The organism is Chloroflexus islandicus (assembly GCF_001650695.1).
Taxonomy (GTDB): domain Bacteria; phylum Chloroflexota; class Chloroflexia; order Chloroflexales; family Chloroflexaceae; genus Chloroflexus; species Chloroflexus islandicus.
The window spans coordinates 1-57,007 of sequence record NZ_LWQS01000053.1 but is presented as its reverse complement, the minus strand read 5'-3'; the positions used below and the strand labels follow the sequence as shown (position 1 = coordinate 57,007).

Here is a 57,007-nt window from a genome sequence, read left to right as displayed (position 1 = left end):
AGCGGGCTTCGTAACCCTAGCCCGGCCCTTCAGGGCCGGGCGCCAGATCAGATGCTCTGTCCGCCCTTGCACCCCAGTGGGGGAGGGGCTGGGGGTGAGGGCATCAGCCCGCGCAGCGGGCTTCGTAACCCTAGCCCGGCCCTTCAGGGCCGGGCGCCAGATCAGATGCTCTGTCCGCCCTTGCACCCCAGCGGGGGCGGGGCATCAACCCGCGCAGCGGGCTTCGTAATCCTCGCCCGGCTCTTTGCCGGGTTCCAGATGAGCGGTTCCGTCCGCCCCTCTCCCGCGCCAGTGGGAGCGGGGCTGGGGGTGCAGGCACACCAAAGCATCGCAACGCCTTCACCCCCATCCGGAGCGCGGGCCGCCGGCCCGCCGCCGCAGCGTTGCCAGTTACGGTCGCGCCGCTAACGTCACCGGCACCTCGATCTGCTCGTTGCCACGCTGAATCGTCAGCGCGATCCGTTCGCCAACCGTAAACTGGTCAAGCAAACCGATAAGCTGATCGCTGGAGACGATCGGCACGCCATTGCACGCCAAAATAATGTCACCACCGATCCGCACCGGCAGACCGCGATACGTCTCGGTTGTATTGCCACCCCGCAACCCAGCCTGTTCCGCCGGACTATTCGGCTGGACTGTCCCCACCAGTACCCCACGGTTGACCGGCAACCCAAACCGGTTAGCAAACAACGTGTCAATCGTGGTCATACTCACGCCAAGCCATGGATGGTCGTACCGTCCTTGCCTAATCAGCACTGGCGCCACGCGCGCAATCGTCTGCGCCGGCACCGCATAGCCAACCCCCTCGAAATCACGCCCGCCGAGGCTAACCGCAATCGCTGTATTGATCCCAATCACTTCGCCACGCAGATTGAGCAACGGGCCACCCGAATTGCCGGGATTGATCGCGGCATCAGTCTGGATGACGTTCGGAATGCTGAAACTGCCGAAGCTGCGGGTTGGCCCGCGCAAGGTGCGGCCCAAACCGCTCACCACCCCCACCGTGAGCGTGTTCTGCTCGCCAAACGGGCTACCGATCGCGATCGCGGTCTGCCCCACCTGCACTGCCCGGCTATCACCCAACGGCAACGGCGTCATCCCCTCGGGCAAGCTCGTCACTTTAATCACGGCCAAATCGCTATCAGGATCGCTGCCAATCAGATCGGCAATCACCGTCGCCCCATTGGCAAAGCGCACCTGTATTTGCACGGCGCCGTCTACCACGTGATGGTTGGTCACAATATGGCCCTGATCGTCGAACAAAAAGCCAGAACCCTGCCCGGTCGGCCCATCAGGCGTAATCGGCGGATGGCCCGGCGGCAAATTGGCGCTCGGATCAACGACCACATCGAGGCTCACCACGGCTTGGCTGGCGCGTTGGTAGAGCGCGATCAGCCGTTGTTCGTACTCAGTCAACGCAGCCTCAGCCGTAGGCGCCACCGGCGCGGAAGCGATTGGCGGCAACGGCGCATCGGTCGGGCGCACCGGCGGCGCCGTCGGCGTTGGCGCAACCGCTGCCGGTGAAGCCGGCACATCAACGCGCGCGCAGCCGGTGAAGAGGACAGCCAACAATATCAACCACCAGAAACGCATAGGGCGATCTCCTCACTTGATCAAGCGTGTGGATGGAGCAGATGAATCTCCTCCCCAATACTGGAACCGGCGCATTCGGCGCACCCACAGCCGGCGCATCCGCCAACCGGCTACCTACTCCTCGATAGGTGACGCATAGCCGCACCACATGATAAAGGCAACAAAACCGGCGAGAGGTTGTCAGGATACCCCTCTCGCCGGCCTCATCATTGTAGGTTGTGTCGCCGTGCCAGACACTATCCGGCTATGCGTGACGGCACCGGCCACAAGCCGGGCCAAACCGAAGCGAAGAAGATGCCCGCGGCAAAACCGGCTTGCACACCATTGAGCAGCAACAACCAGAGGGGGGCAAACCACCAGCCACTGTAATGACCAACAATCTCAAGCGGCCAGAGCAAGAAGGGCATAGCAGCGATGATGAACCGCAGCGGCCATGCCAGCGAGCGATAGGCGCGCAATATCGCCGGCGCACGCTCTCCGATGCTTAGGCGCGCCAGCCAGAGACCGATCGTGGCCCCCCAGCATCGGGCGCAAACCGCCATCGGCCAGCCCAACAACCAAAACGAACGCTCCGGCGTCGGGCAAATATAGGCGGCCAGCAGATCGCGGGCCAGCACCCCGGCATCGCTCACTAGCGGCAACCCGGTTGCGCGGAAGAGCGGTGATGCAATCGGGCCAAGAAAGAGAATCCACAGCAAGAGATCAAATACCCACCGTGGCCACGGGCGGATTGGCTGCGGGGTGGACAAAGCGTATGCAGTCATAGAACCATTCTAGGCTTGAACAGCATCTATCTAGTACAAACATCACTGACGGGTGAGTGACCAAGCACAGAACCATCTTTTGCATCTAGCCAGTACAAACCAGACCACCCCAAGCATCTAGCCAGTACAAACCAGACCACCCCCTCAACGGGCCTGCTTCTCCAACCGGCGCACATCCCACCAGATACGCGGCAAGCATGCCACCTTTTCGCGCAAGGTCAAATACGCGCGGCGGGTATAGGAATCATACCGGTTTGCGACGATTTTATCAAGGATGCCCCGGTAAACACACGCCGCAGCGGCAACCGCAAAGCGCACCTCAACCGGCAAGAGCGCAATACCGGGCCAGCTCTCTTCGTACAAGCGGTGAGCGCGTTCGATCTGAAACTTCATCAACGCGATAAACCGGTCATCATAGACACGGGCCAAAATATCATCAGCAGTCAGGTCAAAGCGCGCCAACTCGTCTTCGGGCAGATACACGCGCTGGCGACCGGCATCTTCACCAATATCGCGCAGAATGTTCGTCAACTGTAACGCCACTCCTAGCTTAATCGCATACGGTGTCGCGCCGGGAGCAGCGCCGGTAATCCCGATCACCAACAAGCCTACGACCGAGGCGACCCGGTAGCAATAGAGCCAGAGATCGGCAAAGGTGGCGTAGCGCGAAATCGTCAGATCCATCGCGACGCCGGCCAACAACTCATCGATCAGGTGAGGGGCGAGATTGTAGCGTTGGCAGGTATCAGCCCATGCCAAGAGCACCGGATGCGAAGTGTCAAGGCGCGGACGGCGGGCAACCCGCACCCATTCAGCGAGAGCGCGAGCTGGATCAGAAGTTGCCATATCCACCGTATCATCGGTTGTGCGGCAAAAAGCGTACAAGGCCCGCACTGCCCGGCGCTGCGGCGGCGGCAGAAACTGCGTGCTAAAGAAAAAACTCTTAGAATGGCGCCGGATGATCTGGTCGCAGATGGCGTAGGCCTCAGCCAGCGAACGAACCGGCGGCGGCGGGAGTTCATCAGCATTCGACGAGGCAGGCAGATCGCTGAGGTGGAAGAGCTGGGCAAGCTGCTCATCAGCCGGCAGAGCTTGGCTGACCGGTAATCCGTTCCCGCGCGTGATGATCGAGATCGAATTCAGCGACACACCGCACTCCTTTTGTCACATATTCACGCTTATTTGTACTATACGCAATCTTGCGCGTACAGGCAAGCCCGAATCAAGCGTTATTGGCCCGGATCGCCAATAACGCTTGCCCTCCTCGCACACCATTAGCGACTGCGACTCAGGAGTGCCGCGACGTTTTCGACCGCTTCCTGTGCATCGCGACCCAAGAATGTGCCCGGCATCTTATGCGTCAAGATCGGGTTGAGGTTGAACGCGCGACCGCCATAGCCAAAGAGCGGTGTTGGTGGCGGCAGTTGTTGCAATGCGCGCCCAATTTCGAGCAGTTGGGTGGCAGTTTCGGTGGTCGAAGCTGATAAACAGACCAAATCAGGCTGAATGTGGCGCACCGCATCGAGCAGATCTTTCACGGGCACTTCCGGGCCAAGATAGACGACTTGCCACCCGTGCCGCACAAGGAAGACGGCCAGCATCAGCGCGCCGAGGTCGTGCTGTTCACTCGGAGCGCAGCCTACTACCACCAATCCGCGGCCTTCGGTCACGTTGTAGGTATTAAACAGGCTCGACAACTTGCGCCGGATGAACTGGGTGGCAAAATGTTCGGCGGTCACTGAAATCCGCCCAGCGTGCCACTGCTCGCCAATCTCGATCATGGCCGGCTGGATCAGCTTCAGGAAGACATCTTCGAGCGGGTAAAGCGCGAATGCTTCACCCAGAATCTGTTCGGCACGGGTGGCGTCAAAATCGGTCAGCGCGTTGATGATCCGCGCCTGCATGCGATCCCACGTGTGCGGTTCCGTATCAACCGCGGTATTCAGCCACGAGAGACTCGTCTCGCTTCCGTCAACCATTAGCGCGATCGCTTGGCTAATGGTTAATCCTTCCGCCGTGCGATCCCGCAGCCAACGAATCGTGGCAATATCACGCTCGGAGTAGAGGCGGTGGCCGCCTTCGGTGCGCTGTGGACGAGGCACGCCGTAGCGGCGTTCCCATGCGCGGAAGGTGTCGGCCGGCACGCCTGTCTCCTGTGCGACAGCCTTGGTGTTGTATCGCGGCTTGTCTGAAAATTGGGAGAGAAAATGTTGCGGTGCCATCGTTCCGCGACCCTTCCCAGCGCTCAAGCTGTGCTGTAGCGATGGCGCATAATCTTTACACCCGATCCATTTCGTACCACGGTTCACAATTGCGTGTGCGTTGCCCAAATCTATTTAGCGTTGCACAAGCCTTACGCTAAGCGTGGTACAATGTTGTCAATATTGTAGCATGTTGCACAATCACTGTCAATAAAATGCACAATCATTCGCGATATAATCTCAGCGCTGCGCGCTGATTGCAACCATCACGATTATGCGTGTACTGATCACCGGAATTAACGGTTTTGTTGGCGGCCATCTTGCCGAGTATTTGCTGGCCAGCGGGCGCTGGGAGGTATGGGGGCTGTCGCGCTCGCCTGCGCTTGCGCTGCCCGAACTCGCCGGCAAGGTGCAATTGGTGCAAGCCGATCTGGCTGATGCCGAGGCGACGATGCGCGCGCTGGTGCAGGTGCGGCCACATGTCATCTTTCATCTGGCCGGCCAGCCGTTCGTGCCTGAGTCATTCCGCGATCCGGCCGGTACCTTGGCCGCCAATACGCTCGGCGCACTCCACATCTTTCTGACCTTGATCGAATACCGTATGGCCACCCGGGTGCTGGTGATCGGTACGAACGAAGAGTATGGCAAAATCGACCCCGCAGATTTGCCGGTCGATGAGGATACCCCACTACGCCCAACCAGTCCCTACGGCGTCAGTAAAGCGGCCCAGAGTCTGTTGGCGTTGCAATACCACTATAGCCATGGGCTTGATCTGGTGCGGGTACGCCCCTTTACCCATATCGGCCCGCGCCAAAACGAGCGGTTCGTAACCGCGGCCTTTGCCCGCCAAATCGCTCGCATCGAACTCGGGTTGCAACCGCCGGTCGTGCAGGTGGGCAATCTTGCTGCGCAACGCGATATTTCCGATGTGCGCGATGTGGTTGCGGCCTACGCGCTGCTGGCCGAACACGGCGAGAGCGGCGCCGTGTACAATGTCGGGTCGGGAAAGGCCGTAATGGTGCGCGAGTTGCTCGATATGCTCTTGGCTGAATGCACGGTGCCGGTCGAGGTGCGGCTCAATCCTGAATTGATGCGCCCGATCGATATTCCGCTCGTCGTCTGTGATGCGAGCCGCCTGCGCGCGCGCACCGGCTGGCAGCCGCGCTATACCCTGCCAGAGACCCTGCACGATATTTTGACCTACTGGCGCCAACGAGTCCGCGCCGAGGCGCTGGCGGCTGCTGGCTAAGAAAATCGTCACCAAACCGCGAACGATTGGTAAGCTGTTTGTGGTCTACCGGCGCTATACTGCGCCTAGCCGTATCGGATATCGTTTAGTTGGCAAACCTATCAACAGAAACAATGCTATGAAAGCAGTCATTCTGGTTGGCGGTCAGGGTACGCGCTTGCGTCCCCTCACTTGCCGCACGCCGAAACCGATGTTGCCGCTGGTCAATCAGCCGTTCATTGAGTGGATGCTCTTGCGCTTGCGCGATTATGGCATCCGCGAAGCGATTCTCGCCGTGCAATATCTGGCTGACCGCTTCCGTGCTGCGCTTGGGGATGGTTCCCGTTTAGGCATGAAGCTGCACATTATCGAAGAACCTGAACCGCGCGGCACTGCCGGCGCAGTCAAGCATGTCGAGCATTTGCTAGATGGCACCACCTTTATCTTCAATGGCGATGTAATGACCGATCTCGATTTACAGGCGATGCTCGATTTTCACCGCGAGCGCGGCAGCAAGGTGACGATCTCGCTCACGCCGGTGGATGATCCCACCCAGTTCGGCTTGGTCGAAACCGACCGTGATGGCCGGGTGCGCCGCTTCCTCGAAAAACCGCGGCTGGAAGATATTACTACCAACCTCGTCAACGCCGGCACCTACCTGATCGAGCCAGAGATTTTCCGCTACGTGCCGCCAAACCAGTTCTATATGTTCGAGCGCGGTCTCTTCCCCGTCGTGTTACAGACCGGCGACCCGATGTACGGCTTTCCTTCTCGCGCCTACTGGACAGACATCGGCAAACCGCAAACCTACCTCGATGTCCACCACGATATTCTGATCGGCAAAGTGCAGTACCATTTCCGTGGCCAGCAGATTGGCGAACGGATCTGGGTCGAAGGCGAGGCCGAGATCCATTCCAGCGCCCAAATTGTCGGCCCGGTAGTGATTGGTCACGGCACGCGGATTGGCCGCGGCACACGGATTATTGGCCCAACCGTGATCGGGTCGCACTGCGACATCGGCCCCGAATGCCAGATCGAAGGCGTGGTGATGTGGGATGGGAATGTGATCGAAGAAGGCGCCACGCTGCGCAATTGCGTGCTCGGATCGGGCAACCGCATCGGCGAGCGTTCGCACGTGACCGATGGCGCCATCATTAGCGATGAATGCCAGATTGGGCAAGACAACCGGCTCGAACGCGGGATCCGGATCTGGCCGGGTACGGCGCTGGGTGATCGGGCCATTTCGTTTTAGAGGCCGTGAGCAATAGGACACGGGTTCGCACGGATTGAGACGGATTTACACGGATTTACACGGATCGAAACCGTGAGAATCCGTATCCATCCGTGTGTATCCGTGTCCTCGCGCTACACGATTACGAACAAGCTACGAGCGTTTCGCCAACAGATCGCGGATCTCGGCCAGCAATCGTTCGCTCGGCGTCGGTTCGGGAGGCGCCGGCGGCGCGGCTGGCTCAGCAGGCTTGGCGAGCATCCGGTTGGCCGTGCGCACAATGAGAAACACCACGAAGGCAACCAGCAGGAAATTAATCACTGCGGTCAGAAAAGAACCATACGCCAGCACAGGCCCCGCCGCCTGCGCTTCGGCCAGCGTCGTTGCGGTTTGGCCAGCCAGCGGGATGAAGTAATTGCGAAAATCAGCCCGCCCGCCGATGATCAAACCAATGATCGGATTGATGATATCGTTGACCAGTGAATTAATGATCGCAGTGAATGCCGCGCCAATAATTACGCCAACCGCGAGATCAAGCACACTCCCCCGGCTAATAAACTCGCGAAATTCCTTGAGCATACGAACCCCTTCCTGCGCGCGCCATAGCACGAAGAGTCTTCCTACAACTGGCGCAGCATAAACCGGAAAATCCGCTCATTTTTCATTACAGACGACGACTTTAGCATAAATTAAGTTACTACTTTCCGTCAAGTAGTGATTCAATGGTTAATTACACATTTAAAGATTATGGAAGTATTAAATTTACTCTGACAAAAATATTGACAATACATGTTACAACATTGTCTTGCTGGGCCGTATGTTGTTATCTTGCTTCGTCTTGAGTGGTGTGATACAGTTCAGGGTGATCTCGAACTATTCGTATTTTGCCAACTATGCCTCCGCCGATTCAACCTCACCATTCCCGACGGATTGCGTGGCAAAGCGTTGGCACTGTAGCGACGTTACGAGACCATCCTTGGTGATCTGAGGAGCGGCGTTGCCTTGCAACGCCGCTCACGTTGTAGAGAGTGGGTGTAATAAGACAGCACAGTATACCCATACACCTCATAGAGAAAACTGAGGCAAAATACCGAATCATCAAAGATTGAACATTAGTCCAAAAATCTTCACACACGGTTGTGAGCTATTGTCCTCTCTTTGGTCGAATTTGTGATACCGTGTACATAGAATGACTGCTGGCACTAGGTTCAAGCCGGGAAGGGTCAGGCTATGGCACGACCGAAACGACCGCCACATCCGATGATCGCGCGCGCCCGCGCGCATCTGCGCACGATTGCGCCCGATCTGCAATACGCGCCGCTGATCTTGCGCACCCTTGACGGGCCGCCGGGAAGCCCGCGCTACGCGGTTTCGGTGGCGCGATGCCAGAATGTTGGCGAATGCCCTTATGATATGGCCGATCCGTCGGTCTGTACCGTGCCAAGCTGCGATCTGCGCCGTTCGCTCCGCCTCTTGCTCAACGCCGACGGCAGCTTAGCGCAGGTGATCGAAGGCCACCGGCGTTGGAATCCGCGCCCGCTCGATGATATCGGCCCCTAGATAGTCTAGCAACAAGGAGGTTGCAATGTACCGCCACATTCTCGTCCCGCTCGACGGCTCGGCGCTGGCCGAGCAGGTGCTGCCCCACGTCCACGCGCTTGCCGCCAACGAAGGCACCGCGAAGATCACGTTGCTGCGCGCGGTGCCGCCGATCTTTACCACCAGCGTTGATTACAGCGGCATGCTGGCGACCACGGCTGACGCGATCACCACGATGGAGCAAGAGGCGCTAGAATATCTCAATCAGATCGCCAAGCAGTTCCAGAGTGAAGGCTATCAGGTACACACCGAGATTAGCGCGCTGCCGCCGGCGGAAGCGATTATCGAATACGCCGAGAATCACGATGTCGATCTGATTGTGATCGCAACCCATGGCCGCAGCGGCATCAGCCGCTGGGTGTTTGGTAGCGTCACCCAAAAGGTGGTGCAGGTTGCACCCACGCCGGTGCTGGTCATCCGCCCCAAGTAGTAAAGACGCACGGCCGTGCGTCTCTCCCATGATGGGAATCCTATGCCGTGCGTTTCCCCCTATGGAAAAGGATGGCCGTGCGTCTCCACTGTTACGTAGACGCACGGCCGTGCGTCTCTACGTATGATTGGCCTGTGAATTGGCTGTGCAAAGGTTGTGTTGCGTTGTTACCTCTTGACGCAACCATGCCAACCCTGATAATCTGTTCTTAACAAAATTTTTTTCCTTTCCAGCACACGCCCATCGGGCGCGGGCTTGCGTCAAGGAGGACAGCCATGCGAGCGTTCGAACCGGAAAGGATCCACAACATCGGCATATTCGGTCACCTCGGCAGCGGGAAGACAACGCTGGCCGAGGCAATGCTGATGACGGCCCACGCCATCCCGCGGATGGGGCGCGTCGAGGACGGGTCAACCACCAGTGACTACGACCCCGACGAGCAACGACGCGGGATGTCTATTTCGCTCAGCGTTTTGCCGCTTGAGTGGAACGGCGACAAGATCAATTTGATTGACGTGCCCGGCGCCGCCGATTTCGCCGGCGAAGCCGCGGCGGCGATGCGCGTGATCGATGGCGCGGTGATCGTGCTCGACGCCAGCGCCGGTGTCGAGGTCGGCACCGAACTCTTCTGGGAAATGGCGGTGGAGCAGCGCGTTCCCCGCATTCTGTTCGTGAATAAGCTCGATCGCGAGAATGCCAATTTCTACCGCGTGATCGAGCAGGCGCGCGAGGTGCTCGATGCCGCGGTCATTCCGCTGCATCTGCCCATTGGGGCCGGCAAAGACTTCAAGGGCATTATCTCGCTGCGCCAGCAGCGGGCATGGTTGACCAGCCCCAAACACGACGGCGGCTATGTCGAGGCCGATGTGCCGGCTGAACTCGATGCGCTGATGCACGAGTGGCGCACGGCCCTGATTGATAAAATTGCGGCAACAAATGATCATCTGATCGAGCGGTATCTCGAAGGCGGTGAAGATGCGCTGACCCGCGAAGAGCTGTTGTTGGGATTGCGCACCGGCATTGCCGATGGCTCGATCGTGCCGGTCTTCTGCGGCTCGGCAACGGAAGTGGTTGGGATTGCCCAGTTGCTCAACGGGATTATCGACTCGATCCCCTCGGCTGGGCGCAAGACGACGACCGCGCTCGATGCGAATAGCGAGGCTGAGGTTGAGCTGCGCCCCGACCGCAACGAACCGCTGGCGGCATTGGTCTTCAAGACGGTATCTGACACGTACGGCAAGCTCAGCTACTTCCGGGTCTTTTCGGGTGAAGTGCGCGCCGGTATGACGCTGATGAATGCGCGTACCCGCAAAGAGGAGCGAATTGCGCATGTCTACATTGTGCGCGGCAAAGAGCAGATTGAGGTTGAGGCAGTCGGCCCCGGCGACATCGGCTTGCTCACCAAGCTCGGCGAGACGCAGACCAACGACACGCTCTGCTTGCCGTCGCGCCCGCTGAAGCTCAGCCCGATTGAATTCCCGGCGCCGGCCTTTATTGCTACGGTCAAACCGCGCAGCCGCGCCGATCTTGATAAGCTCAGCTCGGCGCTGAACCGGATGATCGAGGAAGATCCGTCGCTGCACGTCTCGCGTGATGCGCGCACCGGCGAGGCCTTGCTCAGCGGTCTCAGCGAAACCCACTTGCAGATTATCGCCGAGCGCATGAAGCGCAAGTTCGATGTGAATATCGATCTTGAGCTGCCGCGCATCCCGTACCGCGAGACGATCCGCACCGTGGCCACGGCCCAGTACCGCCACAAGAAGCAAACCGGCGGCGCCGGCCAGTTTGCCGATGTCTCGCTGCGGGTTGAGCCGCTGCCGCCCGATCCCAACCGCGAAGACCCGCTCGAATTCGTCAACGAAATCGTTGGCGGCGTGATCTCGCGCGGCTTTATGCCGGCGATCGAGAAGGGCATCCGCGAGGCGATGGAAGAGGGGATTATTTCGGGCAATCCGGTGGTTGATGTGCGCGCCGCGGTCTTCGACGGCAAAGAGCACCCGGTCGACTCGAAGGAAATCGCCTTCAAGACCGCCGCGAAAGAGGCGTTCCGTTTGGCCGCGCAGAAGGCCGGCGTGATTATCCTCGAACCGATCTACAGCATGGAGATTATCGTCCCCGACCAGTACGCCGGTGATGTGATGAGCGATATGAGCACACGGCGCGGGCGGGTACAAGGGATGATGCCGCACGGCAACGGCAAGACGGTGATCCATGCCCAAGCGCCGCTGGCCGAAATTCAGCGCTACGCGACCGATCTGCGCGGCATGACGCAGGGCCGTGGCCGCTTCTCGATCAGCTTTGCCGGTTACGAAGAGGTGCCGCCGCATCTGGTCAACCAGATCGTCGAAGCGTACAAGAAGGAGCTGGAAGCGGCGCACAGCCATTAGGTCAACCGCTGGCCGCATCTGGCCGGCTGCAGCCCCTCTCTCCTGTACGCAGGTGAGAGGGGTGGGCAAACATCTGATCGAGCAGGAAACCCGGCCCATCAGGGTCGGGTTCCGTTTACGAAACCCGACCCGCATTCGCCCGGCCCTGCAGGGCCGGACTATGGTTACGAAGCCCGCTGCGCGGACTGATGCCCCCACCCCTTGCCTCTCCCCCGCTGGGGGAGGGGTGATGGGGAGCGGAGCACGGGGCGTTACGGCATCGCACAGCGATCAACCGTTGCACTCGATCAAACGTTCTGTCTGCTCTTCAACGAGCAAGAGAGAGGGATAGGCAAAAATCTGATCGAGCAGGAAACCCGATGCTCATTCGCCCGGCCCTGAAGGGCCGGGCTAGGCTTACGAAGCCCGCTGCACGGGCTGATGCCCCCACTCCCTTGCCCCTCCCCCGCTGGGGGAGGGGTGATGGGGAGCGCAGCACGGGGCGTTACGGCATCGCACAGCGATCAACCGTTGTCATCAATCAAATGTTCTGTCTGCTCTTCAACGAGCAGGAGAGAGGGGCTGACAACCATCTGATCGAGCAGGAAACCCGATGCTCATTCGCCCAGCCCTCAAGGGCCGAGCTACGCTTACGAAGCCCGCTGCGCAGGCTGATGCCCCCACCCCTTGCCCCTCCCCCACTGGGGGAGGGGTGATGGGGAGCGGAGCACGGGGCGTTATGGCATCGCACAGCGATCAACCGTTGTCATCAATCAAATGTTCTGTCCTACCTCAACCCGAGCCATTGGGAGCATGACTGGGGGTGAGGACAAGATACTTACCGCAGAGAGCACCGGACGCGGAGGGGGAATAACTACGAAACAATGAAAAAGACACAAAAATATGATGTTTATGTTTATGTCTTTTGGTGTTCCTTTGTGGCTATACCGCTATCCCCAACTCTGAAGGGCTAGGCGCCACTTGTCGCTTCATACTTGCGGTTGGCAGCTTCCCGCTTGACAAACTGCCCCGCTTCGACTACAATCCTGAATGGCACAACGCCAATGTAGCTCAGTCGGTAGAGCAGCTGTTTCGTAAACAGCCGGTCGCCGGTTCGAGTCCGGCCATTGGCTCCACCCGTTGCGCCCTTGCGTTGCAGAGGCCCACGTTGATGCAAGTCATCGGCGTGGGCCTCAGGCTTTTTATCGCAGATTACCGAATCCGTGGTACCATGAGGTTCTGCATAGCAAAACAGGAGGACAACGCGGTGCGTTGTCTGGTTGGCAAACAACACGTATGGACTGGATACGCATTCGCGGCGCGCGGACACACAATCTGAAACACATCGACCTCGACATCCCTCGCGGCAAGCTCGTCGTGTTGACCGGCGTGTCTGGTTCGGGGAAGAGTTCGCTCGCGTTCGACACCATCTTTGCCGAGGGCCAGCGCCGGTACGTCGAGAGCTTATCGGTCTATGCCCGCCAGTTACTCGGCCAGCTCGAAAAGCCTGATGTTGATCTGATCGAAGGCTTATCGCCGGCGATTGCGATTGACCAGAAGAGCGGCGCGCGCAACCCGCGTTCGACGGTCGGCACTGTGACCGAGATTTACGACTTTTTGCGCCTGCTCTTTGCCCGCATCGGCCAACCCCATTGCCCGCAGTGTTTTGCGCCGCTGCGCCGGTATACCCCACAGCAGATGGTCGATCTGATCGTCGAGTTGCCGGCTGAGCGGCGGGTGCAGTTGCTAGCGCCGCTGAACGGCGAGGCTGAAGCGGCGCTGGCCGAAATCCGCCGGCGCGGGTTTGTCCGCGCCCGCATTGACGGCGTGGTACGCGATCTCGACGAACCGATCCGGCTGGAAAAGTACCGTCCGCACACGATCGAGGCGGTCGTTGACCGGTTGATCATCCGCCGCACCGCCGATGGTACACCGGCGCTCGACCGGGTGCGGGTGGCCGACTCGGTGGAAACGGCGCTCAAGCTGAGCGGCGGGCAGTTGATTGTGCAGATCATCGACGGCGAAGAGTTGTTGCTCAGCGAACGCTACGCCTGCCCGCACCACGGCCTGATTGAGCTGGGCCAGCTCGAACCGCGCGATTTTTCGTTCAATAACCCGCAAGGGGCCTGCCCGACCTGTGATGGCTTAGGCATGGTGCCCGAAGTTGATCCGGCGCTTGTGATCCCTGACCGCAGCCTACCGCTGATCGAGGCAATCGCACCGTGGCGCGAAGGCGATGCCGGCAGCCAACAGTACTACCGCGATGTGCTGGTCTCATTTGCCGCTCACTTCGGTATCAACCCCCAAACCCCGGTACAAGCGCTCGCGCCTGACATCATCAGCGCGTTACTCTACGGCACCGGCGGCGAGCCGATCACATTACGTTACCAGCTCAACGGCAAAACCCGTAGCGTCGAAACCGAATTTGAAGGCGTCATTCCCAACCTGCGCCGCCGCTTGGCCGAACAACGCACCGGCAACGAACCATCAGCACTCGACCAATACACCACGCCACGCACCTGCCCGGCTTGCGCCGGCGCGCGCTTGCGCCCAGAAGCGCGCGCGGTCACGGTTGCCGGCGTCTCGATTGTGGATGTGCATCGGATGAATGTGGCCACGGCGTTGGCATGGGTGAGTGGCTTGCTTGAACGAACAGAACTGAGCGGGCGTGACCAGACGATCGCCCGCCCGATTGTGCATGAGATCAGCCAACGGTTGCGTTTTTTATGTGAAGTCGGCTTACCATATCTCACGCTTGAGCGCACCGCGATCACGCTCAGCGGCGGCGAAATGCAGCGGGTGCGTTTGGCAACGCAGGTCGGCGCCGGTCTTTCCGGCGTGCTCTACGTGCTTGACGAACCGAGCAGCGGCTTGCACCCGCGCGATCACGATCGTCTGCTGGCCACGTTGACCCACCTGCGCGATCTCGGCAACAGCGTGCTGGTGGTTGAACACGATGAAGCGACGATCCGCGCCGCCGACTGGGTGGTCGATATGGGGCCGGGAGCCGGCCCGCATGGCGGCGAAGTACTAGCGAGCGGCACGCTGGCCGAGATCATGGCAGCGCCGCGTTCGCTCACCGGCCAGTACCTAAGCGGGCAACGGCGCATCCCGATCCCGGCCCAACGCCGTCCGGCCAATGGCCCGTGGCTTGAGCTGCGTGGTTGCCGGGCCAACAACCTGAAGAACATTGACGTGCGCATCCCGCTCAGTTGTTTGGTGGCGGTCAGCGGGGTGAGCGGCAGCGGCAAGAGTAGCTTGATCGGCGACACGCTAGCGCCGCGCCTCAGCCACCTGCTCCACGGCACCAAGGCGCGGGCAGGCGACCACGATGCCTTGCTCGGCGTCGAGCACCTCGACCGCGTGATCGTGGTTGATCAAAGCCCGATCGGGCGCACACCGCGCTCGAATCCGGCCACCTACAGCCGGATTTTTGATCCGATCCGCAACCTGTTTGCCGCTACCAACGAAGCCAAAGCCCGCGGCTACGATGCGGCGCGGTTTAGCTTTAACCTCAAAGGCGGGCGCTGCGAACACTGCGCCGGTGAGGGCCTGATACAGGTCGAAATGCAATTTCTGCCCGATCTCTTTGTCACGTGTGACGTCTGCGGCGGAACGCGGTATAATCGAGAGACGTTGGATATTCGTTACCGCGGTCTCAATATTGCCGAGGTGCTCGATCTCACGGTGGCCGAGGCACTCGACTTCTTTGCCCGCGTGCCGGCCATCGCCGAACGGTTACAGGCGCTACACGATGTCGGGCTAGATTATCTGAAACTCGGCCAGCCGGCGCCAACGCTGAGCGGCGGCGAAGCACAGCGGATCAAACTAGCTGCCGAACTCAGCCGGCGCAGCAACGGACGTACCCTTTACATCCTTGATGAGCCGACCACCGGCTTGCATCTGGCCGATATTGAGCGCCTGTTAGCCGTGTTGCAACGGCTCGTCGATGCGGGCAATACCGTGTTGGTGGTCGAGCACCACATTGATCTGATTGCGGCGGCCGATTGGGTGATCGAGCTAGGGCCGGAGGGCGGTGATCGGGGTGGTCACTTGATCGGCGCCGGCCCGCCGGAAGTGATCGCAGCCACGCCGGCATCGCCAACCGGACCCTATCTACGCCAGCGCTTGGGGATGGAACCCGCCAGCAAACTGGCGTCCTAATGCGGTAAACGTGGTAATCCGACTGTAATCTGTACGCCTTGTGTCTACAGGAGCTACAACCTATAGTAACAACAGCACGATAAGACGGTTGGCCCATCCGCGCCGACAACGGCAGAAAGGACTCGCCCGATGGAGCGGATCATTCTACGCGATCCAACGCTTATACCGCCCTTCGCTGAGCCTGCCCGTGAGTTGCGCATTCTCAACAAGCCGCTTTGGCTCCTGCAACGCGATCTAGTCAAGGCATACGGCAAGAGCGCAATTGAAATCGATCACTTAGCTGAAGTGGCCGAACTGCCGGCCACTGATGAGCGGTTGATCTACCGCGATAATCTCTTTTTCAACGCAGCATTGATCGACACCTTCATCAGCGAGGCGCGGAAACGCGGGACACCGGCGCAGATTGCGTTCAAAGCAAGCAATCCGGCGACCGGCCACAAGGGCGATCCGAGCATCGAACGCCACGCCTTGCAGCTCTCGCGCCACATTCGACGGGTAGGCGACTATTACGTCGCTGATCTCTACTATCTCCCCGCTGGTGTGAACGATCTGGCGCAGGCGCAGCCGTTGGTGATAGACACGCTCAGTCACGAGATGGGGTATTACCGCATTCCCAGCTACATGGCGCACAAAGGCGATCTGACCTATCAGATTCCGATTCGGGCGTTCATCTCAATCGAGAGCTGGTTGCACGTCTTGATGGCCAACGTCTTGATGGGGGTCTTTTCGTGGGCGGCTGACCTTGATACACGTATGAGCAAGGCGCGCCTGCGCAACATCCTGAAATGGACGGCGGAAGACTGGCGTCTGTTTCCGGGCAAGATCGCTTTTAGCCTCAAAGCGTTTTGGGAAAAGATCAACCCACTGGAAGAACAGTGGCGCAATCACTTTCTTGCCTCACGGGCGCTGGTCAAAGTCGGCAAACGCTGTTCGATCGATCCGACGGCCATCATTCACGGGCCGACCGTGATCGGCGACGATGTCTATATTGGCCCCGGCGTCGTGATTGCCAACAGCTATATTGGCAACAACGTCAACATCATGCAAGGGTCGCAGATCATGCTCAGCGTGGTCAGCGATCGCTGCTTCTTGCCCTTTAATGCCGGCCTGTTTATGACCGTGCTGATGGAAAACAGCATGGTAGCACAAAACAGCACGCTGCAACTGTGCGTCGTCGGGCGCAACACCTTTATCGGCGCCAACAACGTCTTTACTGACTTTAATTTGCAAGGCGAACCGATCAAGATCATCCATGAAGGCGTGCCGGTCGAAGTCAATATGCCAGTGCTCGGTTCGGCAGTGGGGCATAATGTCAAGCTCGGCAGCGGATTTGTGGTGTATCCCGGTCGCATGATAGAATCAAATGCTGTTATAATCTTTGACAACGAACAAAATCTCATTCGGAAGACGGTCGCCGGCCACGATCTGAACGATATTGATGAAGCAACCGGCGAACCGCGCCGGATCATCTACCACTGGCCGAACGTCTACTATGATCCGGCTCGACCAGAGGCCAGCACGGCCACTGAAGACGAGCCGCCGGTACACATGACAACGCTTCGTTCTAGCCAATCTGCCGGGAATGGACGCCTGCCCGAGCACATCAGTGCGAGCCAGCGGTCGTAGCCGCCGCATCGCGAGGAGAAGGCATTGTGAGCAAGGAACGCATCCTCGTCGTTGAAGATCAGCCAGACATTTCGAGCCTGCTGAAGATCTACTTCACCGCACAGGGGTACGAGGTCTACACTGCGCTGCGCGGCCAGCAGGCGCTCGAGATTTGCAGCAAAACGCCGCCGAATCTGGCCTTGCTTGACGTCAATCTCCCTGATATGGAGGGGTACGATGTTGGGCGGGCGTTGCGCGCCAGCCCGCGCACGCGACACATCCCAATCATTTTCTTGACGGCGCGCGGCGAACGGCGCGACCGGCTGATCGGGTTGGGTGAAGTGCAAGCGCAATACTACATCGTCAAGCCCTTCGATATCGAAGAGGTGCATACGATCGTCAAGAACCAGCTCGAAGACGCGCGCCGGCGCAATCAACTCCATCCGGTCACGAACTTGCCCACTGCGGAACTGCTCAATGACCAGCTCCGCCAATTGCTGACGGCGCCGCGGTGGGGGTTAATCAATGTGCATATCAACGGCTTCGAGACCTTTACCCAAGTCTACGGCGCAGTGGTTGGCGAAGACGTGCTGCGCTTTGTGGCATTGATGCTCAACGAAGTGGTGAGTGAAGTGGGCGGCAATGAGGAATTTATCGGCCAACAGTCGGTTGGGCAGTCCTTCCTCATTACGACCATTCCCGAACGGATCCAGACGATTTGTGATCGCATCATCGCCCGCTTCGACGATGAGATCGGCCTGCACTATAACTACCGGCACCGCAAACAAGGCTACATCGAGTTTGTTGATGACACTGGTGAAACGCGGCAAGCACCGTTGATGTCGCTCTCGATCGGTGTGCTAACCCACGATGACGGCCCCTTTGCCGACATCCGCGAGCTGAGTGAAGCGGCAGAAGAGGTGCGGCAGCGAGCATTGGTGCAAGCGCGCGAACAAGGCAAGCGCAGCTTCGTGGCTTATGGTCGCTCCTGACCAAACCGGTTATGAATGGTCGAACTGCATGTTGTTGATACATTCCGTACTTGCCTGTGCAGCCCAGACACGTCAGCAGGAGCGATAGCGACACTATGGATACGACGATCACCGGAGCACCCCCGCAGGGTTGGGAATTACTCGCCCAACTGGCTCTGCATAGCCAACAGCCGCTTGGCCAAACTGAGCCAGCCGAGCTATGCGCGCTGATCGGCGAGTTGCTCGAACGCCACCTTGGCGTTGGTGGTCGCTTAACCCTGCTGGCTAACGAACGCGAATTGGCAAGCGTGGTCTGGGGTCAGGCGCCGCTGAATGGGACGGCGCTGGAATTACGGGATGCCACGGCTCTGTATGGCCGCTTGACGCTCGCGGCCACGTTTGAGGCGGCCTTTACCACTGCGCTCACCACCCAAATCACGACCCTCCTCAGCGTATGGCAGCGCGCGCGTATCCATGAGCGGGGAGAGCAATTGCGCGCCCTCGGCTATACCGCGTTTGAAAACATCGGCACGGGTGATCTGACTGTGGCGCTAGCGCAGTTGTGCCGGCAGGCGACGACGTTGTTGCCAGCAAAAGCGCTGGCGTTGTACTGGATTAATTTTAGCAATCAAACGCTGACGCGGGCGGTCAGCAGCGCCGGTGACACCCTCTTTCCCGAACACGTTGCGATTAACGACAACGAAACGCTTGAGCAAACGATCGCCTTGCAAACCCTGCAACGCGGCGTATGGCGCACGCGTACCCAACGCCGGGATATGCCAGCCGAATGGGATCTGTTAGTTGAACCGCTTTCGGTAGGCGTTGAGCTGGTAGGGTTGCTCTTGCTGCTGAATCCCGGCCCCGAAGCCGGGCAAACCATTCACTTCCTTTCCCGCCCGCTTGCCTTACTGCTCCATGCCACGAAGCTCCAGCAACACGAAAGCCGCCATGCGCGCGAGCTCTTCGTGCTGTACGAGAACAGCCTAGAAATCGGGTCGGGAGTGGTGATCGAAGAGACGATCGCCCACGCGACCGAGAATATGGCGCTAGCGCTTGAGGCCGATTTTGGGGCGGTCTATCTCATTGATCCGAACCAGCCGCGCCACCTGCAAACTATTGCTGTCTACAGCGAGCATGCCAGCGGAGTGAGCGGGTTTGAGCGGATCAAGCTGGCGCCGGCCTTGCAAGCGATAAGCGAGCGTAACGAGCCGGTGTTAATTGCGGAAACGAATGTTGAGGCCAAGAGCAACCCGATCGCGGCGCACGCAGCAACCTTTGGCTGCCGCAGTATGTGGCTGACACCGCTGCGGAGCAAGGATCAGTTCGTTGGCCTGTTGGCGATGGGATATGCGACCCCGGCCCACATGCTTGACCAGATTGAACGGAATCTGCTGCAAGTGCTGAGTGCGCAGATCGCGACGACCGTCCAGCACCGCCGGCTCTACGATGCTGCCCAACAGCGCGCTGGCGAACTGGAACGGCTGCAACAGATTAGTGAACTCTTGGCGGCGGATCTCTCGCTGGATGAAACGCTGGAGTCAACCTTAGCCGGCGCAGCGAAATTGGCGCGGTTTAGCGGCGGGCGGATTACGCTCTTTGACGAACGCAACCAGCGCCTGCGCGTCGCTTGCCAGCAGGGTCTGCGTTGCCGGGTGGGTGATGAGGGTGACACACTCAGCTCGTGGGTGGCCCGCCACCAGCGACCGCTGCGGATCGATGATCTCAGCCTGCCGCCAGCGTGGCTGGGTGCTCTCGACGATGTGAGCGGGTTGATGCTGAACACCAACCTGCCGGCGCGCAGCTATCTGGGGATCCCGTTACGCAGCGGCAATACCCTGCTCGGCGCGTTAGAGCTTGTCTCGGCCCAACCCAGTGGATTCAACGCTGAAGATGAACGGTTGTTGAGCATCTTGGCCGGCCAATCGGCGCGCGCCATCGCCAATGCCAGCCGGTTTGCCCAAGTGGATAGCAGCCTGCGATTGCGCATCGAACAACTGCGCGCGCTGCAACGGATCGGCAGCCAACTGGCGATTACGCTCAACCAAAACGAAATCCTTGCCTTTGTGCTCGAACAGGCGCTCCGCGCGACCGGCGCTAGTCACGGCCTGATCGCGTTGCGGATTAACCCGGCCAATGCCCAAAATAGCAACTCGTCGCTAGCCGAACTGCTGCACCAATCGTTGATTGATGAGGTTGAAGCGGAAGCGAGCGTATTCCTCATTGTCGAAGTGATTGGCTACACGCCGCCGCTGCGCAGCCGGCTCATTAGCAGTGCGCTTGGCCAAGCGGTGCTTACTGCGCAAGAAGCGCTGACCAAGCGCGAGGCCGCCTTAAGCGACTATCTCAGCGAAGGCGAGCGCGAGGCGTTACTGTGCCCGAATGCGAATTCGGCGCTAGCGGCACCCATCTTCTATCAGGGAAACGTATACGGTCTCGTCTTGCTGCTGGCAGAACAGTCGCGCCATTTCGATTACGAAGCGGTCGAATTCCTGCGTGCTCTGACGCATCAGGCTGCTATCGGCATCGGCAATGCCCAACACTACCTCGAGCTGGAGCACATGGCGAAGATGCTCCAGCACCGGGCCGATATTCTCAATGACGTATTGGAAATTGGGCAGGCGCTGCGCGCCGACCAGTCGTTGGCGAGCCTGCTCGAACAGATTGGCTATAGCATTATCGAAGCGGTCGGGCTGCGCACCGTGCTCTTCTGCCTCACCCGGCCAGATCAGACTGATTATCTCTATCTCGAGGCGGCAGCCGGCATCCCGCTCAGCGAACAAGCAAATCTGGCCCAACACCCATTGCCGCTCACACTGGCTACCCGCTACCTTGATCCACGCTTCCGGTTAGGACGGACGTACTTTATTCCGGCAGACGAAGCACGAGCACTGGAAGCGGGATTCGATATCAGCATCTTTGATTATCATCCATTTGTGGATGAGCGCAGCGGCAATGAATGGCAACTCGAAGACCGGCTCTGCGTGCCGCTCTACTCAACCGATGGCATGTTATTGGGGATGATCTTCGCTAGCGACACCGAAGATCGCCAGCGCCCAACGGCCCGCATGGTTGAGCCACTCGAGATTTTCGCCGATCAGGCCGCGATTGCGATTGAAAACCACCTCTTGCTCCGCGAAGCGCGCGACCGGGCCGAAGAGATGGCGGCACTGTTCCACGTCGGCGCAGCAGCCACCTCTACCACCGACCTTGATACGCTGCTCGAACGGGTGTATCAAGAGATTGTCGCGTTCCTTGGCACGCCGGACTTCTTCTATATTGCCAGCTACAATTCTGAGCAAGCGACGGTACGGTTTGAACTGTTCAAGCAGCACGGCACGACGTTGGCTGAATATCACAAACGTACGGCGCCGAAAGCAGGCTTAACCGCCAAGATTATTGACGAGGGCAAACCATTACGGATCGACGATCTGCTGCATAGCAGCTTGCACGAACAAGCCCAGATCTTGGTGAGTGAAGGCCGGCAAGTGCGTTCGTGGATCGGCGTGCCGCTGATCAGCAAAGGCGCCGTGATCGGCGTGCTGTCGGTGCAGAGTGAAACCGCCGGCGCCTTTACTGATCGCACGCTCCGCTTCTTGGCAGGCTTAGCCAACCAACTCGCGATTGCGCTGGAAAATGCACGCTTGTTCGCCGAACGCGAGCAGCGCATTACTGAGCTGAACAGCATTAACCGCATCGGGCAGACTATCGCCTCGACGCTTGATCAGCGGCAGATGCTGCGCGATGTGTACCATCATCTATGCAGCTTCCTCAGCCTCGATTCCTTCGTCGCTTACCTGTATGACCCGGAAAGCGATGAAATGACCTTCTGCTATGAGGTAGATGAAGGGATCGAATTAGTTACCGAACAGCGCGAACCGCCAAGGCCGGGCAGCTTAACGGCGCATATCATTCGCACGCGCCAGCCGCTCGCGTTCACCGATCTTGGCGCGGAATCTCAGCAAGCCGGGTTTGATTTTCAACCTGTAGCGTTTGGCTCTGACCGCGCCTCAGCAGCGTGGCTCGGAGTGCCGCTACTTGTCGGCGAACAAACCGTGGTCGGCGTGCTGGCCGTGATGAGCTACACTCCCGGCATCTACCGCGAGCGCGAGCGCGCGTTTTTGACCACCGTCGCCAACCAACTAGCGCTGGGAGTACAGAATGCCCGGTTGTTGGAACGAGCGCGGGCGCAGGTCGAGCAACTAGCGCTCATCAACCGGGTCGCGGCTACCACCAACGCTCTGACTGATTTGCAGGCGATCTACCAAGAGATCGTCAATGCGATGGCAGCCGCGACTGGGGTCGATCAAGCGCGGATGGTGATCTACGACCGTGAAAGCGGGTATGCGCCGGCCGTCGCCGAATATGTCGAGAGCGGCGTTCTCGATCAGATCCGGATCCAACTGTTTGACAACCCCTCGGTTGACTGGCTCGACCGCGAGAAGCGCCCGCTTGTTTCGGAAGACGCTCAGAACGACCCGCTCTTTGCGCCAACTCACCAAACCTTCCGCGAGCTCGATATTCGGTCGATTGGTATTATTCCGATCATTCTCAACGACGAAGTGATTGGCGCAGTCGGGCTCGACTTTGTCGGACGGCATGGTACCTTCTCGCCACAAGTGCTTGAGCTGTGCCAAACGATTGCCAATCAGACCAGTACGGTGATCGCGCGCGCGCGCGCCACCGTCGAAGCGCAGCAGAGCGCTGAAGCAACTCGCCAGAAGGTCAGCGAGCTGTCAACATTGCTCGACGCGGCGCGCATTCTCTCATCGCTGCTGCGCCCGCAAGAGGTGCTCAATAAGTTGATGGAGCTGGTCACCCGGCAATTGAACGTCACTACGGTAGCACTTTGGACAATCAGCGAGGGGAATATCCTTGTTCCTGCGGCAGTTGACGGTATTCCATCCGAGCAGGGGCGCTCGATGCGGGTACCGATTGGGCAGGGTTTTACCGGAAAGGTGGCCGAAACCGGCCAGCCGTTGATTATTGAAGATGTCAACGAGCAGGGAGGATCACTCTACCCCAATTACCAGCAGCGCAACAACCTGATCTCATTTATGGGTGTGCCGGTGATCTACCGCGAGCAGATCATCGGCGTGCTCAGTGTGATGACCAATTACCGGCGCCAGTTTACCAACGATGAAATGCTGCTGCTGGCCGGTCTGGCCGATCAGGCGGCTACGGCGCTCGAAAATGCCCGCCTGTTTGAAGAACGCGAGCAGCGCATCTCTGAGCTGACAATCATTAACCGGATTAGCGCAGCGGTTAATGCCTCGCTTGACATCTACGAATTGATCGAACGGCTACATCAGGGGATCAGCGAGATCATTGACACCAGCACCTCGCTGATTGCCCTATACGATGAAGCGAGCAATACGCTCAGCTATCCTATCGCCTACGACCGGGGCGAGCGTGTCTGGCTTGAACCGCGACCGCTTGGCGGCGGCACAAACTGTTGGGCCATTCGCAACCGGCGTCCGCTGTTATTAAGCACGGCTGCGGCAGCGCGGGCAATGGGCTTGCTGATTGACCAAGGACGAATTGGTGACGATACAGCGATCGAAGAGTCGTATTTGGTCGTACCCATTATCTATGGTGACCAAGTGTTAGGCGTGGTCAATATTCAGAGCTACGCCCAACACGCCTTCGATGAGAACGATCTGCGCTTTGTCACCACCGTCACCAATCAAGCAGCGGTAGCCCTCAACAATGCCCGTCTGTTTAGCGAAACGCGCCAAAACGCAAGCGAAATGAGCACCCTGTTCGAGGTGTCACAGAATCTGTCCGGCACCCTTGATCCAGACACCATCCAGATGCTCATCGCCGATGCAGCCGTGCGTCTGCTGCGCGCTGAACTTGGCGCAGTGATCCGGATCGACCGGCGGGGGAATGTCGAACGGCAGGTCTTGATCGATGGATATGAGTTTCGGGAAGATCTCCACGTTGATTTCCGCCGTGGTGGTCTGACGACGGCACTGTTACAGCGCGACCAGCCGATCGCGATTAGCGATCTGGCCGAAATTGAAAATGGCGACCATCACGCGATAAAACTCGGCGTGCGCAGCGCAATTGGCATTGCAGTCGGCCCTAGCGAAGAGCGGCTGGCAGCGATCTGGGTGGGTATGCGCACCCCGCACGAATGGACTCACCACCAGATCTCGCTGCTCTCAATTTTGGCCAATCAAGCCGCGCAGGCGCTCAAGAGCGCGCAGCTCTTCGCGATTGAGCAGAAACGGCGCCGCCAAGCCGATATGCTGCGCGAAGTGGCGCAGTCGTTTACGTCTACCTTAGCGTTGCGCGAAATTCAGACGCTGGTGCTCAGCCAATTGCAGCGGATTGTGCGGTACGATAGCGCAGCTATGCTGCTGCGTGATGAGGGCTATGGCGATCTCCGCGTGGTCGAGGCGTATGGCTTTGGGCCAACGATACCCTTAAATGACAGTATTGCCCTCGAAGCAAGCAGCCTCTTCCAGACCATGGCGATCGAACACCAGCCAATACTGATCGCCGACACGCAAAGCGACCCGCGCTTTAGCGATCTGCGCCGGCTCGGGTGGAGCGACGGTTCGTGGATCGGTGCGCCGCTGCTGGTGGACAATGAGCTGGTTGGCGTCCTGACCATTAGTATCAATGAACCAGACGCATACGATGAAGAGGCACTGGCGGTCACGTTTACCATTGCCAGCCAAGCGAGCCAAGCGATCCAGAATGCGCGCCTGTTCGATCAGATTAGCAATCTGGCTGCCGATCTGGATGCGCGGGTGCGCGAGCGCACGGCTGAACTTGAGGAAGCCACTCGCTTGCTGTCAGAGGAGAAAGAGCGGCTTGAAGCCGTGAACCGGATCACGCTCGAGCTGACCACCCAGCTTGATCTCAACCTCATCATTCAACGCGCGCTTGAACTGATCTCGGAAAATCTTGAGATTGAACGCGGCTCGCTGATGCTGCGCGATCCGGTGACTGATGAGCTGGTATGTCGCGCCGTTCTCCGAGGTCGTGGCAATGTCGAGGGGGCGAATATCCCAGTACGCTTCTCGGATGGGACTGAAGGTTTGGCCGGCTGGATTATGCGCTATCTCGAACCGGTCAATATCCCTGATGTCGATCACGATCCACGCTGGCTGAAAGAACCCGGTCGCGCCGATGATGTGCGCTCGGTCGCCGGCGTGCCATTGCAAACCAGCGATACCGCGATCGGTGTGCTGATTCTGTCAAGCCCGCAACGAAACTACTTCAGCGACTCGCAAATGAATCTGCTGGGCACGATCGCGAGCGTCGTCGCCTCGGCGGTCAATAATGCGCAGCTTTACGGCTTTATTAACGATCTGGCGCTCCGCAACGCAGTACTACTCGAAGAGCAGCGCGAAGAGTCGTCAAGGAGCGCGGCGGTGTTCCGCTCGATGACTGAAGGCGTGATCGTGCTCGATCCGCAGCAGAAAATTACGCTCTTCAATCCGGCGGCTGAACAGGTGCTGGAGATTGCTGCTGACCAAGTGCGCGGCCAACCACTGTCCCGTCTGGCTGAGATCGGTGAAGATGAAGCAAGCCGGCGGCGTGGCCAAGCAATCTACAACGGCATTCTGCATGGCTTGCGTCGGATGCGAGAGACGCAAAGCATCTTTAGCACATCGGTTGACTTAACCGATCCCACGCAGGTGATTGCGATCAATATCGCGCCGGTGCGTAGCCCTGATGGCCAGCATTATGGCGAAGTGGCGGTGTTGCGCGATATTACGCGCGAGATCGAGGCGGATAAAGAGAAGCGCCAGTTTATTTCAGACGTCAGCCATGAGCTGCGCACGCCGCTCACCGCGATCAAGGGTTATGTCGATGTGCTGTTGCTGACGGCCAGCCTGAACCTGACTCCCGATCAGCTCAACTACCTGAATATCATCAAGAATAACACTAACCGGTTACGCGCCCTGATCGAAGATATTCTGGAGTTCTCGCGGCCTGACTCGAAGAAGAAGTTGACCTTTACGCAGGTTGACATCCCAACGGTCATTGATGAAGTGGTGCAGTCGCTGCGGCTCGAGTATGAGCGCAAGGGAATGACCGTGCGGATCGATGCTTCGCCAGCGTTGCCATACGTGATCGCCGATCAGAAGCGGGTCGGCCAGATCATCTTCAACCTCTTCTCAAACGCGGTGAAATATACCTACGAAGGCGGCTCGATTACGGTTCGCGCCTTCGTGAATCGGGCCAATATGATGCAAATTGAGGTGGAAGACACCGGCGTCGGGATGTCGCCTGAGCAACTCAAGAAACTCTTCCGGCCCTTTTACCGCGCCGATAACCCGCTACGCGATGTCGCCGGCGGCACCGGGTTAGGGTTGAGCATCGCGAAGCAATTGGTGGAGATGCACGGCGGCGAGATCTGGGTGACAAGCGAGCTAGGCAAGGGCAGCACCTTCTCGTTCGCGATCCCGCTGCAACAGGCGGCCAACAACACGGATAACGAGGAGGTGGAACTATGAGCGTCATCCACCTCGATAACCGCCTCGCCCATTATGAGGTCTTTGGCCGTGGCCAGCCGATCATCTTCTTGCATAGCTGGATGGGATCGTGGCGCTATTGGGTGCCGATTATGGATATCGCCTCCGAGCGGAATCGCGCCTATGCCTTCGACTTCTGGGGTTTTGGCGAGAGCGACCGCCGCGGCGATCAGTTTACCGTCACGACGTATGTCGAGATGCTGATTCAGTTTATGGATCGCCTCGGCATTGCCCGTGCTACACTAGTCGGTCATGGCATGGGAGGAATGGTGGCGATTATTGCCGCTCATCAGCACCCTGACCGGTTTAACCGGTTGCTGACTGTGGCGACACCGCTGCACGGTCAGGTGCTGGCACAGCACATCAAGCCGGGCACGCTGTCGCGCTTGCTGGGGATGAACACAACGCAAAACGGCTGGGCGCGAATGGTGCGTTCGTTACAGGTGGCCGATGCCGAAATTCAGCAGGAGATTGAAGAGGATACGGCCAGCTTGAGCGAAAAGGTGCTGAATCAAGTCCACGAATCGCTTTTAGAGACTGATCTGCGCCCGCGGATTATTTCGTTGCAAACGCCGTTGCTGGCGGTGTACGGCGGCAAAGACCCAATCGTTAATCCGGCCCACGCCGCCTTTCTCAACGAACTGGCTGAGCGCCCGATCCAGTTGTTGGTGCTGCCGAAAGCCAGCCACTTCCCCTTCCTCGAACAGGCGAATACCTTTGGCCGGCTGTTGCTCGATTTCTTGGTCTCACAGGGAACGGCGATTGAGATTAAGGAAGAGTGGCGGCGGCGGGTCAATCAGCGCGAATATCTGTAACGCAACAACGGCGAGGGGTGATGAGAGGAAGCGGGGCATTGCCGCGTATGGCAATCACCGAGCGATCAGTGCAGTAAAGCGAAGCGATCCCCTGTTCCCCATTTGTCATTGCGAGCCGTGCGCAGCGAGGCGAAGCGATCCCTTGTTCCCCATTTGTCATTGCGAGCCGCCGAAGGCGGCGAAGCAATCTCCCGCGCGCACGGCAGTAATGCCTGAGCGAATGCGTTCCGCTCAAGCGGGAGATTGCTTCGGTCGGGCAGCGCCCAGCGGGGCTGGTCGCCGCCGCTCCCTCGCAATGACAAGCGGGCGATAGTTGACCCTCACCCCCAACCCCGCTCCCGCAATGCGGGAGCGGGGCGCGGCTGCGTTTCGCGCGAGCAATGCCTCAGACGCTGAGCACGCGGCTCCCCCGCTCCCGCCGTCAGGTGGGAGCGGGGGCCGGGGGGTGAGGGAGGCACCGCCAAGCCGCCAAGCAAGCCAAGGCGCGGAGACTCTTAACGCAAAGACGCGAAGGGCGCAAAGATCGCAAAGGTGTTTTATTGTTTGTGCCTTTTGTGTCTTTTCGTGGCGCGTCCCCTGCTGTCTCCCCCGGCGGTACAAACGTGCCCCCACCCCGTGCCCCTCCCCCGCTGGGGGAGGGGTGGCCCTCACCCCCAACCCCTCTCCCGCAATGCGGGAGCGGGGCGCGGCTGCGTTTCGCGCGAGCAATGCCTCAGACGCTGAGCACGCGGCTCCCCCGCTCCCGCCGTCAGGTGGGAGCGGGGGCCGGGGGGTGAGGGAACAGCCTACGCAGCGGGCTTCGTAATAGGAACCCGGCCCTGAAGGGCCGGGTTCTCTTTACAACAGGAAGGGATCGTTCTAGATTAGATGTTCAGTTCACCCCTCAACCCCACACGCAGGGAGCAGGGGAACACAACCCATCACTCCAACTCGGCGATGCGCTCGCGCAAGCGGGCCAAGGCCGCTTGCGCCGCCTCAAGCGCTTCGCGTTCGCGTTGCACGACGTGAGCCGGCGCTTTGCTGACGAAGCTCTCGTTGTTGAGGCGAGCAGCGCGCCGTTCCACATCAGCCTCGGCTTGAGCCAGCTCTTTTTGCAGACGGGTGCGTTCGGCGGCCAGATCGATCAGGCCGGCCAGCGGCAGGAAACACTCCACTGCGCCGATCACGATCGAGGCCGCTTGCCGCGGACGCTCGGTCAGCGTGGCAACAACCGTCAAATCATCCATGGCCACACGGGCCAACCGGCTGATCAGTGGCGCTTGCCCGCGCAAGAGATCGGCCCGCTCGCCGGCCACCACCGTGGCCGCCACCCACTTCGCCGGCTCGACCTTGTACTCGCTGCGCACATTGCGGATCGCGACGATCAGCTCTTGCACCAAAGCCCAATCGGCTTCAACCGCCTCATCACGCATCCCTTCCACCGGCATCGGATACAGCGCGTAGCTGAGTGTGCGCAGACCAAGCTCGGCATACGACGTCTCCGGGCCGGGATCGGGGCGCTGGTAGGCTTCGGTCAGGTACTGCCACACCTCTTCGGTGACGAAGGGCATAAAGGGGTGGAGCAAGCGCAAGCTGCCATCGAGCACGGTGAAGAGCACGCGCCGGGTAAGCTGCACGCGCTGGGAATCGCCTTCGAGCTGCACTTTGGCAATCTCGACGTACCAGTCAGCAAACTCGCCCCAGAGGAAGTCGTGGATCTGGCGGCCCGCTTCGCCGAAGTTATAGCCTTCCATCAACCGATCGACCTCGGCCACCAAATGGGCATAGCGCGAGAGGATCCAGCGATCGGCGAGGGTGAAATCCTCGGCGCGCAACGCCTCTGGCGTCACCTTCACGCTCTCGTTGCGCGGCAGATCGCCGAGTTTACCGATCACAAAGCGGGTGATATTCCAAATCTTATTGGCAAAATTGCGCGCCGCCTCGATCCGCTGCGGGTTGAGGTTGACATCTTGGCCGGGAGTGCCGCTCGTCACCAAGGTGTAGCGGAGCGCATCGGCGCCGTGTTGCTGGATCACCTCCAGCGGATTGACCACATTGCCGAACGACTTCGACATCTTGCGGCCATGCTCGTCACGCACCAACCCGTGCAGATAGACCGTATGGAAGGGCGGCTGGCCGGTGAAGTAGCACCCCATCATCATCATGCGCGCCACCCAGAAGAACAGGATGTCGTACCCTGTCTCCATGACGCTGGTGGGGTAGAAGCGGCGGTAGTCTGCGGTGTCGTCGGGCCAACCGAGCGTGCTAAAGGGCCACAGACCGGAGCTGAACCACGTATCGAGCACATCGGGGTCTTGCACGCCTTCGGCAGGCGGCGGCTCGTCGGGGCCGGGCACGACAATCGAACCGTCGGGCATATACCAGACCGGAATCCGATGCCCCCACCAGAGTTGGCGCGAGATGCACCAGTCTTCGATGTTTTCCAACCAGTGGAAATAGACCTTCTCGAACCGTTCGGGCACAATCCGCACCTTGCCGTCGCGCACCGCGGCGATCGCCAGCTCGGCGAGCGGCTTGGTGCGGACAAACCACTGCTCGGAGAGGAGCGGCTCGATCACCTCGCCACCGCGCTGGCTAATGCCGACATTCATCTTGTGCGGCTCGGTCTTGACCAGCAAGCCTTCGCGTTCGAGATCGGCCAGAATCGCCTTGCGACACTCGAAGCGATCCAACCCGGCGTAGGGGCCGCCCGCCTCGTTGATGGTCGCATCGGGATTCATGATGTTGATCATCGGCAAGTGGTGGCGCTTGCCGACTTCATAGTCATTCTTGTCATGGCCGGGGGTAATTTTGACCGCGCCAGAGCCGAACTCTGGATCGACATACTCGTCAGTGATGATTGGGATGGGGCGAGCCAGCGCCGGCAAGATCGCCTCTTTTCCAACCAGATGAGCGTAGCGCGCGTCGCCGGGGGCGACGGCCACCGCTGTATCACCCAAAATTGTCTCTGGGCGCGTGGTAGCGACGGTAATAAACTCGGTTGCACCGGCGGCCCACTGGCCTGACCCCCACGGTGCGGACGGGCCGGCCCACTCGGCAGTGCGGATCGGGTAGCGCACGTACCAGATCGAGACATTGCGCTCTTCGTACTCGACCTCAAGATCGCTGACGGCGGTTTGCAGCTTGGGCGACCAGTTGACGAGGTAGGTGCCGCGATAGATCAAGCCATCATCGTAGAGGCGCTTAAACGCGGTATGCACCGCACGCGACAAACCGGGATCGAGGGTGAAACGCTCGCGCGACCAATCGCACGACGCACCCAGCCAGCGCAACTGGCGCGTAATCTCGCCGCCGTACTTCTCTTTCCATTCCCACGTGCGGCGCAAAAACTCTTCGCGCCCCACCGCCTGCCGCGACGTTCCCTCGCGTTCAAGCAGCTTCTCAACCTGCGTCTGGGTAGCAATGCCGGCATGATCGGTACCGGGCACCCACAATGTCTGATAGCCCTGCATCCGGCGCCAGCGGATCATCAGGTCTTCGATGGCGACAAACATCGCGTGGCCGAGATGCAACTCGCCAGTGACATTGGGCGGCGGGATCGAGATGACAAAAGGCGGACGGGGAGCATCATCGCGCGGCGCAAACAGACCGCTACGCTCCCACCAATCGTAGAGCCGCTGCTCGACGAGGCGGTGCTCGTAGGCTTTATCCATCTCTAGCGGGCGGGCGGCAGCCGGATCGGTCATAGATGCCTCAACAATTAGCGCTAGAATACCGTCACATTAAGTACTATTATACCAGTCTTTTCGGCCCGGCGATGTCAGGCGCATGGCGGGTAAAATCGGGTACAATGCGAATCAGGACTGCCGCGCACCGCCGCGCGCCGGAGATCGCCAACCATTGCGGCAAGAAATGTTATGACTCCGCTGATTCAATTGAACAATATCACCAAAGTCTACGTCATGGGCGAAACCGAAGTGCATGCCTTGCGCGGAATCTCGCTCACTATCAACCAAGGCGAGATGGTCGCGATTATGGGGCCATCGGGCAGCGGCAAGAGCACGCTGATGAACATCATCGGTTGTCTCGACCGGCCCACCTCAGGCGAATACCTGCTCGAAGGGGTCAATGTCGGCGAGCTGACCGACGACGAGTTAGCGATCATCCGCAACGAGAAGATCGGCTTCGTCTTCCAGCAATACATGCTGCTCCAGCGCACCACGGCGCTGCGCAACGTCGAGTTGCCGATGCTGTATGGGAGGGGCCGGCCCGACCGGCAAGAGCGGGCACGGAGGGCGTTAGAGGCCGTCGGGATGGGTGACCGGCTGCACCACCGGCCCAACGAGCTATCGGGCGGTCAACAGCAGCGGGTAGCGATTGCCCGCGCCCTCGTCAACGAACCGCGAATTATCATGGCCGACGAGCCGACCGGCGCACTCGACACACGCACCGGGGCCGAGATTATGGGCATTTTTCAGCGGCTGAACGCCGAGCAGGGCATTACCGTCATTCTGGTGACGCACGAACACGACGTTGCCCAACACGCTGAGAGGATCATCAGCGTGCGCGACGGCCAGATTGCTGACGACCAGCCGGTCAAGAATCGGACGATGGCGTGGCAGCGGGAAACGGCGATTGTATGACCGGACGGCAGATTTGTTATCATAGCGCCGGGTGAGCCGCCGTCACGGAGACGCCTGTATGCACAACCGAACATTCCTGAGCCATGTCCTGCTCGTAACCCTTCTCGCCACGATCGCGCTCGCTGCGCCGCCGTCCAGCGCAGCTATGAGCACTTTTTCTACGCCGGCCGCCACACTCCCCATCACAACGAACGCCATTACGCCACGTACCACCCAAGAGCCGGAAGAATCGCTGATCAGCGCCCTGCTTGGCCGTTATGCGACGTGGCTGATGCTAGTCATGTGTAGCTCGATGCTAGCCTTGGTGGGAGCAGCAGCAATTGTGGCCCGGATGCGCCGGATCGCGGGAGACGATGACGACTAGAATGATATGGAGTGCGGCAGGGAAACTGCCGCATATTCGTATTATTAGGCGAAGCGCCCCCCATGTCATTGTGAGGGGGCGTAGCCCCCGCAGCAATCTCCCCCTTTGGCGAATATTGATGCCGGAGCAGATGCAATCCGTGCTCGTGGGAGATTGCTTCGCCGCCTCTGGCGGCTCGCAATGACAGGAGGGGTGCGGGCAGGGTGCTGCCGCCCCTTTGTCATTGCGATTCAAGGGCGGACAGAACATCTAATCCGGTACCCGGCCCTAAAGGGCCGGGCTACAATTTACGAAGCCCGCTGCGCGGGCTGATGCCCCCACCCCTTGCCCCTCCCCCGCTGGGGGAGGGGTGATGGAGATCGCAGCACGGGGCTTCACGGCATCGCACAGCGATCGACAGTTGTATTCGATCAAACGTTCTGTCCACTCCTCAAGTCATTGCGAGGGGGCGTAGCCCTCGAAGCAATCTCCCTGTTTAAGGGGATGTGTCCCGTGCTCGTAGGGGATTGCTTCGCCGCCTCCGGCGGCACGCCGTGACAAATGGGGGCGGGAGATGGCGGCGCCCGCATTGACCATGAGCATATCGCTCCCATAGGATAACCTCCACCCCACAACTGGGAAATTCTTCGCATATCCCCCTTGCGCATTTGGGCAAAATCAGTGCATACTATGTACAAAGAGTGATCTTGTGATCACTCCGCGCCAGCGCCGGCGCCCACTGACTCAAACCACAACACCACATCAAAGGAGTGCGCTGCATGGAGGTGCTACTGCAACTACTGGTTGCGGGAGCGTGGATGGTTACGCTCGCCAACAGTCTTCGCCGGTTGTTACGCTTAGCTCGTGTCTCACAGTTGCAACGGTGGGATAGCGATATTCGGGTGCGATCCGGGCTCAACCGGATCTGGTGGTGGTTGGGCCAAGAGGAATTCTGGGGCGCGGCGCGGTACGATGTCGCTCATGCCTTGCAGATCTCGTTGCTCGTCTTTCTCTTTGTCTGGCGAATGGCCAGTTGATGCGAGGATGCTAACGCAATCGGCGAATGCAATGGCGCGAAGCGGATTGTGTTACGATATTGGCGCTAGCATCATCACAGATGCCAGCGCGTATACCAGTAAGCTGTTGCGCCTTGACGTTAGCATCCGCAAGGGAAAGCCGTGAATATTCGCTGGACGGCAGTGATCTCTGGCTTTATGGCCGATTTTGCGTTTACGATCCTGCTTCAGGTGGTCATCTTGGCCACCGGGCAGAGTGCGGTGTTTACCGATCCATCGTTATCCAACCCAATCCATGTGCTGTTAATCTTGATCGGCGCTAGTTTGACCGGCGTAGGCGGATTTGTTGCCGGATGGCTAGCCGATAATTCCTACGCGATGCATGGCTTGTTGGTGGGAGTGGTTGGGATTCTGGTCGCAGCCATCGCCAACGTCGGGATCGCTGTGCCGCCGTTGTTATTGTTGGGTCAAGCGATTGGTTGCGCCTTCGGCGCAGTAGGCGGGACGCTAGCCGGACGGGTGCGGCGCTCGCCACGGGTGGGTTAGGTGTTCTTCGGCCATGCGCGCAACCGTTCACTGGCCTGTTCCCAAATCTGGTACGCAATCTGATTGATGCTATAGCCAGCCGGCAACCGCACGAACGGCTTATTATAGCGTTCACAGAACTCGCGCACCGCGCCTAAGCCATGGCTCGCCCACCGGATGGCTAAAAGCACAACTGAAACTTCTGCCCGCGCAATGAATGGCTCAATCGTGAGATGGCTCTGATGCGGACGGGTATCGCACCAGATCAACTCGCGCAGATCGAAGGCTTCTTCGATCGTTTGCCGCACGAGCGGTCGTTCATCACCGCCGATCAAGACAACACTCGTATTGCGCAGGAGATCGGCCACTTGCTCGACCAGTTTTTCGTCGCGATCGGCGGGAGATAATGGTTCAGCATCCGATGGCGAGGTGGAGACGCGGGATACTTCGCGCGCAACCCACCCTAGCTGCCGCGATTCGGCGCTAGCAGCGTTCAGTTGATCACGAAACGGCCACAACAACTGGCGCAGCATGCGGTGGCTCGGCGGGACACCGAGATCGATCAGCGCGTTGATGGTTTGCAGCGCGCGCGGCCACTGATCAGCCGCTCCCGCAGCCACTTGGCCTAGTTGATAACGCAGTTTGCCGAACAACTTACGCTCGTGGCGGCGACGATAGATCTCTGTATCCAGCGTTTCCCGCCACGCTTGCACCCGCGCCAGCCGCTCTTGCCACTGATCCGGGTCAGCCGTATCATCTCGCCGCATATAGCGCGGCAGATACACCCGATCGATGCCGGTTCGTTGCCGTAACCACTGGAAGAAACGCTCTTGCGCCGGGTCAGACTTTTTATACAATCGCCGCACTACGGCGGCAACTGCAGATTGAGCCTCGGCGGCAAGCAGCAAGCCTTCCGGTAAGTACTCCCTGAGCGCAGCGTTATTCACCATCTCGCTCAGTGCATCGGCAATCAGCGCCACCACTTCGCATGAACCAGCAAACACTTCCCAATTAGATCGCTGAGACTGGGCCGATTGCTTGAGTTTGGCACCAATCCATTGCGTGCAAGGTGACGGTTCGAGCGGATTCTGCCCTGATGAGCCTAACGCCTGTCGAATATACGCAGCCTTGGCTTGAAAACAATCGCTCAACTCGGCGAGTTGGGTCGCTTCGTCTTGATCAGACGGCGTACTAGGCAATGGCGAAACCGGTTGATCAGTAGCATCAAGCTCACCAGCAAAATGAGCGGCTAAACGCTTAAGATCATCATCCGTTGCCGGCGGCAGCACCGGCACGTTCGCATCAGCAGTTGCATACGCTCGACCATCAGCGACATCTTCTGCGTGCAGCGCGGATGATCCGCTGCTCTCACCTTCACTAGGGAGTTTCACCAACATATCGTCATCATCGCCGGCGATGCTCAGCAACGCAGTGCCAATCACACGCAGATGGCGGCGCAATTCGCGATCGTTGCGCGCTTGGCGTTGCAGCGCATCGAGCACTGCTTGGATTGTGCCGGTGAGGTCGGGTTGATGTTCTTCGGTCGGCATTGGTACACTCGGAGAACGCTAGCGGCGCTGGGTGCCAAGCGAGTGCTTGGAGGTATTTCGGACATTGTAGCACAGTACTATACGCTTAGCCGCCAGCGAGACGGGAAACAGCCGTCACAAACACCGGCGGCGACGGGCAAAAGAGATGCAGCAGCTTGCCGTCACGCGGATGCGGCAGGCTGAGTTCGGCAGCGTGGAGGAGCGGATGGGCCAGCGTTAGACCGGCAACTGCTGTTGGCCCGCCGTAGCGTTCGTCGCCGAGGATCGGGCAGCCCAACGAAGCGAGATGGAGGCGAATTTGATGGGTGCGACCGGTCAAAGGAATGGCCCATACCAGCGCAGCTTGGGCGAATTGGCGGCGCAACACGAAACGGGTGTGCGCCAGCTTAACGCGCTGGCCGTCAGGTAATGCTCGCCCGATCTCAGCCTGATCGTAGAGGCGCCAGCGCCCGCCGGCGGCGCGGCCATGGCCAGTCACCAGTTCCGCCTGCGCCGGCATATAGCCAGTACATACCACTAGATACCGTTTCTGCGCCTGACCACGATTGAAGACGGCATGGAGCGGTGCGTTGGCGCGGGGATGCTTGCTAAGCACGAGGATCCCTGAGGTGCCGAAGTCAAGCTGGTGGGCAAGATGGAGGGTTGGCGCTTGGCCGTCGCGTGCAGCGAGCAACTGCGTCAAGACCGCCAGCACACTGCCCTGCGTATCCCATGGCGTGTCGCCGACGTAACAGGCGGGTGGTTTGTTAATCACCAGCAGATCATCGTCTTCGTAGATGATGTGAGCCAACGTTACTGGCGCGTCGCAGTAGCCACCCGCCGGCGGCAGCCGCACGAGTAGCGTCTCGCCGGCCACTGCCGGCATATCAGCCGTCACCCGGCGCCGGTGCAACCACAGGCCGCCACGAGCAGCAGCTTGCCGGCCAAGCTCACCCAAGCGTTCGACGACGATCTCGCCGAGCGGACGGCCAGCATCATCGCTCGTCAGTAACAACGCAATGGCTTCGGGAGGCATACGTCATTCCAAACGGTCTTGCAGCGCGACGAATTGTTGCTGCGGGCCGGCGGCCCAATTCCTCTTGGCAACCCATGAGCATAGCTGTGGTTGCTGGCGGTGCGATGCGCCGTTTCACCCTCACCCCCAGCTCCTCTCCCACTGGCGTTCAAGTCCGGCACCCGGCCCTGAAGGCCGGGCTAGGCTTACGAAGCCCGCTACGCGGGCTGCTGGCCCTCACCCCCAGCCCCTCTCCCACTGGCGTTCAAGTCCGGCACCCGGCCCTGAAGGGCCGGGCTAGGCTTACGAAGCCCGCTACGCGGGCTGCTGGCCCTCACCCCCAGCCCCTCTCCCACCTCGCGGCGGGAGAGGGGAGCGCAGCGCCGAGCATTGAGGCATCGTACAGTGATCAACTGCTCGATCAAGTGTTCTATCCTTGGCGGGCCGGCGGCCTGCGCCCCCATTCCTCTCGACGGGCCGTGGGCTGACGCTAGCCGATGGCCCGCTTCAACACCTGACCCAACCGGCGCGCGCCTTCGACCAGCTCGGCTTCGGGCACCATTGAAAAGGCGAGACGTAGCTCGTTACGCCCGCCACCGTTGGCATAAAACCGTTCGCCGGGAATGTAGGAAACCCCCGCCGCTTCGGCTTGGCTCAGCAACGCCGTGGTGTCAACCGTGGCCGGCGTGCGCAACCAAACGAAGAAACCACCCAACGGCGGACGCCACGTAACACCGGGTGGCATCGAGCGAGCCAACGCAGCCAGCAACGTATTGCGGCGCTCCCGTAGCGCAACCCGCAAATGCAGCAGGTGCGGCTCAAAATCGCCAGCTTGCAAGAGGGCCAATACCACATGGGCCGTGAAATGGTTCACCCCGCCGCCACTGTCGAGCATACCTGCCTGTGTGCAGCGTTGAATCACAACAGCCGGCGCTTGCATCCAGCCTAACCGGAGACCGGGGGCCAGCACTTTGGCAAAACTGCCCAGCCGGATGAGCGGGCCGCCGGGGGCGAAACTCGCAATCGGCGGCGGTGGCGGCGCGTCATACCACAACTCGGCGTATGCCTCATCCTCGATCACGGTCAAGTCTAACGCCGTCGCCAAGCGCGCCAATTCAGCCCGCCGCTCAGCATGTAAGGTGACGCCGCTAGGATTGTTGTAGGTCGGCACCAGATAGAGAAAGGCGATCCGTTCGCCCCGGCTGCGCAAGAGCTTGACCAGCGCTGTCACCGCATTCACGTGCAACCCCTGCTGATCACCCGGCACCGTCACACAACGGAGACCGTAGTCACGAAAGATCCGCAAGGCCAGATGGTACGTTGGGGCTTCGACCAGCACCACGTCACCCGGTTTGGTAAAGTGCTTGCAGAGCATATCGAGCGCCTGCGATGTACCGCCGGTAACCATCAGATCGGTTTCGGGCACCGCGAGACGCTCGGCCAGCAGAGCCAGCAACCGGCCCGGCCCTTGAGCATAGCCATAGGTCAACGCAGCCGGCGCATCGTTGGTCAATGTCCACGTTGTGGCGCGCAACACTTCGGCGCTTGGCAACAGCTCGGCAGCGAGATGGCCCCAACCGAACTCGATCATCCCCGGTCGTTGCACGAATTGAATGTCTGGCAACATACGGTCTCTCTCGTCTTATGCCGGCGCCACATTCCTAAGCAAGCTCTCACCGCGCAGGCATAACGCTAATGGTATCATACTGTTGAGCAGCAACCTGCTCCGAACCAAGGGCATCTATGGTTATAAACGTTATGCATCGCCTACGAATCATTCTGCTGTTGCTCACCACGCTGGCGATTGCCGGCTGCACGTTTGTGCGCGGCGAGCCAGAGCCAACGACGACCGGCTATAACCGGCCCGCTGCGCCGGCGACCCGTATCCCGTTGCCAGCCGAAACCCCTGCGCCGGCAGGCGGCGCTGTGAGCGGGTTGAATCTCTCGCCAACCCCAGCGCCACCGGTGGCAACGATCGCGCCAACTCCGACCCTTGCCCCGCTGAGCCGGGATCAGCGCCTGCAAATCTTCCAGCAAGTGTGGGAAACGGTGCGCGACAATTATTTGTACGAAGACTATAACGGTCTCGACTGGCAGGCAGTACGCGCCGAATTGCAACCAAAAGTCGAAGCTGCGGCGACGCCAGAAGAGTTTTACACGATCATGCGCGATATGATCGCGCAGCTTGGCGATGACCACTCGCGGTACGAGTCACCGCAAGAAGTGGCGGCCCAGATCGCCGAAGCGCGCGGCCAATTGCAGTATGGCGGCATTGGCGTGAGTGTACGCACGATTGATGAAGGCGGTTTGATCACGCGGGTCGTTGCCGGCGGGCCAGCCGATCAGGCCGGGTTGCGCCCGCGTGACCTGATTGTAGCGGTAAACGGCATTCCGTTCAATGACCCCAATGCGTTTGGCCCTGCCGGTGCGATTGGCGCGGTGCGCGGCATTCCCGGCACCACGGTGCGGCTGACGGTCAAGCGCGGCGACGAACCGCCGCGGGACGTTGAGGTGATGCGGGCCGTGATCGACATTGCGATCTTCAACCGGGTGACCGCCGAGCGGCTGCCCGGCGACATCGGCCTGCTCACCATCCCCAGTTTTTATGTCGATAACGCCGATACGCAAGCCCGTGACGCGCTTACCAGCCTGCTGGCCGGCGGGCCAGTGCGCGGGATGATCATCGACGTGCGCGACAACAGCGGCGGCTACATTCACGTGATGCGCAACATCATCGCTCTTTTCCAAGATGGCGGCAGCATCGGCGCGTCGGTTGGGAGGCGCGATCGGGAAGAGCAACGCATCCCGCGCGGCCAAACCATCCCCGGTCTCACTGACATTCCGGTGGTGGTGCTCGTCAGTGACGAGACGGCGAGCGCCGCCGAGATGTTCGCCGCCGGGATGCGGGTGTTGCGCCAAGCCACGATTGTCGGCGTACCGTCGGCAGGCAATACCGAAAATCTTTACGGGTACGAGTTTAGCGATGGATCACGTTTGCTACTAGCCCAAGTCGCTTATCAATTGCCTGACGGCACCCTTATCGAAGGCACCGGCGTCGTGCCTGATGTGCTGATTGAAGCGGAATGGTGGCGCTTCCCGCCGGAAGAAGACCCGCAACTGCAAGCAGCAATCAATCTCCTCAAGTAAAACTGCATGGCCGTGCGGCTCTCGCCTCGCCAGCGATGGCAGCCGCACGGCAGTGCGCCTTCATCGCCGTACCCGGCCTTGCCACCAGCGCCACGCCCCCGCACCCACCACCGCCGCCAACATGAGCAAGATCGGCTCGACCGGTAACCGATAGCGAGTATTACCGGCCACCGAGATCGCATAGGGTACGGTAAACGCAACCAGCCACCAGAGGCAGAGCCATAACGCTGCCCGGTAGCGACGATACGCGATGACCGCACCGATCACGGCCAGCAGCAACAGGGGGATCTGGATCGCGTAGCGTATGAGGTAAAAGTACCCCGGCTCAGCAATGTTTTCGCTGGTGATTTGAAAGGTCGGCGAAATCAGCCACAGATAGCCGATCCGCTTGATGGTCAGCTCAAGGAAGCGATCGGGATGGGCAGCGATCCACTGCCACGCTTCCCGCTGCAACACGGCATAGCGTTCAGCTTCGTTGAGCGAAGCGAGATAGGCCGCTCGCTCAGGCGCGAGCGTATTCGGCATCGGCTCGCCGGCCATGGTGTAGAGAAAGCCGGTAGCGTTAGGATTATTGCCCATCCAGAAATTGAGGCCAAACGAGGTTTTGAGCGGCACAAAGCGATGAAACACCAGATAGTTGCGCACCGTCCACGGCGCGACGATGACCGCCGCGACCAGCGCTGCGCCGGCCAGCAGCAACGCGCTCTGTTGCCGTGCCGACGGCGTTTGCCGGAACCAGTAGAGCAAGACAGCTCCCGGCGCAGCCACCAGCAAGATCGGCTCGGCCAGCAACCCAACACCCCAAACCAAACCAAGCAGCGCCGCGCGTTTCCGGTTTGGATGGGCAACAAACAGCACGATGGCGTAGAAAACGAGCGCGGTACAAAACGCAGTCACAATCGCCGGCGAAATCTGCTTACAGAAATAGATCAAGGGCGGATAAACCGTTGTCGCCGCCGCCGAGATAGTCCCAACCACCGGCGCAAACACCTGTGCAGCAATCTTGCCAATCAGGTAAATGATCAGGGCGGAGAGGACTGCCTGCACCAACTCAACGGCCAGAAACGGCAGAGGTATGCCGATCCATAACCAAAACGCCAACAATAACGGGTAGAGTGGCGTATTGAGCGCCGTCGGCTGTTCAGGGCCAAGCCAGCCGCCGCCGGAAAACCCCTTGCCGGCAACCAGATTGTGGGCCACAATCCCATATTCGGCGGTGATTGGCGCGCGATAATCATTGAGCACGAAAACGGCTGCCACCCGGATCGCCAACCCGATCACGGTAAGCAGCCATAAGAGGCGATCAAACCGGTTCATCGACAACATCAAAGTAGAACGTTGGCGTATCGTAGGAGGGGCATAGCGGCGTTATGCCCCTACGATGACACGCCGCGCATCATCTGGATCCGTTCCCGGATCGTCATGACTTCACTGCGCAAATGGCTATCGGTATTAATCTCCTCAGCAATCTTCTCGCAACCGTACATCACCGTCGTGTGATCACGTCCGCCGAGCAGATTACCGATATCGACCAACGAACTCTCGGTCTCTTCGCGCAGCAGATACATCGCGACTTGACGCGGCACCACCACGTGGCGCGAGCGATTGCGAGCGCGCAATTGCTCGACTTCGATCCCGTAATGTTCGCTCACCACCTGCAAAATCGCCTCGGCGCTGACGCGGCGGCGGCGCTGATTGCCTAACAGATCGGCCAGCGCAGCCGTTGCCGTATCGATGGTAATCGGCAACCGGTTGAGTTCGGCGTAAGCCGCAACCCGGTTGAGGCTCCCTTCAAGTTCGCGGATATTGCTCTGAATCTTGTGGGCCAGAAAATCGATCACCTCATCAGGCACATGCACGCTCATCTGCTCGGCCTTCGCGCGCAGAATCGCGGTGCGCGTTTCAAGGTCGGGCGGCTGGACATCGACGATCAAGCCCCACTCGAAGCGCGAACGCAACCGCTCTTCGAGGGTCAGAATCGCCTTGGGCGGACGATCAGAGCTAATCACAATATGCTTCGCCGCCGAATGGAGCGTATTGAAGGTATGGAAAAACTCTTCTTGGGTGGCGTCTTTGCCGGCAATAAATTGAATATCGTCGATCAGCAGCACGTCGATATTCCGGTAGCGCATGCGGAACTCTTCGGTCTGCTGGCGGCGAATGGCATTAATCAAATCGTTGGTAAATTTCTCAGACGAAACGTACAGCACATTAATTTCGGGATCGCGATCGAGCACGCGATTGCCGATCGCGTGGAGCAAGTGGGTCTTGCCCAAGCCGACGCCGCCATACAGGAAGAGCGGGTTATAGGCTTGGCCGGGATTATCGGCCACGGCGAGACAAGCGGCGTGGGCCAAGCGGTTGCTCGAACCGACAATAAAGCTGGAAAACGTATATTTGGGATTCAGCATCCCCGAACGCATTGCGCTGGCCAAATCGAGTTGGACAGCGCGCTCGCTGGCGCCATTGCCGGGTGCAAAGGCCGGCGCGGCAGATTCGGCGATCATCGGTTCAGGTTCAGCAGCAAACCGCGACCCGTTGAACGAGGCAGGGAGCAATTCAGGGCGCAACGATGGGCTAGCAATCAGCACCTGCACTTGCACCGAGTAGCCGACAACCCGCGTCAGCGCGTTGCGGAGCGGCATGAGTAACCGGTTTTCCAGCCCTTCCTTCTGGGCCGGTGACGAGACCCCAATCCGCGCCACCCCGTTGTCAAGCGACAACAGCGTTGCCGAGCGCAGCAGCGCATCGTAATCATGGCGCGAAATTTGCGATTGCAGGGCGGTCAGTGTTGCTTTCCAGATTTGAGTTAGGTTCACGCTGCGCCTCCTTGCGAGCCGCGCTTAACCCTCGCGCACATAATGAATTACCCGCGCCGAAACGCGGGATCGGCAACGCCGTAGTTAACATTTCAGTCGCAGTGCGCTCGTGGTGAGAGCAGGCAGCAAGTCTTCAATTGACGTGGTGTGATCATACTCGATCTGTCCCTATATTTCAAGCAACATAATGCGGGAGATCTATAAATGTTCCTTATAGTGATGAGATGTGGTAGGCACTTGTTTCTTGTGATCGTAGCGAGACAGAGACTGTGTTATGTTGAGATTAAACTGTGGATAATTGTGGATAAACCAGCAAACACTTTGCGGGGCAGCTTCGATTTTAGCGCATCGTGGTGCGCTCGTCACCGATCGAACAACGAACACGATCACCCTGCCTTGCATGTGGATAATGCGTGGACAGGCGGGGAGAAGGTCGTGGATAGTGGTATGGCGCAGCGGCTGTCATCGCTGCGCCATTATTCCGGGAGATCAACCGGCGGCAGATCGGCAAGGCTCGTTAAACCAAATTGTTGGAGAAAGGCCGGAGTCGTGGCGTAGAGAATAGGCCGGCCCAGCGTTTCGAGGCGGCCAGCCTCACAGATCAGATCGCGCGCCAGCAACGCGCGCAGCGCAGCACTACTATCAACGCCACGAATAGCATCAATCTGGGCGCGCGTGATAGGTTGGCGATAGGCAATAATCGCGAGCGTCTCGAGCGCGGCATGTGACAGACGCTGGCCATGTTGCGCACCGAGCAAGCGCCGGATGGCCGGCGCCGCTTCCGGCGCGCTGACCAACATCACCTGATCAGCGTGGCGCTGAAGGCGAATCCCGCGCTGCGCATAACTTTGGCTCAATTCATCGATGGCCGCGGTAATTTGCTCTTGCGTCGCCTCTAACACGCGCGCCAATTGCTCGATCGTCACTGGTTCGCCGGCAACAAAGAGCACTGCTTCAATCAGTTGCGCCAACGAAGGTGGCGCCGTATCGGGAAAGAGCGCCGGCTGGTCGGGCGAACCGGCATTGGTTGTTAGTGAGACGTGGTCAGATTCAGTCATGGGCTCTGTTCAGGCATCAGGCTCTATCCAGAAGATGATTGCTTATGGTATCATAACGGCTGCAAGTGCAAGCAGGAAAGGACGTTGCCAATGAGTGAGCGCCGTCGTGGCATTTCCCGCCGGCAAGTGATTGCTGGTTTCTTTACCCTCTTGGGCTTTTTGATGTTGTTTAACTACGTACCGCTGGCACTGGCGGGCGATACCGTGGTAACCCGCATTGCGTTAGCGGTGCCGCAACCGGTGATCGCCTTCCCCACGGCGTGGAGCCTGACCGTTATCGGTTTGATCGCACTGATTGCCGGCGGGCTGGGCCTGAGCAACCGCGCCCAACGCTGGGCCGACGGTCTGCTGTGGACGAGTGCGGTGCTCTTGTTTCCGGCCATTCTGATCTGGGCCGCAGCCGGGAAACAGACCAATGCGACCGTAATGCTCAGCGAATCATTACGCCTTGGCACACCGCTCGCGCTCGGCGCATTGGCCGGGATCTGGGCCGAACGTTCGGGCGTGATCAATATCGCCATCGAGGGCATGATGCTGATGGGAGCCGCCTTTGGCTTCGCCATCTTTATCTTCACCGGCAATATCTGGGCCGGCGTGATTGGCGCAGTTATCATCGGCGGCGTCATGGCGCTCTTGCACGGCGCGCTCTCGATTTCATTCCGCACCGACCAGATTATTAGCGGTACGGTGGTCAACATTTTAGCGATTGGCGTGACCGGCTACCTCAGGCGGCAATATATCGTTGTGGAAGGCGGCGGACGGATCACGCTGCCGTCGATTTCCGGCCTGCTGGCCAACGCCGGTTTCCCTGATCTTGCCCGCTCGCTCGAATCCATTCCGGTGTTGGGGACGTTGATCTTCAGCGGCAAGCCAATCTTTTTTGCTATGCTGCTCCTTGTGATCATGACCCACGTCGTGCTCTTTATGACCCGTTGGGGCCTGCGCACGCGAGCCGTGGGCGAGAATCCCAAAGCCGCTGACACGGTTGGCATTGCGGTCAACCGGATGCGCTACTTCAACGTCTTCATCAGCGGGTGCATTGCCGGGCTCGGCGGCGCATGGTTCTCGTTGGAAACGGTGGGCCAATTTGACGACGGGATGACGGCTGGCAAGGGCTTTATCGCGCTGGCAGCGATGATCTTTGGCAAATGGATGCCGTTTGGCGCCTTCGGCGGCGCAATGCTGTTTGGCTTTGCCGAGGCTTTAGGCACACGCTTCCAAATCTTGCAGGTACAGGTCTTTGGCGGCCCGGTGCCGGTGCAATTTTTGCAAATTACCCCGTATGTGGTAACGATGATTGTGCTGGCTGGATTAATTGGCCGAGCTGTCGGGCCGGCGGCGGTGGGCAAACCGTATGAGAAACAATAACCGCACAGCAGCGATAGCATCGGCAAGGCAGAGATGAATGATCATCTCGCCTTGCCGAACACGCCCAATTTAGACCAGCCCTTCCGCTTCGAGCCATTCCTGCACATCGGCATCGGTAGGGCTGGCCTTACCGCCGGGAATATACCGGAACCGATCGCCATACCCTTCCATCACCTGATTGCGCAGCGCTTCCGCCTCGGCGCTTGGATCGGTGTCGGGCACCCGCAACACCTCACCGGAGTTTAGGTCGAGATAAAAGCTCACAGCCGGGTCGGTCTCGGCCAGCGCGGCGCGAATTTGCTCACGATTGATGTTAGCGGCCACAGCATCCTCCAGTGGATTGACGACGGCATACGAACGACCGCCGAATCACGATGATGGTACACGAACCTGCCCGCTCTTGCAAGTTGACGGTGTGGTAACGTTTATCGTAATGAGTCGTATAGTATCTGTGAGGAGCGCCTGTGAGCGATCCACCATCTGACGAGCTCGACCTCGTCAACCGGGCTTGCGCCGGCGACCAATCGGCATGCGCCACGATTGTCCAGCGCTATACCGGCATTTTGTATAATCAGGCTTATCGCATGCTCGGCGATGCGTTCGAGGCGGAAGATGCAGTGCAGGAAGTGTTCTTGCGCGCCTTTCGCCATCTGCAAAGCTATGATCCGTCGCGCCGGCTCGTCACGTGGCTGTTGACGATCGGATCGAACTACTGCATTGATCGCCTGCGCCGGCGGCGATTCAACTGGTTAACGTTGGAAGATGTCGCCTTTTGGCTGCCAAGCACGCAGCCGGGGCCAGAACGAAGCGCCTTGCAGAGCGCGCAGCGTGAAGCGGTGCAACGGGCATTGCAACGGCTGCCTGAGAGTTATCGCGGCGTGACTGTACTCCGCTATTGGCACGATCTCTCGTATGACGAGATCGGCGCTATCTTGGGCTTAACCGAAGCAACCGTCAAGACCCGGCTGCATCGGGCACGCAAGATGCTGCAAGAGGCGCTGGCCGCTGAGGAGGAAGTATGGAATACGGAAGGGATGGCGAGTTGACCGATGCCGAGCTGGCTGAGGTCGAAGCCGAGACGCGCGCGTTGCTGGCGCGGTGGGGCGAACCGAAGATGGCAGCGCCGCCAGCCGATCTATCGGCACGAGTGGTACGGCGCCTCTCCACCACTCCTGCGCACCGTGGCTGGCGCTGGCGGCCACTCTGGTTGGCTGCGCCGCTCGTCTTGCTAGTACTGGGGGTCTGGGGATTGAGTATTGACAGCAACGGCCCCGCCTCGCTGTTCGGCGATCCAGCCACCGGCGCCGGACGGTATGTGTTGGGGATCACCCTCGTCGCCAAGCCGCTCTGGCACCTATGGCTGGCCGGCGCCGGATGGTGGCTGCTCGGATTGTTCGTCCTCGTTGGCGCTGGCTGGCTCTGGTGGCGCTTGATTCTCGATGCACCGTTGGCTGAGGTTTGGCAGTGATACGACGAAGCTGGTTGCTTGCAGTTATCCTCTGGTTGGCAATGCTCGCTATGCCGGCGCGCGCGTTTGCGCAAGGTCCAGCGGCGCTGGTCATCGCTGCCGGCGAGCAGTACCGTGGCCACGTCGCCACGTTCGATCAACCAATCGTGATACTGGGCGAGGTTGATGGCGATGTGACGAGTTGGGCCGGCTCGATCACCGTGCAAGGCATTGTGCGTGGCGATGTGGTGAGCTACACCGGTACGATTACGTTAGCTCCCGGCGCCATTGTTGAAGGAAACGTCCTTTCAATCGCTGGCGGCGTAGAGATTGGATCGCGCGCCGGCTTGCATGGCACTGCAATCGGGATCGAACCGCTGGCCGGATCGGCGGTCGCCACCGCGCTGATTGGCACGCTGAGCGGCCAAACCATCGTCCGCCGCTGGTTGCCGCCGGGAACGACCGGGGTGCTCGGTGCACTGATTTCGGCAATGCTCTGCGTGGCGATCGCACTCATCTGGCCGCGCCGCACTGCCGGGATCGGGCGAGCGTTGCGCGCCGCGCCAGTGCGCAGCGCCGTGGTTGGCCTGCTCTCAACAATTCTTGCACTCTCGGCGTTACCGCTGGTGGTGGGGGTATTGACCCTCAGCCTCGCCGGTCTGTTCCTCCTCCTGCCATTGATCATCCTGCTGCATGTGCCGTATGCCATCGGTCTCACCGGCATCGCGCGCGCGATCGCAGCCTCATGGCCACCCGGCTGGGCGCTCAAGCCGCCGCTGGCCGCCGCACTCGGCGCGCTCATTGTGCTCGCGCCGCTGGTCGTTATCGGTATGGTTGCGCCGGCACTCGCGTTGGCGTTAGGTTACGCCGTGGCGAGCTGGGGGTTGGGCGCAGCGTTGATTAGCCGCGGCGGTGCGTTGCCGATTTGGCGCGACGAGTGGCCGGCGGTGAAGCACAGTGGTTAGCTGGTAGCGACGTTTTTGGCAACGTCGCTACCTATACGCTAGCCGCCAGCGCAACCAATAAGAGGCCAAGCACACAACCCAGCAATATCCCCAACACAATGAGCAGGCTGGGGTAGAGCAATACGGCCAGCGTCGCCTTGCCGCTATCAAGCCGGTGCACCACAGCAGTGCCGCTCACGAGGATGATAAACCCCCACCCCCACGCGATCATCGAGAGCGGAAAGTTCAAGACCGGAATAAAGGTGAGCGCATCGAGGGCATGGGGCGCAACCGAGAGCGAGCCGACCGCGACCATCGCGCGAATGCCGCCTTGCCCGCCGAGTTGGCGGGCAGCGAGATGGGTGAACGTCACCGCGAGCAACATACCGCTCAAGTAGGTGAGCGGCGTCGAGACAGTCTGGCCGATCGCTTGCAAGACGAGCGCAACCGGTCGCGGCAAGGCGGTAGGGATCGTAATAAGATCACGCACCATCTGCGCTACCTCATCTTCGCTCTCTTGCAGCAAGCGAATGACTTCGCGCTGCTCAGGCGTGTTGGCAGTGGCTTGCTGTTGTTCAAGCGACTGGCGGTAGTTCAGTATTACCTCTTGCACAATCCGTTCCGGGTCAGTGACGTTGATTAGCGCACTCGCACTCTGGATCGCGCCAACGAGCAACCCTACCATCAGAATGATCAGAAATCCGCGCCGCACCCCGTCAGGCGCGTCGCGCATCTCAGTAAATACCCGTTGGTTGAGGGTCAAAGCCCCATTGAAGGTATCGATCACCGGCATATCATCTCCCCTGCGCGGTGGCAACCAGTACTGCCAAAGCGCCACAACTGAACAGCATCAGCAACACAACCAACACAATCGGCCCGATCAGCGCCGCCCAAAACGCGCGCCATGCCGGCAGATTGTGCGCTGCGCGCAGGCCAAGATAACACCCGATCAAGCCAAGCACCGTCGTACCGGCAACTTGCGCAAATGGCACAATCTGCACCACCGCCAGCCAATTCGCGCCACTCGCTAACGCCGTGCAACCGAGCGTTTGGGCAAAGGTGCCTTCACCGCCAAGCGAGCGAGCGGCGAGATGGGCCACAAAGCCATAGATCAGCCAGCTCAACAAATAAACGAACGGTGTGGCAATCGCGCCGATCAAGCCACTCCAGCGGAGCGGCACCACAATCTGGGCCAATTGGGTAAAGAACGGTTCGAGATCGAGCGCCGGATTCACCCGTTGCAGTTCGGCAAACAAGGGCGTACGTTCAATGCCGCGCTGGACAACATCAAGCACGGCCAGCAGATCGGGGCTAGCCAGCGTGCTGAGCAGATTGCCGATCACGCTCGCGGCCCCGACCACGATTCCCACCAGCGCCACAACCAGAAAGCCGTCGCGTAAGGTTGCCGGATTATCGCGCTGTGCGCGAAAAGCGTTGGGATCGAGAAACAGACCGGCAGTGCTGAGGCGGAAGAGGTAGCTGAGTGATTCCATTGCTTTCCTTGTGCTAAGCGAAGGAACCGGATCCTGAGACAGGTTACGCACGCAGATACGCCGCCCCTTTGCCGAGGCGGGTATTGATGGGAACGCCGGCGGCGCAGAGCGGGCACTCCTCGGCGGGATAGCTCTCAAGCGGCAATTCGGTCAACGCCACGAGGCGCGGCGCACCGAGATCGACCGCAGTGATGCCGCCGCGATTGCAGAGCGCGCCAACGCCGACCACAATCCCGCCGGCAGCCGTCACCGCCTCGACCACCAGCCGCGCCGAGCCGCCAGTGGTGAGGACATCTTCGACCACCAACACCCGCTTGCCGGCGATCAACGCATCATAGCCACGGCGAAACACCCGCCGCTTACCGGTCTCGGTCTGTTCTTCTTCAGCGTAGACCGCCAACACCTCCCGCCCGTTCAGTTGCGACAGATGGTGCGCCGTCCACTGGGCCATAATCACCCCACCCACAGTCGGCCCGGCTACCGTCTCGACGCCAGCATCGGCAAAGTGACGGGCCAACGCCGCACCGACCATGCTAGCGGCAGCCGTATGCGGATAGAGCGCATCTTTGTTCACGTAGCTGCTGCCATGGCGGCCAGAGGTATAGACAATGTGATCGTTGGTGACAATCGCACCCAACTGATGCAAGACAGCTAAGAGATTAGCATCACTCATAACGTTCTATGATCCTGTTCAAGCTCAGCTACGATTCGGGCCGCCGCCGCCGCCGGATCGCCGATCGCTGCTGGCGGGTTGGTAATCGGGCGGCCAATCACCAGATAATCAGCCCCGGCCCGCAGCGCGGCAGCAGGCGGCATCACCCGCCGTTGATCGCCTTCGCCGGCCCACAGCGGGCGAATGCCCGGCGTCACAATCCGCACATCGGGACAAGCAGCGCGGATCGCGCCCACCTCGTGCGGTGAAGCAACCACACCATCGAGACCGCAATCGCGCGCCATCCGCGCCAGATGCACCACATACTCGGCAACTTCCTGCCTCACCTGCAACTCGCCCGCCAACGCCGCCGCATCGAGGCTGGTCAAGACGGTGACGCCGAGCAGCAAGGGGCGATACGGCATGCTCTGCGCGGCAGCGACCGCCGCGCGCAGCATGGCGCTGCCGCCGGTACAATGCAAGGTCAGCATCCGCACCGCCGGGCCGAGTACACAGACGGCGCGCACCGCGCCGGCCACCGTATTGGGAATATCGTGCAGCTTGAGATCGAGAAACACGCTGCCGCCGACCGCCGCGATCGCCTGTACTACCTGCGGCGTGCCGGCGGCGGTACAGAGTTCCAGCCCTACCTTGAACCCGCCCACCTGCCCGCGCAACTGGGCAGCCAGCGCCACGGCACGATCAAGCTCAGGCGTGTCAAGCGCAACCAAGATGCGTTCGTGAGGAGGTACTTGCATTGTCGTCATGATGCGCTCACGTATGGATCAAGAAATACACGGCAACCCCTACGACCGTTGCCACCCAATAGAGCGCAAAGGCAATGCGCATAAACGGCTTGTAATTGGTGAAGCGCCAGCGCGCCGGCAGCCAGCCATTACCGACGAACACCACATACACCCCAAACAGCAGCGCGACCGTGCCAATCACCTCGTGAGCCGGCATCGCGACAAAGGCTGCCGCCGGCAAGGTAAGATTCTCATCAGGTGTGACAGCAAGCAACGATGGGATCATCACGCCGAACACCAAGACCAGATTGGCCGCTGCCGCGCCGGTTTGCAGCCAGCGGTGCGCAACATAATAGCCCTTCACCGCGAGATAAGCGCCAATGGTAAAAGCGATCGCCACCACAATACTGCCTACCAATGACACATCTTGGGCGAAGGTAGCCTTGGTGCCGAGAAACCCGCTCATCACCGCTCCTTGCCGGCAGCCAGCAACGCGCAGTTAATCCGGCGCGGCAGCAACGGCCCGCGATAGACCAAGCCGGTGTAGAGCTGGATCAAGCTCGCGCCGGCCTCGAACATCCGCAGCGCATCATCAGGCGAATGGATGCCGCCGACGCCGATAATCGGCAATGTGCCGCCGGTCGCGCGTGCAATCAACTGTACCACCTGCCGGGCGCGTTGGGCGAGCGGTTGCCCGCTGAGGCCGCCGGTCTCGGCGACTAACGCCGGATCGATCCCCTCAAGACCGCTGCGCCCAATTGTGGTATTGGTAGCAATAATACCAGCGACACCATGATCGGCGCACACGGCCAACAGCTCTTCGATTGCCGCATCGCTCAAATCCGGCGCAATTTTCACCAGCAGCGGGCGCGGCCCGCGTGGATCGGCGCGGCCCAGCTCAGCGTTATCGCGTTGCAACGCGGCCAAGAGCGCGCGTAAGTGATCGGCGTCTTGCAATTGGCGCAGGCCGGGAGTATTGGGTGAACTGACGTTAATCGCCACGTAGGCGGCATACGGGAAGAGCAGCCGGAACGAGGCGCGATAATCGTCGATCGCCTGATCGAGCGGCGTCACTTTCGATTTGCCGATCGAGACGCCAACCGGGATGGAAACCGGCGTCGCTGCCAGCCGTTGCGCTAAGGCCGCCGCGCCGGCATTATTAAACCCCATGCGATTAATCAGCGCCTCGCGCGCCGGTAAGCGAAACAGACGCGGACGCGGATTACCGGGTTGCGGGTGATGGGTGACAGTACCCACCTCGACAAAGCCAAAGCCAAGCGCAGCCCATGCCGGTAACGCCACGCCATCTTTGTCCATGCCAGCGGCCAACCCGACCGGGTTAGGAAAGTGAACCCCGAAGACAGTGCGCGCTAAGCGTTGATCACGGATCGCAGCGAGCACCTGCAGAGTGCGGCACAACGGGCGTGAGCGGCTCAGCAACGCCAACAGATGCAAGGTGCGTTCGTGAGCGGTCTCGGCATCGCCACCGCCAAGCCGGAACAAGATCGGGCGCAGCAGGAAGCGATATATCGTTAGATCAGAACGGTTCAACGCCCACCTCAGACAACTCATCGGCAAAGCGCTCGATATCGCGCGTGGTGCGGAGCCGGTCGATCCGGCTGAGCAACCGTTTCCGGTCGGCGCTCCCCTCAATCACTGCCCGTTCCAAATATTGGGTCAGATACAGCTTGATCACCTCAAGCTGATCGGCAGTCAGCGGTTCGCCTTGCATATAGCGTTCAACCGCGGCAGCCAGCCGCCCGGTCGTCTCTTCCATCCAGAAACGGGGCGGGCGAGCGACCGGAAACGGGTAGGGATAATCGGGGTTGGGCACAAACACCAACGGCCCAATCACTTCGGCGTTTTCGGGCAACGGATCGATGGTCATAGCGCGTCCTAGTGGATCTTCAACCCCAACAAGCGATACAAACGGTCAAAATCAAAATGGGCATCGAGCAATTCGGTAAAGCGGCGCAGCTTAGCTTCTTGATGGAAGCGCACGCGGCCAAATAGACGCTCGGCCCGATCAACCGTGCTGAGGGTATCATCGGCCACCAGAATAATCGGCACCTCCAGCTCGGCGGCGCGATCCATCACCTGCATTGTCGGGCGGATATTGCCAGTCAGCACCAGCGCGTTGGTGCTGGTCTGAAGGGCAATCAGTTGCAAATCGCTGCGATCACCGCCGGTAATCACCGCCTTGTTGGCGCGGCGGCGGAAGAACGACAGGCTCGCTTCGGCCCCCATCGCCCCGATCATCAGCGAATCGAGCATCTTCTCGCCCCACTCAGGCCGGCCAATGATTTGCCCGCCCAAATGCTGGGCCAGCTCGTTCACGCTCACGCCAGACAAGAGCCGGTCACGCGGCATAATCCCGAACACCGGAATACCCCGCCCTTCGAGGAACGGCGTCACCCGATTGCGGACAAACTCGCGGTGCGGCTCTTCGACCTGATTGATCAGCACCCCCAGCAAGCGATCGCCGACGTAGCGTTGCACGCTCAAGATGGTATCAACCGACAAGGTAGAGGTATAGCGGCACACCAGCAAGCCGGGAGCTTGGAGCATATCCGTCACCTGATCGGCAGTCAGATCGACCAGCGCCCCCTCGGCCCACGTATTGGTGCCCTCAAGCACCATCACATCCTTTTGGCGCGACACAGCCAGATAGGCGTCGCGCAGCGTCTTGGCGAACGAATGGGGCTGACCGCGCAAGATCGACTCAATCACCCCCGGCGTAATCAAGACCGGCGCGACCTGCTCCATTGGCGCATCAAGGCCAATCGTCTGGCGGATAAAGGCGGCATCTTCATCGAGCACCGCATCGGGCGTGTGCGTCACCGAAACGCTGACCGGCTTCATATAGCCGACGCGGAAGCCGTCTTGCTGCATACGGCGCAGCAGACCGACGCAAACCGCGCTCTTGCCGACGTAGGTTTCGGTTGAGGCGACATACAGTGTTGCCATCATTGCCTCCACTTAGTTGAGGATGATCCGGGCATCGAGGACGATCGCGCCCTCGCCTTCGTGATGGACGACGAGCGGATTAATATCCATCTCGACAATTTCCGGGAAGTCGGTGACCAATTGGCTGACCCGCAGCACCGTCTCTTCGATGGCAGCGATGTCGGCAGGGGGTTCGCCGCGCACGCCGCGCAAGAGCGGGTAGGCGCGGATTGAACGGATCTGCTCGCGCACCTCTTCGACGCTGAGCGGCGCGAGGCGGAAGGCAACATCTTTCAAGACCTCGACATAGATGCCTCCCATTCCCACCGCGATCAGCGGCCCAAATTGCGGATCGCGGCTGACACCGACCAAGACTTCACGGCCTTTGCGCACCATCTCTTGGACAAGGATACCCCAAATGCGGGCCGAGGGGACATATTTGCGCGCGCGGTACTCGATCAGCTCGAAGGCATCGCGCACCGCCGTGGCATCGCTCAGACCAACGCGCACGCCGCCAATATCGCTCTTGTGGAGAATATCAGGGCTAGAAATCTTCATCACCACTGGGTAGCCAAACTCATTGGCAATCGCGACCGCCTCTTCCGGGGTATGGGCCAACCGGCTCTTCGGCAACCGCATCCCATACGCTTCCATCACTTCACGCGCCTCGACCTCGCCCAATTCAACCCGGCCAGCCGCGCGCACCTCGGCAAATAATTGTGCCACGCGATCGCGATCAACGTCAAAATGGCGATAGGTGGGAGCCGGACGTTGTTGCCAGAGTGATTGGCGATACATTGCGGCCAATGACTGGACGGCGCGTTCGGGGAAGAGGTAATTCGGAATATGCGCCTCATTGAGCGCGCGCACCGCTTCAACAAGGCTGGCGCCACCCATAAAGCTAGTCACCACCGGCTTATTGGACTGCTTGGTGAGATCGGCAATCAGCCGCGCCGTCACCAAGGGGTCAGAGACAGCTTGAGGCGTGAACAACACGATCAAGCCATCGACATTCGGATCGGCCAGTGCCGCTTCAATCGCCCAAGCGTAGCGATCCGGAGTCGCATCACCAATCACATCAATGGGGTTAAAGAAATTAGCGTTGGGAGGTAATTTCTCTTGCAAGCGGCGGATCGTTTCAGGGGTGAACTCGGCCATTGCCAAGCCACTGCGCTCGACGGCATCGGTGGCAATAATCCCGGGGCCGCCGGCGTTGGTGACAATCGCCACCCGATTGCCGCGGATCATCGGCTGGTAAGCGAAGACCAAGGCCAGATCGAACAACTCGTTCATCGTGCGCGCGCGCAAGATACCGCTTTGGGCAAAAGCAGCCTCATACGCGGTTTCGGAACCAGCCAGCGAACCGGTATGGGACGACGCAGCGCGGGTGCCAGCGGCGGTCGTGCCGCTCTTGATCGCCACCACCGGCGTACACTTGGTCACTTCGCGCGCCACGCGAATGAAGCCGGGGCCGTCATCAATCGCTTCCAAATAGGCCAAAATCACCTTGCTATGCTCGTCACGATTCCACGCCTCAAGCAGCGCCACCTCATCAACATCGGCCTTATTGCCGAGACTAACGAAACGCGAAAAGCCAATCCCTTGCTGATAGCTCCAATCGAGAATGGCCGTGCAGATCGCACCTGACTGCGACATAAGCGCAATATTGCCGGGCAACGGCATCGCATTGGCGAACGAGGCATTGAGCTGGCTGATCGTATCGATAATGCCAAGCGAATTGGGGCCGATCATGCGCATGCCATAACGGCGCACGGTTGCCAACAACTCGCGCTCAAGCTCGCGACCAGCGCCGCCGACCTCTTTAAAACCGGCGGTAATCACCACCAAGCCGCGAATCCCTTTGCGGCCACACTCATCAACCGCCGCGTTGACGTGTTGGGGAGGAATGACGATCACCGCCAAGTCGATCGGATCAGGCACATCGAGCACCGAGGGATAGGCACGCAAGCCAAGCACTTCGGTGGCGCGCGGATGAATTGGATAGATGCGACCCTGATAGCCGTGGTCGATAATATTTTTCAGAACACGATGACCCAAACGCGCCGGTTCAGGCGACGCGCCCAGCACGGCTACTGATTGGGGAGCGAAAATGGCCTCTAACATAGCGTGGGTGCTCCTTTTCGCACACCTTGCCCATTCATCATAACCGATACGCGACATTGCGACAAGCGATGTTTCGTGCAACTGCCGCAATGATGCAAGGGTGCGCAGATATAACGATCGTGAATTGCAGTAGTGCAGACGAGTATGCGACCGGCATGTGGAGAAGGTTGCAGGATTGCCGGCAATTCTAGCGTATCGCACACACGACCAAGGAGCATGCAGCTCCCTGCATGCAGAGTAGCACGCAAGGTTACAAGCGCGGCTGCACGGCGTGGTTAATCGGTGGCTGGGGCGGTGGCGGGAGCAGGGGCAGGAAGCAACAGGAGCCAGTGTTCGAGCGCGCCAAGGGTAAAAAGACTGGCTAAGAGGGCCAAACGAATGGCCGCCGGATCGCCGAGATGCGCGCCAATACTAAACCAAAGCATAATCGCCAGCAGCGTAGCGACGGAAACGCTGGGGCGGAAAAACGCGCTCGGCGGGCCGGGCCGCCAGTAGCTAGCGAGAAAGGCAAGGTGGGCCGGGAAGAGTTCGACTTGCAGCGCCCGCACACCGTAGAGCACATTGAGCTTGGCGCTCTGCTGTAAGGCCCAGCTTAGCCCAAAGGTAAGCGGGCCAAGCCAATGGCTGGCGTCTTGCAACAGCCAAATCAGCAAACCCATCTCAAGCACGAAAGCGAGCTGGTGGTAGAAGTGGGTGCCGAGGGCGTAGAAGAAGCGCTGCACGCCATGCGCATCGGGCGGGCACGGTAGCCGGCGCGGCCCGGCCAATATACCGCTGTAGAAGGCGAGCTCGTGCCATGCCCACACTAGCAAGCCGGCAGTAAACGCGCGATACGCGCCAAGCGCGCTCAGATCGTGGCGTGTTACCAGCAATTCACTATGTGCGAAAAAGAGCAGCGGCAAACTGAGGAACACCGCCCAACCCGCTACCCGTTGCCCGCGCCGGTTGAGCCAGATCAGGCCGAAGGTCAGGCCTAGCCACAACGTGACGACCGTGAAGAGCGGCAACAGATAGTAGAAGGCGATGTCCATCCAATTCATAGCTGAGCTTTCTACCCACTTTTGCACTAATGTCATAATTGTACACGAAATGCAGCAGTTCGTGAAGGGCTGGTACAGAGAGAGGTATGCCTGAGCGGGCTAGTTCCGCTGAAGCAGGAGATTGCTGCGGTCGGGCGGCGCCAGCGGAGCTGTGCGCCGCACCTCCCTCGCAATGACAGACTGACCGGTTGTCATTGCGAGCCGTGCGGTAGGGGCAGAGCGTAGCTCTGCCCGCCGCGCGGCGAAGCAATCTCCCACGAGCACGAGAGCAATCTACTCAGCTATTTTTCGCTAAAGCAGGAGATTGCTGCGGTCGGGCGGCCCCTCGCTGCGCTGGGGCCGCACCTCCCTCGCAAAGACAGTCTATGAGGCATCTGTTCTGCTAGAACGGGAACTGGTACCGCCGAGAGCGCGGAGGTCGCAGAGAATACGCTATTTGGCCCGGCCCTGAAGGGCCGGGCTTGGGTTACGAAGCCCGCTGCGCGGGCTGATGCCCCCACCCCTTGCCCCTCCCCCGCTGGGGGAGGGGTGATGGGGAGCGCCGCATGGGGCTTTACGGCACCACACAGCGATCGACAGTTATACTCGATCAAACGTTCTGTCCGTTCTTCAACACTGGCGCGGGAGAGGGGCGCTGCTGTCACTCGTGCTACGATGCCGTTCCTGTCCACCACGCGGCTCCCCCTCTCCCACCTGACGGTGGGAGAGGGGGTTGGGGGTGAGGGTGTCAACGCAAAGCCGCTAAGGGGGCAA

Annotated in this window: 42 protein-coding genes and 1 tRNA gene; 20 read left to right on the top strand and 23 right to left on the bottom strand. The window is 59.9% G+C overall.

The annotated features are described in order from the left end of the window. Positions 1-390: 390 nt before the first annotated feature. The 4 genes from A6A03_RS10270 to A6A03_RS10255 all read right to left on the bottom strand — a co-directional run bounded on the left by A6A03_RS10270 (position 391) and on the right by A6A03_RS10255 (position 4,579). Positions 391-1,593 carry a S1C family serine protease gene (locus A6A03_RS10270; RefSeq protein ID WP_082908955.1) on the bottom strand — a complete coding sequence of 401 codons (1,203 nt, stop codon included), beginning with the start codon at positions 1,591-1,593 and terminating at the stop codon, positions 391-393. A gap of 236 nt (positions 1,594-1,829) precedes the next feature. After that, on the bottom strand, positions 1,830-2,357 hold the full coding sequence (locus A6A03_RS10265) for a DUF2085 domain-containing protein (RefSeq protein WP_066787470.1): 528 nt from the start codon (positions 2,355-2,357) through the stop codon (positions 1,830-1,832). Between the two features lie 144 nt (positions 2,358-2,501). Continuing rightward, on the bottom strand, positions 2,502-3,506 hold the full coding sequence (locus A6A03_RS10260; protein WP_066787466.1) for a phytoene/squalene synthase family protein: 1,005 nt from the start codon (positions 3,504-3,506) through the stop codon (positions 2,502-2,504). 125 nt (positions 3,507-3,631) lie between these two features. Beyond that, positions 3,632-4,579 carry a MerR family transcriptional regulator gene (locus A6A03_RS10255; protein WP_066787464.1) on the bottom strand — a complete coding sequence of 316 codons (948 nt, stop codon included), beginning with the start codon at positions 4,577-4,579 and terminating at the stop codon, positions 3,632-3,634. Between the two features lie 253 nt (positions 4,580-4,832). Here A6A03_RS10255 and A6A03_RS10250 point away from each other — a divergent pair, with 253 nt between their 5' ends. Together A6A03_RS10250 and A6A03_RS10245 are read left to right on the top strand one after the other, a co-directional pair. Further along, complete coding sequence (locus A6A03_RS10250; RefSeq protein WP_066787461.1) at positions 4,833-5,807, top strand: GDP-mannose 4,6-dehydratase; 975 nt, start codon at positions 4,833-4,835, stop codon at positions 5,805-5,807. A 118-nt stretch (positions 5,808-5,925) separates the two neighbouring features. After that, the gene (locus A6A03_RS10245; RefSeq protein ID WP_066787458.1) at positions 5,926-7,038 is read left to right on the top strand and encodes a nucleotidyltransferase family protein; all 1,113 of its coding nucleotides are present in this window, start codon (positions 5,926-5,928) and stop codon (positions 7,036-7,038) included. 132 nt (positions 7,039-7,170) lie between these two features. Here A6A03_RS10245 and mscL read toward each other — a convergent pair whose 3' ends face one another. Then, positions 7,171-7,596: a large conductance mechanosensitive channel protein MscL gene (mscL, locus tag A6A03_RS10240; protein ID WP_066787455.1), complete on the bottom strand. Its 426-nt coding sequence runs from the start codon at positions 7,594-7,596 to the stop codon at positions 7,171-7,173. Between the two features lie 651 nt (positions 7,597-8,247). Here mscL and A6A03_RS10235 point away from each other — a divergent pair. The 9 genes from A6A03_RS10235 to A6A03_RS10190 all read left to right on the top strand — a co-directional run bounded on the left by A6A03_RS10235 (position 8,248) and on the right by A6A03_RS10190 (position 27,459). After that, positions 8,248-8,577 carry a hypothetical protein gene (locus A6A03_RS10235; RefSeq protein WP_066787451.1) on the top strand — a complete coding sequence of 110 codons (330 nt, stop codon included), beginning with the start codon at positions 8,248-8,250 and terminating at the stop codon, positions 8,575-8,577. A gap of 25 nt (positions 8,578-8,602) precedes the next feature. Beyond that, positions 8,603-9,046 carry a universal stress protein gene (locus A6A03_RS10230; protein WP_066787449.1) on the top strand — a complete coding sequence of 148 codons (444 nt, stop codon included), beginning with the start codon at positions 8,603-8,605 and terminating at the stop codon, positions 9,044-9,046. A gap of 275 nt (positions 9,047-9,321) precedes the next feature. Then, complete coding sequence (gene fusA, locus A6A03_RS10225; protein ID WP_066787447.1) at positions 9,322-11,433, top strand: elongation factor G; 2,112 nt, start codon at positions 9,322-9,324, stop codon at positions 11,431-11,433. A 1,039-nt stretch (positions 11,434-12,472) separates the two neighbouring features. After that, positions 12,473-12,548 (top strand) — tRNA-Thr (locus tag A6A03_RS10215). A 160-nt stretch (positions 12,549-12,708) separates the two neighbouring features. After that, positions 12,709-15,576, top strand: coding sequence for an excinuclease ABC subunit UvrA (gene uvrA / locus A6A03_RS10210; RefSeq protein WP_066787442.1), 2,868 nt, complete (start codon positions 12,709-12,711; stop codon positions 15,574-15,576). A 129-nt stretch (positions 15,577-15,705) separates the two neighbouring features. Further along, entirely contained in the window at positions 15,706-17,202 is a 1,497-nt protein-coding gene (locus A6A03_RS10205) for a multidrug transporter (protein ID WP_066787439.1), read from the top strand. 26 nt (positions 17,203-17,228) lie between these two features. Continuing rightward, positions 17,229-18,173, top strand: coding sequence for a response regulator (locus A6A03_RS10200; RefSeq protein WP_066787436.1), 945 nt, complete (start codon positions 17,229-17,231; stop codon positions 18,171-18,173). 95 nt (positions 18,174-18,268) lie between these two features. Further along, entirely contained in the window at positions 18,269-26,626 is an 8,358-nt protein-coding gene (locus A6A03_RS10195) for a GAF domain-containing protein (RefSeq protein WP_066787433.1), read from the top strand. Next, entirely contained in the window at positions 26,623-27,459 is an 837-nt protein-coding gene (locus A6A03_RS10190; protein WP_066787431.1) for an alpha/beta fold hydrolase, read from the top strand. Before A6A03_RS10195 ends, A6A03_RS10190 begins: the two co-directional genes overlap by 4 nt. Positions 27,460-28,379: 920 nt before the next feature. On the opposite strand, the gene A6A03_RS10185 is transcribed toward A6A03_RS10190, so the two are convergent. After that, positions 28,380-31,145: a valine--tRNA ligase gene (locus A6A03_RS10185; RefSeq protein ID WP_066787420.1), complete on the bottom strand. Its 2,766-nt coding sequence runs from the start codon at positions 31,143-31,145 to the stop codon at positions 28,380-28,382. Positions 31,146-31,316: 171 nt separating this feature from the next. Here A6A03_RS10185 and A6A03_RS10180 point away from each other — a divergent pair, with 171 nt between their 5' ends. From A6A03_RS10180 to A6A03_RS10165, 4 genes are all read left to right on the top strand, one after another. Next, positions 31,317-32,042 (top strand): ABC transporter ATP-binding protein, encoded by a 726-nt coding sequence (locus A6A03_RS10180; RefSeq protein ID WP_066787417.1) that lies wholly within the window; start codon positions 31,317-31,319, stop codon positions 32,040-32,042. Positions 32,043-32,100: 58 nt separating this feature from the next. Further along, on the top strand, positions 32,101-32,406 hold the full coding sequence (locus A6A03_RS10175; RefSeq protein ID WP_066787414.1) for a hypothetical protein: 306 nt from the start codon (positions 32,101-32,103) through the stop codon (positions 32,404-32,406). Between the two features lie 758 nt (positions 32,407-33,164). Further along, the gene (locus A6A03_RS10170; RefSeq protein WP_066787411.1) at positions 33,165-33,422 is read left to right on the top strand and encodes a hypothetical protein; all 258 of its coding nucleotides are present in this window, start codon (positions 33,165-33,167) and stop codon (positions 33,420-33,422) included. A 141-nt stretch (positions 33,423-33,563) separates the two neighbouring features. Continuing rightward, positions 33,564-33,947 carry a TIGR04086 family membrane protein gene (locus A6A03_RS10165; protein ID WP_066787408.1) on the top strand — a complete coding sequence of 128 codons (384 nt, stop codon included), beginning with the start codon at positions 33,564-33,566 and terminating at the stop codon, positions 33,945-33,947. On the opposite strand, the gene A6A03_RS10160 is transcribed toward A6A03_RS10165, so the two are convergent. The 3 genes from A6A03_RS10160 to A6A03_RS10150 all read right to left on the bottom strand — a co-directional run bounded on the left by A6A03_RS10160 (position 33,944) and on the right by A6A03_RS10150 (position 38,097). Beyond that, a complete protein-coding gene (locus A6A03_RS10160) occupies positions 33,944-35,476 on the bottom strand; it encodes a DUF2325 domain-containing protein (protein ID WP_066787405.1) in 1,533 nt (510 codons plus the stop codon). The two genes, A6A03_RS10165 and A6A03_RS10160, sit on opposite strands and share 4 nt — an antisense overlap. 85 nt (positions 35,477-35,561) lie before the next feature. After that, a complete protein-coding gene (locus A6A03_RS10155) occupies positions 35,562-36,491 on the bottom strand; it encodes an RluA family pseudouridine synthase (protein ID WP_066787402.1) in 930 nt (309 codons plus the stop codon). A gap of 469 nt (positions 36,492-36,960) precedes the next feature. After that, positions 36,961-38,097, bottom strand: coding sequence for an aminotransferase-like domain-containing protein (locus A6A03_RS10150; RefSeq protein WP_066787399.1), 1,137 nt, complete (start codon positions 38,095-38,097; stop codon positions 36,961-36,963). Between the two features lie 131 nt (positions 38,098-38,228). On the opposite strand from A6A03_RS10150, the gene A6A03_RS10145 reads away from it, so the two are divergent. Further along, a complete protein-coding gene (locus tag A6A03_RS10145; protein ID WP_066787396.1) occupies positions 38,229-39,617 on the top strand; it encodes a S41 family peptidase in 1,389 nt (462 codons plus the stop codon). A 60-nt stretch (positions 39,618-39,677) separates the two neighbouring features. Here the strand turns inward: A6A03_RS10145 and A6A03_RS10140 are convergent, their stop codons facing one another. The 3 genes from A6A03_RS10140 to scpB all read right to left on the bottom strand — a co-directional run bounded on the left by A6A03_RS10140 (position 39,678) and on the right by scpB (position 43,494). Then, positions 39,678-40,934 (bottom strand): ArnT family glycosyltransferase, encoded by a 1,257-nt coding sequence (locus A6A03_RS10140; protein ID WP_172812300.1) that lies wholly within the window; start codon positions 40,932-40,934, stop codon positions 39,678-39,680. 59 nt (positions 40,935-40,993) lie between these two features. Continuing rightward, the gene (gene dnaA, locus A6A03_RS10135; RefSeq protein WP_066787390.1) at positions 40,994-42,436 is read right to left on the bottom strand and encodes a chromosomal replication initiator protein DnaA; all 1,443 of its coding nucleotides are present in this window, start codon (positions 42,434-42,436) and stop codon (positions 40,994-40,996) included. A gap of 476 nt (positions 42,437-42,912) precedes the next feature. Then, entirely contained in the window at positions 42,913-43,494 is a 582-nt protein-coding gene (gene scpB, locus A6A03_RS10130) for an SMC-Scp complex subunit ScpB (RefSeq protein ID WP_066787387.1), read from the bottom strand. 90 nt (positions 43,495-43,584) lie between these two features. Here scpB and A6A03_RS10125 point away from each other — a divergent pair, with 90 nt between their 5' ends. Beyond that, positions 43,585-44,862, top strand: coding sequence for an ABC transporter permease (locus A6A03_RS10125; RefSeq protein WP_066787384.1), 1,278 nt, complete (start codon positions 43,585-43,587; stop codon positions 44,860-44,862). A 69-nt stretch (positions 44,863-44,931) separates the two neighbouring features. On the opposite strand, the gene A6A03_RS10120 is transcribed toward A6A03_RS10125, so the two are convergent. Then, positions 44,932-45,186, bottom strand: coding sequence for a UPF0158 family protein (locus A6A03_RS10120; RefSeq protein WP_066787381.1), 255 nt, complete (start codon positions 45,184-45,186; stop codon positions 44,932-44,934). A gap of 140 nt (positions 45,187-45,326) precedes the next feature. Between A6A03_RS10120 and A6A03_RS10115 the strand changes: the two genes are divergently transcribed. Genes A6A03_RS10115 through A6A03_RS10105 form a run of 3 tightly spaced genes read left to right on the top strand, consistent with a single transcriptional unit; the run spans position 45,327 to position 47,274 of the window. Continuing rightward, on the top strand, positions 45,327-45,908 hold the full coding sequence (locus A6A03_RS10115) for an RNA polymerase sigma factor (protein ID WP_066787379.1): 582 nt from the start codon (positions 45,327-45,329) through the stop codon (positions 45,906-45,908). After that, the gene (locus A6A03_RS10110; RefSeq protein WP_066787377.1) at positions 45,881-46,330 is read left to right on the top strand and encodes an anti-sigma factor; all 450 of its coding nucleotides are present in this window, start codon (positions 45,881-45,883) and stop codon (positions 46,328-46,330) included. Before A6A03_RS10115 ends, A6A03_RS10110 begins: the two co-directional genes overlap by 28 nt. Continuing rightward, the gene (locus A6A03_RS10105; RefSeq protein WP_076798240.1) at positions 46,327-47,274 is read left to right on the top strand and encodes a polymer-forming cytoskeletal protein; all 948 of its coding nucleotides are present in this window, start codon (positions 46,327-46,329) and stop codon (positions 47,272-47,274) included. Before A6A03_RS10110 ends, A6A03_RS10105 begins: the two co-directional genes overlap by 4 nt. Positions 47,275-47,305: 31 nt before the next feature. Here A6A03_RS10105 and A6A03_RS10100 read toward each other — a convergent pair whose 3' ends face one another. The 10 genes from A6A03_RS10100 to puhE form a co-directional block, all read right to left on the bottom strand. Next, positions 47,306-48,046 carry a Yip1 family protein gene (locus A6A03_RS10100; RefSeq protein WP_066787374.1) on the bottom strand — a complete coding sequence of 247 codons (741 nt, stop codon included), beginning with the start codon at positions 48,044-48,046 and terminating at the stop codon, positions 47,306-47,308. Between the two features lies 1 nt (position 48,047). After that, entirely contained in the window at positions 48,048-48,746 is a 699-nt protein-coding gene (locus A6A03_RS10095; protein WP_066787371.1) for a Yip1 family protein, read from the bottom strand. A 43-nt stretch (positions 48,747-48,789) separates the two neighbouring features. Next, the gene (locus A6A03_RS10090) at positions 48,790-49,419 is read right to left on the bottom strand and encodes a phosphoribosyltransferase family protein (protein WP_066787368.1); all 630 of its coding nucleotides are present in this window, start codon (positions 49,417-49,419) and stop codon (positions 48,790-48,792) included. Then, positions 49,416-50,165 carry an orotidine-5'-phosphate decarboxylase gene (gene pyrF, locus A6A03_RS10085; protein WP_245668942.1) on the bottom strand — a complete coding sequence of 250 codons (750 nt, stop codon included), beginning with the start codon at positions 50,163-50,165 and terminating at the stop codon, positions 49,416-49,418. Before pyrF ends, A6A03_RS10090 begins: the two co-directional genes overlap by 4 nt. Positions 50,166-50,172: 7 nt before the next feature. Then, entirely contained in the window at positions 50,173-50,610 is a 438-nt protein-coding gene (locus A6A03_RS10080) for a hypothetical protein (protein ID WP_066787360.1), read from the bottom strand. Continuing rightward, the gene (locus A6A03_RS10075) at positions 50,610-51,695 is read right to left on the bottom strand and encodes a quinone-dependent dihydroorotate dehydrogenase (protein WP_082908954.1); all 1,086 of its coding nucleotides are present in this window, start codon (positions 51,693-51,695) and stop codon (positions 50,610-50,612) included. The genes A6A03_RS10080 and A6A03_RS10075 overlap by 1 nt, the downstream gene beginning before the upstream one ends. After that, on the bottom strand, positions 51,682-52,032 hold the full coding sequence (locus A6A03_RS10070) for a hypothetical protein (RefSeq protein WP_066787349.1): 351 nt from the start codon (positions 52,030-52,032) through the stop codon (positions 51,682-51,684). Before A6A03_RS10070 ends, A6A03_RS10075 begins: the two co-directional genes overlap by 14 nt. A gap of 8 nt (positions 52,033-52,040) precedes the next feature. Then, positions 52,041-53,111 (bottom strand): phosphotransacetylase family protein, encoded by a 1,071-nt coding sequence (locus A6A03_RS10065; protein WP_066787346.1) that lies wholly within the window; start codon positions 53,109-53,111, stop codon positions 52,041-52,043. A gap of 12 nt (positions 53,112-53,123) precedes the next feature. Further along, positions 53,124-55,214, bottom strand: a complete 2,091-nt coding sequence (gene acs / locus A6A03_RS10060) for an acetate--CoA ligase alpha subunit (RefSeq protein WP_066787342.1) — start codon at positions 55,212-55,214, stop codon at positions 53,124-53,126. Positions 55,215-55,489: 275 nt separating this feature from the next. Next, on the bottom strand, positions 55,490-56,254 hold the full coding sequence (puhE, locus tag A6A03_RS10055; protein ID WP_066787333.1) for a putative photosynthetic complex assembly protein PuhE: 765 nt from the start codon (positions 56,252-56,254) through the stop codon (positions 55,490-55,492). Positions 56,255-57,007: the final 753 nt, after the last annotated feature.

What these genes read in the sequence shown, in the direction of transcription:
- A6A03_RS10065 (WP_066787346.1), bottom strand. Translation starts at nt 53,111, where the DNA reads ATGGCAACACTGTATGTCGCCTCAACCGAAACCTACGTCGGCAAGAGC.
- A6A03_RS10180 (WP_066787417.1), top strand. Translation starts at nt 31,317, where the DNA reads ATGACTCCGCTGATTCAATTGAACAATATCACCAAAGTCTACGTCATG.
- A6A03_RS10110 (WP_066787377.1), top strand. Translation starts at nt 45,881, where the DNA reads ATGGAATACGGAAGGGATGGCGAGTTGACCGATGCCGAGCTGGCTGAG.
- A6A03_RS10080 (WP_066787360.1), bottom strand. Translation starts at nt 50,610, where the DNA reads ATGAGCGGGTTTCTCGGCACCAAGGCTACCTTCGCCCAAGATGTGTCA.
- pyrF (WP_245668942.1), bottom strand. Translation starts at nt 50,165, where the DNA reads ATGACGACAATGCAAGTACCTCCTCACGAACGCATCTTGGTTGCGCTT.
- mscL (WP_066787455.1), bottom strand. Translation starts at nt 7,596, where the DNA reads ATGCTCAAGGAATTTCGCGAGTTTATTAGCCGGGGGAGTGTGCTTGAT.
- scpB (WP_066787387.1), bottom strand. Translation starts at nt 43,494, where the DNA reads ATGACTGAATCTGACCACGTCTCACTAACAACCAATGCCGGTTCGCCC.
- A6A03_RS10140 (WP_172812300.1), bottom strand. Translation starts at nt 40,934, where the DNA reads ATGAACCGGTTTGATCGCCTCTTATGGCTGCTTACCGTGATCGGGTTG.
- A6A03_RS10230 (WP_066787449.1), top strand. Translation starts at nt 8,603, where the DNA reads ATGTACCGCCACATTCTCGTCCCGCTCGACGGCTCGGCGCTGGCCGAG.
- A6A03_RS10205 (WP_066787439.1), top strand. Translation starts at nt 15,706, where the DNA reads ATGGAGCGGATCATTCTACGCGATCCAACGCTTATACCGCCCTTCGCT.
- A6A03_RS10235 (WP_066787451.1), top strand. Translation starts at nt 8,248, where the DNA reads ATGGCACGACCGAAACGACCGCCACATCCGATGATCGCGCGCGCCCGC.
- A6A03_RS10185 (WP_066787420.1), bottom strand. Translation starts at nt 31,145, where the DNA reads ATGACCGATCCGGCTGCCGCCCGCCCGCTAGAGATGGATAAAGCCTAC.
- A6A03_RS10150 (WP_066787399.1), bottom strand. Translation starts at nt 38,097, where the DNA reads ATGTTGCCAGACATTCAATTCGTGCAACGACCGGGGATGATCGAGTTC.
- A6A03_RS10270 (WP_082908955.1), bottom strand. Translation starts at nt 1,593, where the DNA reads ATGCGTTTCTGGTGGTTGATATTGTTGGCTGTCCTCTTCACCGGCTGC.
- A6A03_RS10170 (WP_066787411.1), top strand. Translation starts at nt 33,165, where the DNA reads ATGGAGGTGCTACTGCAACTACTGGTTGCGGGAGCGTGGATGGTTACG.
- puhE (WP_066787333.1), bottom strand. Translation starts at nt 56,254, where the DNA reads ATGAATTGGATGGACATCGCCTTCTACTATCTGTTGCCGCTCTTCACG.
- A6A03_RS10175 (WP_066787414.1), top strand. Translation starts at nt 32,101, where the DNA reads ATGCACAACCGAACATTCCTGAGCCATGTCCTGCTCGTAACCCTTCTC.
- A6A03_RS10265 (WP_066787470.1), bottom strand. Translation starts at nt 2,357, where the DNA reads ATGACTGCATACGCTTTGTCCACCCCGCAGCCAATCCGCCCGTGGCCA.
- A6A03_RS10100 (WP_066787374.1), bottom strand. Translation starts at nt 48,046, where the DNA reads ATGCCGGTGATCGATACCTTCAATGGGGCTTTGACCCTCAACCAACGG.
- A6A03_RS10190 (WP_066787431.1), top strand. Translation starts at nt 26,623, where the DNA reads ATGAGCGTCATCCACCTCGATAACCGCCTCGCCCATTATGAGGTCTTT.
- A6A03_RS10160 (WP_066787405.1), bottom strand. Translation starts at nt 35,476, where the DNA reads ATGCCGACCGAAGAACATCAACCCGACCTCACCGGCACAATCCAAGCA.
- acs (WP_066787342.1), bottom strand. Translation starts at nt 55,214, where the DNA reads ATGTTAGAGGCCATTTTCGCTCCCCAATCAGTAGCCGTGCTGGGCGCG.
- A6A03_RS10250 (WP_066787461.1), top strand. Translation starts at nt 4,833, where the DNA reads ATGCGTGTACTGATCACCGGAATTAACGGTTTTGTTGGCGGCCATCTT.
- A6A03_RS10095 (WP_066787371.1), bottom strand. Translation starts at nt 48,746, where the DNA reads ATGGAATCACTCAGCTACCTCTTCCGCCTCAGCACTGCCGGTCTGTTT.
- A6A03_RS10245 (WP_066787458.1), top strand. Translation starts at nt 5,926, where the DNA reads ATGAAAGCAGTCATTCTGGTTGGCGGTCAGGGTACGCGCTTGCGTCCC.
- A6A03_RS10195 (WP_066787433.1), top strand. Translation starts at nt 18,269, where the DNA reads ATGGATACGACGATCACCGGAGCACCCCCGCAGGGTTGGGAATTACTC.
- A6A03_RS10125 (WP_066787384.1), top strand. Translation starts at nt 43,585, where the DNA reads ATGAGTGAGCGCCGTCGTGGCATTTCCCGCCGGCAAGTGATTGCTGGT.
- uvrA (WP_066787442.1), top strand. Translation starts at nt 12,709, where the DNA reads ATGGACTGGATACGCATTCGCGGCGCGCGGACACACAATCTGAAACAC.
- A6A03_RS10145 (WP_066787396.1), top strand. Translation starts at nt 38,229, where the DNA reads ATGCATCGCCTACGAATCATTCTGCTGTTGCTCACCACGCTGGCGATT.
- A6A03_RS10155 (WP_066787402.1), bottom strand. Translation starts at nt 36,491, where the DNA reads ATGCCTCCCGAAGCCATTGCGTTGTTACTGACGAGCGATGATGCTGGC.
- fusA (WP_066787447.1), top strand. Translation starts at nt 9,322, where the DNA reads ATGCGAGCGTTCGAACCGGAAAGGATCCACAACATCGGCATATTCGGT.
- A6A03_RS10090 (WP_066787368.1), bottom strand. Translation starts at nt 49,419, where the DNA reads ATGAGTGATGCTAATCTCTTAGCTGTCTTGCATCAGTTGGGTGCGATT.
- A6A03_RS10070 (WP_066787349.1), bottom strand. Translation starts at nt 52,032, where the DNA reads ATGACCATCGATCCGTTGCCCGAAAACGCCGAAGTGATTGGGCCGTTG.
- A6A03_RS10255 (WP_066787464.1), bottom strand. Translation starts at nt 4,579, where the DNA reads ATGGCACCGCAACATTTTCTCTCCCAATTTTCAGACAAGCCGCGATAC.